Raw genomic sequence first — 55,683 nt, forward strand, 5'->3', positions numbered from 1 at the left:
CCCCCGGCCCCCACGCCGCCGCTGCCCACGCCCCCACTCCCGGTCCCGCCGCCTCCGGCCCCGCCGCCGCCCACACCCGCGCCGCCGAAGCCGAACCCTCCGAGCCAGAGCACCCAGCCGAACGAGGCCAAGACGCCCGCGCCGGACAGCCGCAGCTTGTTGAACACGCTGGAAAAGCTGCGCTCCCTGCGCCAGCAGACCGAAGCGCCGACCGCCCGCTACAACCCGTCCCGCTCGGGCGCCCCGCAGCAGGGCGGCAGCGTGCATGGCACCGACAACACCTCGCTCAACGTGCAGCAGCGTGGTGCCATCGGCGAGAAGGTGCGCGATTGCTGGACGCGTGACGCAGGCGCGCTGAACGCCGACCAGTTCTCGGTGCACCTGATCGTCACCACGGACGCCCAGGGTGTCGCCCGTCTGGCGCAAATCGCACCTGGTGACCCGGCGGCTGCAGCCGGAAGCCCTTTGCATGCGTTTGGTGAGCGTGCCGTACGCGCAGTGCTGGCCGCCCAGTGCTCTGCCCTGCCGCTGCCGGCGGGCATGCTGGGCTCAACCCATCGCTTCGACTTCATCTTCAAGCCCTGATTATTCTTCAAGCCTTGACCGGAGATAACGCCATGAGCCTCATCACCCCGATCATCGGTCGGCGCGGCGCGCTTGCTGGCACTGCCACGCTGCTGACGGCCCCCGCTTGGGCGCAGGCGCCGAACCCCGGCAGCGCACCGACCGCCGCGATCACCGTGGACCGTGCCCGCACCGACCCGATCCCGATCGCCATCCCCACCATGGGCGGCGATCTGGGTGCCCAGATCACCGGCGTCATCAGTGCAGACCTGCAGCGTTCCGGCCTGTTCAAGCCCGTCAGCGGCGGCGCGGCGGCAGGCGATGCGCCGAACTTCAACGCCTGGAAGGCAACCGGCGCACAGGCGCTGGTTACCGGCACCGCTACCTCCGGCCGGGTCGAGTTCCGGCTGTGGGACGTCCCCGTGGGCCAGCAGATCCAGGGCACCGCCTACACCACAGCCGCCGGCAACTGGCGCCGCGTCGCGCACATCATTGCCGACGTGATTTACGAACGGCTGCTGGGCGAGAAGGGGTATTTCGACACCCGCATCGTCTACGTCGCCGGCTCCGGCCCGCGTGACCGCCGGGTGAAGCGCCTGGCCATCATGGACCAGGACAGCGAGAACAATCGCTACCTCACCGACGGCTCGTGGCTGGTGCTCACCCCCCGTTTCCATCCGACGCGGGACGAGATCGTGTTCATGTCCTACGCCAACAACCGCCCCCGCGTGTATTCCTTCAACCTGGGCAGCGGCGCCCAGCGCGTGCTGGGGGAGTTCGACGGCATCACTTTCGCCCCGCGTTTCGCCCCCGATGGCAGCCATGTCATCATGTCCGTCACGCGGGGCGCCGGGTCGGACATCGTCACGGTCGGACTCGGCGGGGGCGGCAGCCAGCGGCTGACCAATTCCGGCGCGATCGATACCAGCCCATGCTACAGCCCGGACGGCTCGCAGATCGTCTTCAACTCCGACCGCGGCGGCGACCAACAACTCTACGTCATGAGCAGCGGCGGCGGCGGCGCCAAACGCATTTCGTTCGGCAGCGGCCGGTATGCCACGCCGGTTTGGTCCCCACGGGGCGATCTGATCGCGTTCACTCGCCTCGGCTCCTCCTTCGCAATCGGCGTGATGCACCCCGATGGTTCCGGCGAGCGCATATTGTCGGAGAGTTTCGACGTGGAAGGCCCAACCTTTTGCCCGAACGGCCGGGTGCTGATGTTCTTCCGCGAAAGCGCAGCCCGGGACAATCGCGGCGGCGGCTACGGGTCCAAGCTCGTCTCGATCGACATCACCGGCTTTAACGAGAGGGCAGTACCGACGGCTGGCGATGCATCCGATCCGGCCTGGTCACCACTGCTCGCCTGACAATACTTTGCGCAGGGCCTTGACGTAGGAATAAACGAACCGTAGTCGAAATTTTGTCGGAACGACTTCCTCGCTTGACCGTTACCGCCGGGACACGTTCGCTTGACCACCGCAACCCAGGAATGAAGATAGATGAACACCAAGACTTTGGCCCTTTTCGCTTCGCTGGCACTGTTGTCGGCTTGCGCCAACAAGGCTGACACGAGCGGCGCGAGCGCAGGGACGGGCGCGGTGGCTGGCGGCACGTCCGGCGCAGTGCCGGGCAGCCAGGAAGACCTGGTGGCCAACGTCGGTGACCGCGTGTTCTACGCCCTGAACGAATCGAGCCTGAGCGGCGACGCGCGCGGCACGCTGGACCGTCAGTCCGCGTGGCTCGGCCAGTATCCGCAGGACTCCGTCCAACTCGCCGGCAATTGCGACGAGCGTGGGACCGAGGAATTCAACATCGCCCTTGGCGCCCGCCGCGCCAATGCCGCCCGTGATTACCTGGTCGCCCACGGCGTCGCCTCGTCCCGCATCAGCACCATCAGCTACGGCAAGGATCGCCCGACGGCACTGGGTTCGGACGAGAGCGCGTATCAGCAGAACCGCAACGCGATCACCTCCGTCCGCTAGACCGGATCTGAGACGATGGGCCGGCGATCCTACTTGGGGTCGCCGGCTTTTTGCTGTTTGCGGGTTGGCCGGGGCGACGTAGAACCCGGCGCAAGATACAGGCGGGAGTGCTGGGGATGAGGGTTGCCGGTTTGGTTCTGGCGGGTGCGTTGCTGATGGGTGGCCCCGCTATGGCCCAAATGGACAGCCGCGAGGCAATCGCGCTGCAAAACCAGATTTTGGAACTGCGGCAGCAGATGCAGTCCATGCCCCGCGGCGGTGGCGGCCCCGCTCCCGTCTACCGCCCCGACCGCGGCGGTGGCACCGACCCCGGTTTGACCGCGCAATTGCTGGATCGCGTGTCCACGCTGGAGGACCAGGTGCGCACGCTGCGCGGCCAGGTGGACCAGTTGACCAACCAGCAACAGCGCCAGAGCGAAGATCTGGCCAAGCAGATCGCCGATCTGACATTCGCGATGCAAAATGGTGGTGGCGGCGGTGGCGGTGGTTCTGCCAGTCCCCCGCCGCCCCGTGCCTCCCAGCAGCAGAGCCCGCCGCCATCCTCGCTGGGCGGTGGCTCGCTGGGCAGTCTGCCGTCCGGCCCGCCCGCTGGCCCGCCGCCGCGCACGCCCGAACTGGCAATGCAGGAGGGCAATGCCGCCCTGGCCCGGCGCGACTACCCGGCCGCCGAGGCCGCGGCGCGTGAGGTCCTGGGCAAGAAGGGTCCACGCGCGGCCGATGCCCAATTCCTGCTCGCCCAGGCGGAGATCGGGCAGCGTAACTACCAGCAGGCCGCCCCCGATTTCTACGATGCCTATAACCGCGCCAAGACCAGTGCCCGCGCCCCCGATGCCTTGCTGGGCGTTGCCAACGCGCTGATCGGGCTCGGCGACCGCCAGTCCGCCTGCGATGCACTGGCCAAGCTGAAGGCCGAGTTCCCGCAGCCCCGCCCGGACGTCCGCGATGGCGTGGCCGCCGCCCGGCAGAGAGCCGCCTGCCGCTAGCGGCGATCTTTGCAGCCGCCCTGGCGCGGTTGGGGCCTTGGGATGGTGCAAGGCGCGTCGCCGTCGCCGTCTCGGGCGGCGCCGACAGCCTGGCGCTGGCCCTACTGGCGAGAGGCTGGGGCGACCCGATCGCCTTCGTGGTCGACCACGGCCTCCGCGGCGAATCGGCCAGTGAGGCAGCGTGGGTGCGGGAGGTGCTGGGCGCACGAGGCATTCCCACCACCATCCTGCGCCTGACGGATTTGGCGCCAGGCCCCGGCATCGCCGCCCGCGCCCGCGCCGCGCGATACGCCGCCCTGTCCGCGGCCTGCCGCCACGCCGGGTTGGTCGACCTGCTGGTCGGCCACCATGCCGGTGACCAGGCGGAAACGGTGCTGATGCGTCGTCGTCGTTCCAGTGGGCCGGACGGATTGGCGGGCATGGCCGCTTGCGTCGAAACTGATGATATCCGCCTGCTGCGCCCGCTGCTCGCCATCGACCCGGCGCCCTTGCGCAACTTCGTCACCGCTGCCGGCCTGGTCCCGGTAGACGATCCGACCAATACCGACCAACGCCAGACCCGCGCTCGCCTGCGCCGCGAGATCGGCACCGACCGTGCCGAATTGCTGGCCGAGGCCGCCCGGTGCGGCGCCAACCGCGCGGAATCCGGCCAGGCGATCGCCCTGGAACTGGCCGCCCGTGCCTCGATCCATCCGGAGCGGTTCGCAATCCTGTCGCCTGGCCCACTCCATTCGCAAACGCTGGCTTCCTTGCTGCGCAGCCTCGCGGGCAGGGGCTTCCCGGTCGCCCATATCGATGCATGGGCGGCAAACCCCCGGCCCGGCACCGTTGCCGGTGTGCAGATCCTGCCTGCTGGCAAACTCGGCCCCGGCTGGCTGCTGGTGCGGGAGGCCGCGGCGATCCAGGCCCCGGCCAATGCCACGCCCGGCACTGTCTGGGACGGACGCTACCGCGTGACGTCAGCGCCGACCGGTGCGGCGATCGGCTCGCTAGGCCGGGACTCCGCCGCATTCCGTAGGCAATCTGCCTTGCCTGCTGCTGTCCTTAACGCCCTTCCCACCTTTCGATACAACAGCGTGCTATCCGCTGTCCCCGATTTAGACTATGGTGGACCTATGCTGTCCCAAAATCGGGGCGTCATACGCCATGCGGGTTTGCCCGCCGCCGGGGCATCTTTCTTGCCTTGCTAGCGCGGCCGGGGGTGTGTTCGCGAAGCGGCGATCCCATGTTGGTGTCAGCACCGGCACCGGATTGGTCGAGGTGTGGATTGCAACGGCCTCGCTCCTGTCGTTGGGGCAGAGGTCATGTTTTGGATGGCCAGGGAACATAGATGAGCAATTTCGGCCGCAACCTCGCACTCTGGGTCATCATAGCCCTTCTGCTGGTGGTGCTGTTCAACCTGTTCCAACCGGGTTCGACGCAGCGCTCCGCGTCCCAGATGGCCTATTCCGACTTCTTGAGCGATGTCGCGAGCGGCCGTGTGCATGACGTGACCATCCAGGGCCGCATCGTCACCGGGCAACTCACCGACAACCGCACGTTCCAGACCTACACGCCGGAAGATCCCTCGCTGGTCCAGAAGCTGACCGATAAGGGCGTCCGCGTCGTCGCCAAGCCCGAGGACGAGGGCAGCAACAACATCTTCCATTACCTGCTCAACTGGTTCCCGATGCTGCTGCTGATCGGCGTCTGGGTGTTCTTCATGCGCCAGATGCAATCCGGCGGCGGTCGCGCCATGGGCTTCGGCAAGTCCCGCGCCCGCATGCTGACGGAGAAGCAGGGTCGCGTCACGTTCGAGGACGTGGCCGGCATCGACGAAGCCAAATCCGAGCTGCAGGAGATCGTGGAGTTCCTGAAGGACCCGCAGAAATTCCAGCGCCTGGGCGGCAAGATCCCCAAGGGCGTGCTGCTGGTCGGCCCTCCCGGCACCGGTAAGACCCTGCTGGCCCGCGCCATCGCCGGTGAGGCGAACGTGCCGTTCTTTACGATCTCCGGCTCCGATTTCGTGGAGATGTTCGTCGGCGTCGGCGCCAGCCGCGTGCGCGACATGTTCGAGCAGGGCAAGAAGAACGCCCCCTGCATCATCTTCATCGACGAGATCGACGCCGTTGGTCGCCATCGTGGCGCCGGCCTGGGCGGCGGCAACGATGAACGTGAGCAGACGCTCAACCAGATGCTGGTCGAGATGGACGGGTTCGAGAGCAATGAGGGCGTGATCCTCATCGCCGCCACCAACCGTCCCGACGTGCTGGACCCGGCCCTGCTGCGCCCCGGCCGGTTCGATCGCCAGGTGGTGGTGCCGAACCCCGATGTTGGCGGTCGCGAGAAGATCCTGCGCGTTCACATGCGCAAGGTCCCATTGGCTAACGACGTCGACCCGAAGACCATTGCCCGCGGCACGCCCGGCTTCTCCGGCGCAGACCTCGCCAACCTGGTGAACGAAGCCGCCCTGTTGGCTGCCCGCATGGGCAAGCGCACCGTGGCGATGTACGAGTTCGAACACGCCAAGGACAAGGTGATGATGGGCAGCGAGCGTCGTTCGCTCGTCATGTCCGACGCCGAGAAGCGGATGACCGCCTACCACGAATCCGGCCACGCCTTGTGCGCCATGCACGAGCCGGATTGCGACCCCGTCCACAAGGCGACGATCATCCCCCGCGGCCGTGCGCTCGGCCTCGTGATGAGCCTGCCGGAAGGTGATCGTCTTTCCGAGAACAAGGCCCGCCTGATCGCTCGCTTGGTGATGGCGATGGGTGGCCGCGTTGCCGAGGAGATTATCTTCGGCGCCGATCGCGTCTCCACTGGCGCCGGCGGCGACATCAAGCAGGCGACCAACATCGCCCGCAACATGGTCACCGAGTGGGGCATGAGTGAGTCGCTGGGCATGATCGCTTATGGCGATAACAGCCAGGAGGTCTTCCTCGGCCACTCCGTCACCCAGAACAAGAACGTGTCCGAAGTGACGGCGCGTGAGATCGATGCCGAGATCAAGGGCATCATCGACCGGGCCTACAAAAAGGCCCACCAGATCCTCACCGACAATATCGAGGAACTGCATCGCCTGGCGCGCGGTTTGCTGGAGCACGAGACGCTGTCCGGCGACGAAATCCGCACCGTGCTGCGCGGGGAGACGGTCATCAAGAAGGTCGTCGACGAGCCCGCGCCGGAAACCCGTCGCGCCTCTGTCCCGACAACGCGTCCGCTGGCCCCGCCGACGGGTGGCCTTGGGGCCGCTCCCCAACCGGGCTGAGCGCTACCATGCTTGCGAACCCTCTCCCGGTGGGGGAGGGGTTTTGGGCGCGGGGGCTTCCCTCGCGCCCAACTATTATGGCGATCCTGAACGTCACGCCGGATAGCTTCAGCGATGGCGGCGACCACCGCGACCCGGCCATTGCGATTGCCGCCGGGCACCGCATGATCGCAGAAGGGGCGGATGTCCTAGACATCGGTGGCGAGACGACGAGCCCCGGTAGCTCTCTTGTTCACCCCTCCGACGAACAAGCCCGCATCCTGCCGGTCATAAAGGGCCTGCGCGACGCCGGGGTCCCGATCTCGATCGACACTCGCAACGCTGCGACGATGGCCGCTGCGCTCGACGCCGGGGCAACCATCATCAACGACGTCACGGCGCTGCACCACGATCCGGATGCCGCTTGCGTTGTTGCGCGCTGGGGTTGCCCCGTCATTCTGATGCACATGCGCGGCACGCCCGCGACCATGAACAGCCTGGCCCAGTATGACGACGTTGCAATCGAGGTCGCAGCAGAACTCGCCGCCAGCCTGTCGCAGGCGGAGCGCGCGGGCATCGCGCCTGGCCAGGTGATGCTGGACCCTGGCATCGGCTTCGCCAAAACCGCACCGCAGAGCGTGGCCTTGCTGCGCAACCTCGGCCCATTGCATGCACTGGGCCGGCCGCTGCTGGTTGGTGTCTCGCGCAAGCGGTTCATCGGCGCGTTAGGTGGACAACCCGTGCCGAAGGAACGCCTAGGCGGGTCTCTCGCCGCCGCAGTCTTCGCATTATCCCGGGGCGCAGCAATGTTGCGTGTGCATGACGTCGCTGCGACTGCCGAGGCCATCCGGGTCTGGTCCGCACTCACCGGCTAGGCTAGGACTGTTGCTTAATACACCAACGGGCTGCGAATACGATGGTAAACGGCAGGCGCCTGTTCGGCACGGATGGAATTCGCGGGACGGCCAATGCCGATCCGATGACGGCGGAAATAGCGCTGCGGCTCGGGCAAGCCGCCGGCATCATGTTCGTCCGCGGCAGCCACCGCCACCGCGTGCTCGTGGGCAAGGACACACGGCTGTCGGGTTACATGATCGAGCCCGCTTTGGTCGCCGGCTTCGTGGGCGTGGGCATGGACGTGCAATTGGTCGGCCCGTTGCCTACCCCGGCCATTGCCATGCTCACCCGCAGCATGCGCGCCGACCTCGGCGTCATGATCTCCGCCAGCCACAACCCGTTCGAGGATAACGGCATCAAGCTGTTCGGCCCCGACGGCTACAAACTCTCCGACGCGACCGAGGCCGAGATCGAGGCGCTGATGGCGTCCGGCCTATCCGATCGCATGGCCGCCCCCTCTGCCCTGGGCCGCGCTTCCCGCCTGGTCGATGCCGCCGGCCGCTATATCGAAAGCGCCAAGGCGACCTTCCCCCGCGGCCAGACGCTGGATGGGCTGAAGATCGTAATCGATTGCGCGCATGGCGCCGCCTATAAGGTCGCCCCCACCGTCCTGTGGGAACTGGGTGCGACCGTCGTTCAGCTCGGCGTCACGCCCGATGGCTTCAACATCAACCGCGACTGCGGCTCCACCGTGCCGGAGCATCTCTGCCGCGCTGTGGTCGAACACGGCGCCGACCTTGGCATCGCGCTGGACGGCGATGCCGATCGGCTGCTGATGTCGGACGAACGCGGCCGCATCGTCGATGGCGACCAGATCCTGGCCCTGGCGGCAATGAACCTTCACCGCACCGGCAAACTGCGCGGCGGCGCCGTGGTGGCAACCGTCATGTCCAACCTCGGGCTGGAGCGGTTTCTGGCCGGGCAGGGGCTGGAGTTGCGCCGCACCGCCGTGGGCGACCGCTACGTCATGGAACGCATGCGCGCCGACGGCCTGAATTTGGGCGGCGAACAATCCGGCCACATGATCCTCGCCGACTACTCCACCACCGGCGACGGCCTCGTCGCGGCCCTGCAGGTGCTGGCCGTGTTGGTGGAACAGCGCCGCCCAGCCAGTGAGGCGCTCCGCCTGTTCGATCCGCTGCCCCAACGCCTGCGCAGTGTCCGTTTCACCGGCCCATCACCGCTCACCGACCCGCAATTGCGCGAGGCCGTGGTTGAGGCGGAGGCCAGCCTAGCCGCCACCGGTCGACTGCTGCTCCGCGCCAGCGGCACCGAACCCGTCATTCGTGTCATGGCGGAGGGGGAGGACGAGGCGCTCGTCACCCGCATCGTCGACGTGCTTTGTGCCACGATTACCAAGATCACCCAGGCACGCGCGGCGTGATCCCGCGCGTCCTGGTCATCGCCGGCTCGGATTCGGGCGGTGGCGCCGGCATCCAGGCCGACATAAAGACCGCAATGGCCCTCGGCGGCTACGCCAGCACCGCGATCACGGCACTCACCGCCCAGGACACGCGCGGGGTCCACGCCATCCACAAGGTGCCCACGGCCTTCATTCGCCAGCAGATCGAAGTCGCCTTGACCGACCCCGGCGCCGACGCCGTCAAAACCGGCATGCTGGGCGATATCGCCACGATCGAGGCTGTGGCAGACGCGCTCGCCAACGCCGGGTTACCCATGGTGATCGACCCGGTCATGGTGGCCAAGGGCGGCGCCCGCCTGCTGGACCATGACGCCCTCGCGGCGCTGAAGCGGCTGTTGCTGCCCCTCGCCACGCTACTGACCCCAAACCTGCCCGAAGCAGAATTGCTCGTCGGCCGCCCCATCCCCGACTTGGCCGCAATGCACGAGGCGGTCGAAATCCTGCTGACCCTCGGCGTCCCCGCCGTGCTGCTAAAAGGCGGTCACGCGGACGGCGACACCGTGGTCGACCTGTTGGCGACGCATGACGAAACGCTGGAATTCGCCCGCCCCCGTCTACCGACCCGGCACACTCACGGCACCGGCTGTACCCTGGCCACTGCCGTCGCCACCGGCTTGGCCGCGGGCATGACGCTCCCCGCCGCCGTCGCCCGCGCCCGCGACTACGTGCAGGCGGCCATTGCTGCGGCCCCCGGCATCGGCGCCGGCCATGGGCCGCTGGGCCACCTCGTCACTCCCTGATGTTCCTCGACCGCATCGTCCGCCGTCCGGGCCATGTGGGTGAGGGGTTTCCCTGGACGGTGCCGCTCATCGCCGGGCTGCAGGATCTGCGGCTCACCACCGCAGTCACCTTCCTGGTGGGCGAGAATGGCTGCGGCAAATCCACCCTGTTGGAGGGCCTGGCCTGGGGCATGGCCGCCACCGCCATCGGCAGCCACGGGCTGGAGCGCGACCCGACGCTCAACAGCGCAAGGCGCTTCGACGACGGCTTTCGCTTCATCCGCACCGCCAAGGCCTATACCCGCCTGTTCCTGCGGGCCGAGGATGTGTTCGGCTTCACCACCCGCGTCACCCGCGACATGGCCGTCTTGCAGGCAGAGGCGAAGGATCTGGGCCGCGTCGTCCCGCCCGGCATCGGCCGCACCCGCGCCGTCGGTCTGGCCCGGGGGCAAGCCAGCCTGTTAGCCCAAACCTACGGCGCCGACCCGGACGCCCGTTCCCACGGTGAGACCTTCCTCCATCTGTTGCAGGCGCGACTGGCGCCAGATGGCCTGTATTTCCTAGACGAACCCGAAACCCCACTCTCCCCCACCCGCATCCTGGCACTGATCATCATGATCGAGGATTTGGTCGCAAGCGGCTGCCAATTTGTCATCGCAACCCACTCGCCCATTCTATTAGCGCTACCCGGCGCCACCATCCTGTGTGCCGATCACGGCCAACTTGCGCCGGCCGAGTGGGACGACTTGGAGCACGTCCGCGTCACGCGCGCTTTCCTGACCGATCCGGCGTCGGTTTTGAAGCGACTGCGGGACTAGCGCGAATTCCGGCTCAGCCTGGTGGCCCGTCGAGAGAATTTACAGCTCACGAAACCGAGAGCTGTAGGAATCCTCTAACCCTTTGACATCTAACGCAGAAAACCGCTCCACCGACATGGCATGCTGATTGCTCATATGCGATTAGAATGCGTTTGGAGGTTTTGATGGCCCGACTATCGACGTGGTTAGTTGCTGCTGCGGTGATCGTGGTAGCGCCGGCGGCTATGGCCGCTCCAGTCTATTCCAACGATTTTTCGTCCACTGCGACCGATTTTACCGGTGCGTGGAGTGTGAAGACTTCCCCCTCGGGGCAAGGATTCCTTGCGAGCAGCGGTCCGACGACGCAAACCACCCTATCCCTTATTGGGCTTGCCGCGCACACCGAGGTCGATGTCGCGTTTACGATCGATGTCGTAGGCAGCATGGACGGAACCGGCAGTGTCATCAACGGTGGTGGTGCAGGAGACTTCTTCACCGTGAGCTATTTGGGCGCGACGGCCGGCACGGCCTTCAACCAGGCGTTTGCCAACTACGGTGGTGGCAACCTTCAAACATACCCGACGCCCGGCAGCGCACCGGCGACCGGCGCAACAACGACGAATGCACTCGGTTATTCCGGTTTTCCGGATTCTGGGAACGGCATTCAGGATTCCGAATACAGCATCACTTTGACGATCCCAGATGCTGCATCAAATTTCGCTCTAGCCTTCACCGATGGGTCGAACGAGGGTACTGGGAACGAATTCTATGGCATCGACAACGTGGACGTTTCCATCGTGAACAATCCGGTTACAACCGTTCCGGAGCGATTTCCCTCGCGGTGTTTGGAAGCGGCATGCTGGCCTTCGGTTTGATCCGCCGCCGTCGCGTCTGAGCCCGGCTGTCCTCTCCTGAGCGTATAAGGGACAGACAGTCGCTTCGCCTCCATAAACCCGCAGCGGCGCACGACGAAGTCCGCAACGTCGTGTCCGCAATTCGAAAGACGTGTGGTCCGCTATATCATGACCCGGGGAGCGTTGGCGGACCCTAAGCCGGCCGTAAATGCTCCCGCAGCGTCCGCCCCGTATACTCCGTCCGAAACACGCCCCGCTTCTGCAAGACGGGCACCACGCCGCGGCAAAACTGTTCCCACATGCCCGGTGATGTCGTCGGCGTCAGCACGAACCCGTCGCATGCGCGATCCTCGAACAGATCCGTCAGCCGATCTGCCACCTGCTCCGCCGTGCCCACCAATTGCGGGCACAACTCGCTGGTCGCAAACCGCCGTGCCGCTTCGCCCAGGGTCAACCCCTCTGCCGCCGTGCCCTGCAGGATCACATCGAACGACCCGCGCGACCCTTCCTCCAGCGTAATGTCCGCCAACGGCAGGTCCGGATCGTACTGCGATAGATCAACCCCGATATGTCCGGAGATCTGCGCCATCCCCAACTGCGTATCGACCAGGCTGTTCAAATACTCCGCCCGTTCCCGCGCCAGCGCCTCCGTCTCCCCCAGCACCACATCGATCGAGGGTAGGATCACGCAGTCCTCCGGCGCCCGCCCATACCGGGCCATGCGGGTTTTGAAATCGGCGTAGAACGCCTGCATGTCGCTTTTTTGGTGCTGCAGGGTGAAAATGATCTCTCCCCACCGCGCCCCAAACTCCCGTCCCCGCTCGGACGACCCCGCCTGCATGATAACCGGATGTCCCTGTGGCGAGCGCGGCGTCGTCAACGGCCCCCGCGTCTTCACCCACTGCCCGGCATAATCGGCGTAATGAATCTTCGCCGGGTTTGCGAACACACCGGCGGCGCGGTCCATCACCAGCGCCCCGTCCTCCCAGCTATTCCACAGCGCGAAACACGCCTCCAACACCTCATCCGCCCGGTCATACCGCTGGGCGCGCCCCGGCATCTCCGTCATGCCGAAATTCCGCGCCTCCAACGTCGACGTGGACGCGACCACGTTCCACGCCGCCCGCCCGGCGCTCACATGATCCAGCGAGGCGAGCATCCGGGCGATCTGATACGGATGGTTGAACGTGGACGAATAGGTCAGCCCCAACCCGATCCGGCTGGTCACCCGCGCCATCCCCGGCAGCAGCACCGCCGGGTCCAGTAGGCACACCTGGCCGCCGCGTCCGGCCATGGTGTCGTAACTGCCGCCGTACAGATCGTACACGCCCAAGATGTCGGCGAAGAACAGGCTGTCGAACTTGCCGGCCTCCAGCACGCGAGCGATATGCTCGTAGCGCGCCGGGTTCAGCACGTCCTCCACGTCGGAGTCCGGGTGGCGCCAGGCGCCGTGGTGGTGGCAGGTCGGCCCCGTCATCAGGAACGCTACCAGGTGCATCTGCCGGCCTGTCGAAATCCGGTCTGCCACCATCCCCATTGCCCGCCCCATTGTCCACCGTCACCGGTGCAACTTTGATGCCGCGTGCAGCGGTGGTGCGCGGCCATGGGCTCTCAGCTATACCGGTTGCGTGATGACAAAGCCCGCGCTGCGACCCACCAATCCATGCTTCTCCTCCGGTCCCTGCGCGAAGCGGCCGGGCTGGCGCGCCGACGCGCTGGACACGTCGATGCTCGGCCGCAGCCACCGCGCCCCCGCCGCCCGCGCCCAATTGGCCGAGGTGATCGACCGCTCCGCCGCCCTGCTGCAGATGCCGTCCGACTGGAAGCTCGGCATCGTTCCAGCCTCCGACACGGGCGCCGTGGAAATGGCCCTGTGGTCCTTGCTTGGCCCGCGCCCGGTGGACGTGCTCGCGTTCGAAAGCTTCTCCGCCCTATGGGCCGCCGACATCACCACTCAACTCAAGCTCCCCGCAATCCGCACCTTGTCCGCCGACTACGGCACCCTGCCGGACCTCTCCGCCATCGATCCGGCGCACGACCTGGTGCTCGCCTGGAACGGCACCACCTCCGGCGCTCGCCTCACGGACGGCCCCTGGCTGCGGCGCGGCGACGGTCTGGTCATCTGCGACGCCACCTCCGCGGCCTTCGCGATGGACCTGCCGTGGGACCGGCTGGATGTCGTCACCTGGTCCTGGCAGAAGGCGCTGGGCGGGGAGGCGGGGCACGGCATGCTTGCCATGTCCCCCCGCGCCCTGGCTCGCCTGGCCGAACACACCCCCACTTGGCCGCTGCCCAAGATCTTCCGCATCACGCCGGGCATGTTCCGCGGCGACACGATCAACACGCCCTCCATGCTCTGCGTCGCCGACGCGCTGGATGGTTTGCGCTGGGCCGAAAGCGTCGGCGGCCTCCCAGCCCTCATCGCCCGGGCCGAGGCCAATCTCGCCGCCATCGCCGCGTGGGAGGCCCATACCCCATGGGCCAGCTTCCTCGCCGCCGACCCGGCGCAACGCTCCCCCACCTCCATCTGCCTCCGCGTCCCGGATCACGCGCCCAGGATCGCCGACCTGCTGGCAACGGAGGGCGTGGCGCACGACATCGCCAGTTACCGCGACGCCCCCCCGGGCCTACGCATCTGGGGCGGCGCCACGGTGGAGACGGCGAATATCGAGGCACTGCTGCCCTGGCTCGATTGGGCGCACGCCACCGCTTCTGCCGCCGCCCCCGCAATGGTATAGCCCGCCGGACATGCCCGACACCTTGCCCGACGCCCTCGCCAACCCGGCCCTGCTCCCCGCCGGGCTGCGCGACCTATTGCCGCCCGAGGCCGAGACCGAGGCCGCCGCGGTGGAGGTCGTGATGGCCGTGTTCGCCGCCCATGGCTACGAGCGGATCAAGCCGCCGTTGCTGGAGTTCGAGGACAGCCTGCTCGCCGGCTCCGGCGGCGCAACGGCGGACCAGATCTTCCGCCTGATGGACCCGGACTCCCACCGCATGATGGGCGTCCGGGCCGACATGACGCCGCAGATCGCGCGCATCGCCACCACCCGCCTGGCCGCCGCCGCCCGCCCCCTCCGGCTCAGCTACGCCGGCCAATGCCTGCGCGTGCGCGGCAACCAGATTGCGCCCGACCGGCAGATCGCCCAGGCCGGCATCGAACTCATCGGCTGCGACAGCCTGGCCGCCGACGCCGAAATGGTGCTGGTTGCCGCCGAAGCCCTGGCCGCTCTCGGCCTCACCCGCGTCAGCTTCGACCTCACCTTGCCGCGCCTTGCCCCAACCCTGCTGGATGAGGCCGGGTTCGCCGGCCCCGCCCGCCAGGCCCTGCTGCGCGCGTTGGACCGCAAGGACGTCGCCTCCGTCGTGCAGCACGGCGGCCGGCTGGCCCAAACCCTCAGCGACCTGCTGCTCACCGCCGGGCTCGCCGGCCCGGCTCTGGCGCGACTGGAGTCGATCGAACTCCCGCCGCTTTCCGCCGTATTGTGCCAGCGCCTGGCGGAAACCGTGCGCGCCATCCAGGCCCGCGCCCCTTCGCTGAAACTGACCATCGACCCGCTGGAATTTCGCGATCTGCCGTACCACACCGGCGTCTGCACCGCCGTCTACGCGACTGGGCGGCACGAAGTGCTGGGCCGCGGCGGCCGCTACGTCTGCGGTGATGACGAGGCCGCCACCGGCCTCACGCTCTACCCCGACGCGGTTCTGCGCGCTTGCGCCCCGCCGCGATTGCCGTTTCGGGTCTTCGTGCCCGTTGGCGCCGACCATCTCGCCGCAGCCCGGTTGCGGACCGGGGGCTTTGCCACCGTATCCGCGCTGGACCCGGTGGACGATCCGATTGCCGAGGCCCACCGCCTCCGCTGCACGCACATCCTGCGTGACGGCCAGGCGCAGGCTCTCTGATAGTGGATGGGCTGTGATAGGACGACGACGGATATAAGCCCTCTCCCGACGGGAACAGGGTAGGTGAGGGTGCCGCTCGCACCCCCAACAGGACACGGATTGATATGGCAAATGTGACGGTGATCGGCGCCCAATGGGGTGACGAGGGCAAGGGAAAGGTTGTGGACTGGCTCGCCAGCCGCGCCGATATCGTGGTCCGCTTCCAGGGCGGCCATAATGCCGGGCACACGCTGGTGGTCGGCAACCAGACCTATAAGCTCAGCCTGCTGCCCTCCGGCCTGGTCCGCGGCAAGATGGGCGTCATCGGCAACGGCGTCGTCGTCGACCCGGTGGCCCTGCTGGCCGAGATGGATCGCGTCCGCGCCCAAGGGCTGAACGTGTCGCCCGACAATCTGCGCATCGCCGATAACGCCCCGCTGATCCTGCCGCTGCATGCCGCACTGGACCGTGCCCGCGAGGCCGCCCGTGGCGAGCGCAAGATCGGCACCACCGGCCGTGGCATCGGGCCGGCCTACGAGGACAAGGTCGCCCGCCGCGCCATCCGCATGTGCGACCTGGCCGAGCCGCAAACCCTATCCGACAAGCTGGACGAACTGCTGCTGCACCACAACACGCTGCTGCGCGGCCTGGGTGCCGACACGTTCGAGAAGCAGCAACTCCTGGACGATTTGCTGGCCCTGGCCCCCCGCATACTCCCGCATGTCGAGCAAGTCTGGGTCCGCCTGGACGAGGCCCGCCGCGCCGGCCAGCGCATCCTGTTCGAGGGCGCGCAGGCGGTCATGCTGGACGTCGATCACGGCACGTATCCGTTCGTCACCAGCAGCAACACCATCGCCGCCACCGCGGCCAGTGGCTCCGGCATGCCGCCATCGGCCGTGGGCTTCGTGCTGGGCATCGCCAAGGCCTACTGCACCCGCGTCGGCAGCGGCCCGTTCCCGACCGAACTGACAGACGAGATCGGCCGCAAGCTGGGCGAACGCGGGCACGAGTTCGGCACCGTCACCGGCCGGCCGCGCCGCTGCGGCTGGTTCGACGCCGCCATGGTGCACCAGGCCGTCAAGGTCGGCGGCATCACCGGCCTGGCGCTGACCAAGCTGGACGTGCTGGACGGCATGCCCGAGCTGAAGATCTGCACCGGCTACGAATTGGGCGGCCAAACCCTGCGCTTCCTGCCCGCCGCACCCGGCGCGCAAGCCGCCGCAAAGCCGATCTTCGAAACCGTCGAAGGCTGGTCCGGCTCCACCCGCGGCGCCCGCTCGTGGGCCGACCTTCCGGCGCAGGCGATCAAATATGTCCGCCGGATCGAGGAATTGGTCGAGGCGCCCGTGACCCTGCTGTCCACCAGCCCGGAGCGGGACGACACCATCCTGATGCGCGACCCGTTCGAGGGCTGAGCCGCCCCGGCGGCGTGTCACGCACGGGAAACCGCTTGTTAACTTCGGCGGCGGCATGATGGGCTTGCAAACTTCGGGCAAGCCAAAATGGCCACATCGCCGAAGGAGGCTGCCGCCGCGCTGATCGGTGGCCTCTACGCCGTCGATTTCGATCAGCCGATGCCGAACGCGGCCCCGCCGCTGACGACCTATGCCGCCAGCAGGGGCGGCGTGCCCGGCTTCATGGCCGTCGCGGTCAGCCGCGGCTGGCCCGCCCGCGGGCGGGCGTTGGGCGCCGTGTCCAACCTCGGAACGCCGCATATGCTGCCACCGGTCGCCCATGGTCCGACCACGATGCCGGGCGGCGAAACCGGCTATTTCGTCATCTGCCCCGCCCCGCCCGGGCCCTCCTTGCTGGCGAACCTGCGCGCCTGGCCCGAGGCAGAACTGACCGACTTCGTGCTGAAGCCGATGGCGCTGGCCCTTGGCGAACTGCAGGCGCGCGACGTGACGCACCGGGCGATCCGCCCGGACAATCTGTTCCAATCCGCCCCGCGCACGCCGGTAACGCTGGGCTGCGCCTGGGCCACCCCACCCGCCTGTCACCAACCAAGCTGGATGGAACCAGCCTATTCCGCCGTCTGTCTGCCCGCCGGTCGCGGCGATGGTCGTATCGCCGATGACGTCTATTCCCTGGGCGCCTTGATGGTGATGCTGGCCTTGGGCGCCAACCCTGTAGAGGGCGTCCCGGACGAGGAGGTGCTGCGCAACAAACTGGAATTCGGCAGCTATTCCGCCATCGTCGGCAATCACCGATTGCCGCCCATCCTAGTGGACCTGGTGCGCGGTATGCTGGCCGACGATCCGGAGCATCGGCCATCACCCGCCCTGCTGGCCAACCCGGCAGCCGCCCGCGCCCGGCGCATCGCCGCCCGGCCCGCCCGTCGCGCCCAACGCCCGATCGAGGTCGGTGGGCAGCATGCCTGGACGTCGCGCATGCTGGCCCATGCGCTGATGCGCGCGCCCAACGCCGCCAGCCCAATGCTGCGCAATGGCACGATCGACCGCTGGCTGCGGCGTGGGGTAGGTGATGTAACCGCCGCCTCCGCCATCGACGAGGCCGCACGCATGCGCGATGCCGAGGTGTTGGCTGCCGACGGCAAGGCCGATGCGATGCTGATTACCCGCTCCATTGCGCTTCTGGACCCGGCCGCCCCGCTGGTCTGGCGTGGACTGGCTATCTGGCCGGACGGCCTAGCCAACGCGCTGGACAACGCGCTGCACTTTGCGCCCGAGCAGGCCGAGGCCCTGGCCGAAATCGCAACCGCCCAGGTCCCCACTGCTTGGGTGGAAAAGCGCGGCGGTGGTCGGGACGCCACGGTCTCCCGCCTGGAAGGCCTGGAGACCCGCCATTGGTTCACCGGCAGCCGCACGGGTGCGGGCGCCTGGCGCCTGTCCTACCACTTGAACCCCATGGTCCCCTGCGAGTCGCCCGCCACGGCCCGCGCCTGGGTGGTTCGCCTGGCGGACATCCTGCCGGCGCTGGAGGCCACCGCCGCGCGATCGCCCCGCGGTGACCAGCCCCTGGTGGACCGGCAGATCGCCACCTTCATTGAGGCGCGCCGGGATGAGCGATTGGACGTCGATTTGAGCCGCCTGGCGGGGGCAATGACCGCACCGGACCTGCTATCGCAGCTGCGCCTGTTGGCCCGGCTGCAGGGCAAGCTTTCCACGACCGACCTGCCAAACCTCAGCCGCTGGGCCGCCGATGCGGTGCAGCCAATGCTGCAGCATTTCAGCAGCCGGTCGCGGCGGCAGCGCTTGGCCGAGCGGCTGAGCGCCCTGGCCCAAGCCGGCCAGCTGGCCCCCATGGCGGCGATGCTGGACGACGAGCCGGAACAGGAGAGCGACAAGCATGGCCTCGCCGGCGCCAAGGCACGGCTGGCGGAGATCGAGGCCGCGTTGGCCGAATGGTCCGAATTGGCGGAGATCAAGGCGGCGCAAGCGCGCCGGGTCGGCCATGAAGTCGCCGATGGCGTGGGCCTGCTGGCCTGTGTCGTGGCACTCGGCTTCGCGGTATTTGGCTGATGGCCAAGGCGTCTGCCTCGGCCACCCCCGCGGTACCGCGCCGGTCATGGTTCTGGTTGCAGGGCGTCATCTGCGGCGTGGCAGTGGCGGTGGTGCCCGGCACCGCCCTGATGATCGGCGTGCTGATGGCGCCGGCCTTTGCCACCTATGCGATGGAGCAGGGCAAGACCCGGCCGCTCGCCCGCGGCATGATGCTGAGGGGCGCCGCCTGCACCTTCATGCCGCTACGCGTGCTGTGGGAGCATGGTGGATCGCTCGACGCGTCGCTGGACCTGCTGAGCGACCCAGGCCGTCCGCTGCTCGCCTGGACCGCCTGCGGCGCCGGCTGGCTCGCGGGCCAACTTGCCGACATCCTCACCCGCCTGGCGCTCGATGCCCGCTCGGCCCGGGCTCTACGGCAACTGACTCAGGAGCGCGACAAGCTCATCGTCGAGTGGACGGACGAACAACCCCCCAAATAGAAAAAGCCTCCTTCCCGTCACCAGGAAGGAGGCTTCGATCGTCCAGACTACCAAACGAGGCCGCCGGACTAGGCGGCCATCGGGATCGACAACCGTTGCTCGACCACTTGCTGCTTCATCGACTTCTGCAGCTTCTCAAACGCACGCACCTCGATCTGGCGCACCCGCTCTCGCGAGATGGAGTATTGCTGCGACAGTTCCTCCAGGGTGGTCGGGTTATCCTTCAGCCGCCGCTCAATCAGGATGTGGCGCTCCCGCTCGTTCAACGTCTTCAGCGCATTTCCCAGCAGCGCCTTGCGGCCGGAGTATTCCTCGCGGTCGGCAAGCTCTGCTTCCTGGCCCTGCGACTCGTCCACCAGCCAATCCTGCCACTCGCCCTCGCTATCGGCGCGAACCGGCGCGTTCAGGCTATGATCCGGGGCGGACAAGCGCCGGTTCATGCTGACGACGTCCTGCTCCGGCACCTGCAGCACGCGGGAGATTTTGGCCACATGCTCGGGCTTCAGGTCACCATCTTCGATCGCCTGCATCTGGCCCTTCAGCCGGCGCAAGTTGAAGAACAGCTTCTTCTGCGCCGCAGTCGTGCCCATCTTCACCAGCGACCAGCTATGTAGGATGTATTCCTGGATGGCGGCACGGATCCACCACATGGCGTAGGTCGCCAGGCGAAACCCACGATCCGGATCGAACCGCTTGACCGCCTGCATCATGCCGACATTGCCCTCGCTGATCAGCTCGCCGACTGGCAAGCCATACCCGCGATAGCCCATGGCGATTTTTGCAACGAGACGCAGATGGGAGGTGACAAGCTTATGCGCCGCATCCATATCTTCCGAATCGCGCCAAGCCTTCGACAACGACAACTCTTCATCCGGCGCAAGCATTGGAAACTTGCGGATTTCCTGCAGGTAACGTGAGAGGTTGCCTTCAGGTGCAACATTAATCACAGCAGCAGCCATGACGAACTCCTTTTGTCCACACCGCCGGACACCGACCCTATACGGCGAAGGCTGACCTTGGTTGCAGTGCAGAACAAGCGTTGATGCGGTTCTGGCTCCTCACGTCCTAGAGATCGCCCCTCATTAGGCAGCGGGCTCCGGGATGGCGCCAGATGCACGCGCATCTGATGACGAAGGTGATACAGGACCGCGCTGGTCCTGTCAAGGGGATTGCAACCGTCGCGGTTGCACCAGGGTGTCAAGCTGCTCGACAAGGCCTGCAAAATCCGCAGGCGGCGGGGTCTCGAACCGCAATTCCTCCCCCGTCCGGGGATGGGTAAACCCCAGCACGGCAGCATGTAGCGCCTGCCGAGGGAACGCGAGCAAAGGCGTGCGAATACCCGGCGGCAAATGCTTCGCCGCGCCCGGTATGCGGCGAAGATACACCGGATCGCCTAGGAGAGGGTTACCGGCGGACGCCATATGGACCCGGATCTGGTGGGTGCGCCCGGTCGCCAGCCGACACTCCACCAGCGCCACCGCCGCACCCCAGGCCCGCTGCACCCGATACCGCGTGAGCGCAGCTTTGCCACCCCTGGGCACCACGGCCATGCGCTTGCGGTCCCGCGGATCCCGCCCGATCGCACCCTCGATCTCCCCTACGGTCGGGCTGGGCACGCCCCAGCACAACGCGAGGTAGGCACGTTCCAGGGTGCGGGTGGCAAACGCCTCGCCCAGCGCCGCCATGGCCGAGTCGGTCTTGGCGACGACCATGACGCCCGATGTGTCCTTGTCGAGGCGATGGACGATGCCCGGCCGCTTCTCCCCGCCAATGCCCGGCAGACTATCGCCACAATGTGCTAGCAGCGCGTTGACCAGCGTGCCCTCCTGGTTACCCGGCGCCGGGTGCACCACCAGCCCAGCCGGCTTGTCCAGCACCAGCAGGTCCCGATCCTCGAACAGGATCGTCAGCGGGATGTCCTGCGCGATCGGCCGGGCAGGGGTCGGCGGCGGCGGAACAAGGGCGTAGCGCCACCCGGCATGCACGGTAGCCGCCGGGTCGGTGGTGACGACATCCTGGACGGTCGCATGCCCATCTTCGATCAGGCTCTTGACGCGAGACCGTGAAAGCGTGCCGATCCCGTCCGTCAGAAACCGGTCGAGCCGAAGCCCTGCATCCGCCGACTCGGCGACCAGGCTCCAGGCGCCGTCTGGCAGATCGCTCATCCCGCCGACATAGCGCGCCGGGCCGAGCGAAGCGAGATAGGGATGTGCATGCGAGCGATGTTGGCGGTGGTGATCGTGATGGGGGTTCTGATCGTAGCCGGGGTGGCAACGCTCGCGATCACGGTGGTACACCGCCTGTCGTCCGCCCCCATGCAAGCCGCGCTAGTGCTGGAGGAGCCCACGGGCACGCACATGCAAGCCATCACCACGGCGGGCGACAAGCTTGCATTACTGCTACAGGGGGGCGGCCCCGACCGAATTCTGCTGCTAGACACTCGCTCTGGCCAAGTTGTGGGCCGGGTCGGCCTGGCACGATGAGGGGAGCGGAGTTGCTGATAACTGTTGAAACAGGGTTGCGAACCGCACCCGTTCGTCCTAATGCAGCGCCCGGCTACGTCCTGTTCGTCTAGAGGCCTAGGACACCGCCCTCTCACGGCGGTAACAGGGGTTCGAATCCCCTACGGGACGCCAATAATCGGATAAGGTTGCCGTTCGAGTATTGGAGATCGACGCTTCTTCCTGGTTTCGGGAGTAGATCGGGGTAAGCGTCGGGCGGTAGATGCTGCGGTTGCTGTCCTGTCTGGCGCATCCCCGAGGGGTATATTGGGAACCCAAGGCGAAGTTCCCTGTGTCAGATTATGTTACACACGCTGCGTTGTCATATTCAAAATTCTCTCGATTTCAAGCATCTAATGTCGTGGCCCAAATCTTGCCACTCTAACTCTGGGCTCCGTAAGGAGTGAAACTGGGGTTTAACAATGAAATCTTGTTTGGTCCGCGAAGCTCCGACGTCAGGCCTAACAGCCAAAGCTGGGAAAGCGGCGAGGTCACCGCAACGAAACCTAATTGGGGGCCAACTCGTCCTCATCGCGCTGGCGCTCGTCATAGGTAGCCCGGCGGCGCGCGCTTCAGTCATGGCCGACGCCTTCTCCTACACGTATATTCCGTATCGCCCATCGCAGGATAACACCGTCACTGGTGCCAACTCCGCAACCAGCGTCGATCCTTACGGCTTCTCGTCAGCCTCCGTGAACCAAACCACTGGAACCATGCACTTGTCCTCACAAGGGCAGTTTGGGGCGGCATCTATCGAGATCGATGAGATGGCCACGCCGGATTACACCGGGACCTTCACGTATACGTTCGAATTGATCGGTTCGATCCAAGTGTCGCCGGTGCCCGCCCCTTACTTGGATGCCAGCGGCTATAGCATGCAATTCGGGGTGGACGCCCAAAGTTGCAACAGCGTCTACACCCAGTACGCCACACCAGCGGCTAGCACCGTCGATCGTTACTTAACCGGAGTGTGTTCTGCCACCAGTGGCGAGAGCTTGAACCTGAAGATCCTGGCGAGCGTCCACACCAGCGGCACGGTCAGTTCGGCCAACTTCGCCGACACGGGAATCTTCCATATCGACGTGCCCGCTGGCGACTCGCTCGGCTACTCGGACGCCACATTTCTGAGCGATCCGCAGCCATTCGAAACCGTCTCAGTCCCCGAACCGGCTGGAGTCATGTGCCTTGCGACGGGGTTCGTGATTCTGGCGTTGGCGCGACGCCGGCGGCGGTGGAGTTTCTTTTCGCATTCAGACGATAGCAGCCCGCAATACTAACCGACCCCTCGCCGGACGACCCTCTTGCTGCCACGACGTGCCGGCCAGACCTCGAGCATGTTCCGCGCCATGAGAATCATCGGGCGAATAAAAATGCTCGCCAAAACAGAGAGCTCTAGGAAACCGCCGAAGACCGGCGGCTTCTGATCCGATCAATCACCAGTAGCGCAAGCCAAGCCGGCCCCACAGCGATGGCCCACGCGGCAAACAAGACCGCGTTGTCGCCGAGCCAAGTATTCGTGTTGATATACTTGACGTCTTGCAACTTCACGACGAACTCCGCCGCACCGTTAGCGCTGTCTGCACCCTTGCGGCAAAAATTCGCATTGGCCATCAGCGCCCCGGAGAACGACACGGTATCGCCAGCCTGCAGCTTCTGCGCCTCAGCCAATGCATCGGGATGCTGCTGTAAGGTGTCGTCCTGGGCGTTATTATAGGCCGCGAAGTTAGAGGCCACGGCATGAGCGCCGAATTGGAGTCTCAAATATACGCTTTTGCCGTTGAACGACGGCATCGCGGTGTCGACAACGCCATTCCATCGCGACCCGTCCGTTGTGATCGAACAGTAGTCGGATTTCAAATGCGGTTCGGTGTCCGAGATGAAGGCTCGTTGCTCCGCGGGCTGCGAGCGATGGTTCAGCGACCATAGCACGTCACCAAATAAATCCGATTGACTGGCCCCGTAGACCGCCGCAGCGACGAAGACCGACCAGTAGATGGCCAGCAAGGTGCGAAACGTCACTCTCGTCGAAAGATCGACGGCCAGAATGATGGCGATGAAGATCGCGCCACCAGCAGCAACAATAAGCCGGCCGTTCATGACGGCATGCTCGACAAAAAGATGCCGGAGTAGATCTGGCTTATGCCAACAGAATAGAGCGAAAATCCACGAAGATGCGGCGCCTGGTGGGTTTCAACTTGCATTACAGAAGTATCGTTCCAGGGTCTATTGATTGTGACATAGTGTGCTGATAGTGGCGTCTTTGCCGCCGATTCATAGATCTGAAAGCCACCCCTGTCGATCCGAAGGGCGCCAATTGCTGGTGATCACAGCATAGCCTGCCCGCCATGCGTATGGAGAACGAGCGGCGGCACATCGCGCAGCAACCCCGACAACTGGCGGATCTCGTCCGGGCTTGCCATCTCCAGCGCCAGATGCGCGCTGGCGTGGTCGCGGTCCGACAGGCACGGATCGCACTCCTCCCGCACCAGCACGCCCAAACCGCGCGTGTCGGCGGTGCCGATGTCTTCGATCGGGAACCACTCGTCCAGCGTCACCAATTGAAGGTCGTGCGTGTCCAAATCGCGCAACTCCCACGGCACCAGGATCGACACATCGCGCCAGACGAGCGACACCAGCGTTACCCGATAGGTCGCCCAAGCCGTCTGGATGAAGCAAATGCCCGCAACTTCGCCCATGGCGCGACGGGTGGACGACAGGGAAAGACTGAGCCAGTGCCCGCGCCGGGTAAGCCGCAGATCGGACCGCCAGCCGGCCCAGCGGGCGCGGCCCATGCCAGGGATGTCCTCCAGCGGGTGGAAGCCGTCTGCATTGGGCTCGGAGTATTGGAAATTGTACACGGTGTCGATGTAGCGACGATACTTGGTGAACGACAATGTGCCCGGTGCAAACCGATAGGACGAGCTGCTGGCCGGCATGTGCGTCAAATACAAATTAAAGTCGTCGACGCCGTACAACTTCGCCAACCCAATCGCCGCGTCGATCTCCGCCAGGCTGTCGTTCCATCGGAACAGCAGGTAGCGCCAAGTGATCCGCGGCCCGGTCGTATTCAGCGCGCGTTTTACCTCGCACAAATTCTGCAAGCCCAGCAAAGCCTGCCCTACTTGCCCATTGACGTGATACTTGGCGTAGCTCGTCTGCGTCACCCCGCTCAGCGTGACGGTGATCTGGTCCAGGCAGGGCACCACGATTTCCGCACGCGCCCTCGGCGCCAGGGGGATGGCATTGGTGCTGGTGACGATCTGGGCATGGGGGCTGTTGGCCCGCAGGTAGGTCAGCATCGCCGGGGCATCGCGATGGACGAAGGGGTCGCCATAATTGAAGAAATAGATGGTTCGCAGGCTCTGGCCCATCTCGTCCACGGCGCGCATCAGGCTGTCCATCGTAAGGTCGTCGCGGTCGCGGGTGCGTAGGCCGGGGTCATTGTTGGGGATGCAGGCTGCGTTCGGGCAGCGCAGGTTGCAGCGGACGGTGGTTTCGATCACCACGGTCGCCGGCAAGGTGCCGCGCACGGACCGCGGGGGCGCCTCCGTCTCGCCAGCCCGGCGATACAGGCTGCATTCCCGGCAGCGATGGCCCTTCCATAATTTCTGCCGCAACCGGCCAAATTCGGGGTTGGCGTAAATCTCCGCCACCGATTGAGTGGTGATGTTGCCAAAGCTGCGTAGCGCGTGCGGGTCATCCAACCCGCAGGAGACGTTGCCGTCCGAATGGATGGTCAGGCTGTCATCCAGCCAAGGGCATACGTAGTGGTTCCCGTCCGGGGGCAACATGCCGCCACTGGGCCGCGTGTTCTTGCGGTTATGCACCGCCATCGGCGGCGTCCGCCCACCGGACAGCGCGGGCGCGTAAACCTCGGCTGCAGTCGTTGCAACGGTCACCATCTGGCACCTGCGTCGTTTCGGTGGCGATTGAAGTTAACGCTAGGATTTGATTGAGGCCAGCGGCTCCCTTTCCGACACCGTAATTTAAGCATTGTCCCACAAACTGCGCCCAACGAGATGCTGTGGGACAAGTCGGATGCATTGGCAGGAAGTAAGAATGGCAGCCGCGTGGATCGTGGTGCTGATCGGGGCGTGGACCGTCCTTCTCTAGCACGCCGCGGGGTCGGATAGCGTCCAGGCGTCGCCTGCGCTATGGCTGGCGGACCATAACGCAGCCTCTCTACCGACAGGACGCCCCCATGATCCGACGCGCCACCCCCCTCCTTGCCGCCGCCGCGATGCTGTTGACGCCGGGTCTGGCGTCCGCCGCCGATGTGAACGTGATGTATGCCGGCTCCCTGGTGAACCTGATGGAGCACGGTGTCGGCCCAGCCTTCGACAAGGCATCCGGCGAAACGTTCAAGGGGTTTGGCGGCGGATCGAACGGGCTGGCGAACCAGATCAAGGGCAAGCTGCGCCGGGCCGACGTGTTCATCAGCGCCAACCCGAAGGTCAACGACATGCTGACGGGGGGCGCCAATGGCGATTGGGTCAACTGGTATGTCACCTTCGCCCAATCCCCCCTGGTGATCGGCTACAGCCCGACCAGCAAGTTCGCCGCCGAACTGAAGACGAAGCCCTGGTATGAGGTGTTGCGCGAACCCGGCATCAAGATCGGCCGCACCGATGCCAAGCTGGACCCGAAGGGCGCGCTGACCGTCCAATTGATGGACAAGGCCGAGCAAGTCTACCACCAGCCCGGCCTTGCCAAGGCCGTTCTGGGCACGCCCGATAATCCGGACCAGGTCCGCCCGGAGGAAAACCTGGTCGGCCGCCTGCAATCCGGCCAGATCGACATCGGCTTCTTCTACTCCACCGAAACCTCGGACCTGAAGATCCCCGCGATCCCGCTGCCGCCCGAAGTCGCGCTCAGCGCCGTCTACACCGTCACCATCCTGCGCGACGCCGCCGACCCGGCGGGTGCGGCGAAGTTCGTCGACTACCTGCTGAGCGCGCCGGGCAAGGCCGTGATGCAGGAACACGGTCTGGACGTGGTGGCCCCGACCGTGACGGGCGATGCGACGAAGATCCCGGCCGCCATCCACCTGAAATAGTCGCCACCCAGCGATGAAGTTGCCGCGCATCCTGGCGCTGCTGGCCGGGGTGCTGGCGGTCTATCTCGTCGCGCCGTTTGTGGCCGGGCTGGGGCAACTCGGCCAGGCCGATTGGGCAGGGGTCGACACGGGCGGCTTGGCCCAGGCCAGCATCGTCTCCGTCACCAGCGCCACATTGGCCACCGCGCTGGTGGCGCTGGGCGGCATTCCCCTCGGCTACGTGCTGGCCCGGCGGCCGGGCCGGGGCATGGCGCTGCTGGGGTTCGTGGTGCAATTGCCCTTGGCGCTGCCGCCACTGGCCAGCGGCGTGCTGCTGCTGTTCCTGCTGGGCTACGCCAGCCCCCTCGGCCGGCTGACCGGCGGGGCGCTGACCGATTCGTTTATCGGCATCGTGCTGGCGGAGGCGTTCGTCGCCGCCCCGTTCCTCATCATCGCCGCCCGCTCCGCCTTCGCCAGCGTCGATCCGGTGCTGGAGGACGTGGCGGCCACGCTAGGGCATCGGCCCTGGGCCGTGTTCCGCCGGGTCAGCCTGGGGCTGGCGGCGCCGGGCATCTGGGCCGGCCTCCTGCTGACGTGGCTACGCGCGTTCGGGGAGTTCGGGGCGACCGTGATGGTGGCCTATCACCCATATTCGCTGCCCGTGTACACCTACGTGGCATTCGGCAGCCAAGGGTTGCCCGCCATGTTGCCCATCCTGCTGCCGACCATCCTCCTCGCGATCGTGGTGATGGCGGCCAGCCTGCGGGGGGAGGCACCGCAGCGACCTCGCCCATTTCAAGCCCACGCGCTCCCCCTCCCACCGCCTGGCCCGATACCCGGGCGTGTGGCCCCGGCGCAGACCCTGGCCTTCACATTCCAGCGGCGGCAGGACGGATTTGTGCTGGACGTCGCCTGGCGCACGCCGGCCCGGCGGCTGTGCATCCTGGGTGCATCCGGCTCCGGCAAATCAGCGACGCTGCGGCTGATCGCCGGGGTGGACCAGGCCGATCGCGCAGCCCTGTCGCTGGGGTCGACCGACCTCACAGCATTGCCCCCATACCAGCGCGCCATCGCCTACGTGCCGCAGAATTACGGGCTGCTGCCGCATCTGTCCGTCGACCGGCAGATCCGCTTCGCGGTCGACTGCGACCCGGCCCGCGCACCCTACTGGATGCAGCGGCTAGGGCTGGACGGGTTGGGCCACCGCATCCCAGCCGAATTATCTCTGGGGCAGCAGCAGCGCGTCGCCCTAGCCCGCGCCCTGTCCCGCCGCAGCCGCCTGTTGCTGCTGGACGAACCCTTCTCCGCCCTGGACGCCCCACTACGCGCCCGGCTGCGGGCGGACATGGTGGCCTTGCAGGCAGAGATCGACGCGACCACCATCCTGGTCACTCACGACCCGGCAGAGGCGATTCTGTTGGCGGATGAGGTGTTGCTGCTGGAGGATGGCCACGTGCTGCAATCCGGTCCTATCGAGGCGGTGTTCCAACGACCCGCGAGCGAGGCAACCGCCCGCCTGCTGGGCGCCGAGGCGGTTGCGGTGGGACAGGCGGTGGCCCCGGATCGCATCGATATCGGCGGCGTCATCCTGGACGTCGCCGGCCCAGATCTCGCCGTCGGGCCCATCGGCTGGGCCGTGCGCCCCGGCAGCATTCGCCTCGGGCAAGGCCATCCCGCGACGGTGTTGCGGGCCGACCCACCCCGCGCCGGGCAGCGCCGCCTGATGGTGCAGATCGGCACAGCCATCCTTCCCGCAATCGCCGACGCCGGGTGTGACGCAGCGCTGGGTCCCTGCCACATCTCCATCGACCCGGCCGCCTTTCAGATATGGCCAGCCACCACCACAGCGAGGAACCCGGCATGACCGGCCCGACGCACCAGCTCAGCATCCGCATCGACCTCGCCAGCGGCGGCCGCATCGGCCCCGGCAAGGTGGCCTTGCTCGAGGAGATCAGCCGCTCCGGCTCCATCTCCGCCGCCGGGCGCGCGATGAAGATGTCCTACCGCCGAGCCTGGCAATTAGTGGAGGACCTGAACCGAAACTTTGGCAATCCCCTGGTGGAAACCGCGGCCGGCGGGGCCGGCGGCGGCGGCGCGCGCCTGACGGAGGCCGGCTGGACCCTCGTGCGCCAATATCGCGCCATGGAGCAGGCCGCCTCCAAAACCGCCCACCCGCATCTCACGGTCCTCGACGGCATCGTCGCGCGGAAAGCGGAGAAAGACCCGGTCTAGTCGCCCACCTGAAAATCGCCCGGCTGCGGCGGGGCGATGGGGGTGAACAGCGTACGGTCCGGCTTCAGATCCAGCAGCGGCGTGCCGTCCAGGCAGTCCAGCCCGCGTACCAGCACCATCCCATTCTCGATCCCTACCAGATGCGCGATCGACGTGCCCAGCGGGTTCGGCCGCACCGGGGAGCGGATGGAGAAGGTGCCCCGCGCCACGCCGTCATTGGCCGGGCACTGCAGCACCAGGTCTCGCCGGGACAGGTGCAGCCAGTAAATCACTTCCACCCGTTCATACTGCGCCAGTCCCTGCAGCCCCTGCGCCCAGGGGGCAAAGAGCTCGATCCGGCAGATCGGCCCATCTGCGCGTCCCTGGCGCGGGGTCTGCATCCGGTTGGTCCAAGGGGTGTGGATGCGGCCAATGAACTCCAGCCCGGCGTCGGTCGCTGCCGGTGACGGCACCGCCACTTCCCCGCGGCGGACCTCGTTCTCGCGCACCATGCTAATGCGCGGCCGGCAACGGCATCACCGCGATTCGGATCACGTCGTGCACGCTGCGGCCGCCTTTTTTGTCACCGGGCACGACCAGGCGCGGATGGTCCAGTTGCTTGCCGTCCATCCGTTCGGCCACGATAACCTGTTTGCCCTCGAAATCCGGCGACACCTCGCCCAGCGCCAGCGTCGCGGTGTAGCCGTCCTGGCCGGTGATGCCGACGACATGCCGCACCGGGCCACCTTTCGCGATCGCATGCGCCTGGTCCAGCACGGTCCATAGCAGGGGGCCCTCGAACACCGCCTGGCGCGGCCCGTGCTCGGTCGCGAAGCCGACGGGCAGTGTGATGGCCGGCAGCTTGGCCAAATCGTCCGTCGTCATCGTCGCAGTGGTCCCGTCCGGGGTGATGATGGCGATCCCCGGTATATCGGCGGCGAAGCCCCTGCCAGCCGGGGCGATCGTCAGCAGCGCCAAAGCCCCCACGGCCAGGCCGAGCTTCGCCCGCATGGCGCTAGACCGCGACCATGACGTCGGACGCCTTGATGACGGCCATCGCCGCGTCGCCGACCTTCAACCCCAACTCGTCGATCGCCTCGTTGGTGATGGAGGAGTGCATGATGATGCCGTTGCCGATGTCGATATGCACATGGCCGGTGGTTTGGCCCTTCACGACGGCGGTGATGGTGCCTTTGATCTGGTTGCGGGCGCTGAGCTTCATGTCGGGCATCCTGTAGAAGGTGAGCGGCGGAAATATCCCAAATCCGTCTGTCCCGACAGGGCAGCGCGCCGGGGCGGATCGTTTTTTGGCGGCGCCACGGTCAGCGCGGCGTGCTGATCGAACCTGACATTGCGTGTTCCATCCCGGTCCATTCGAACGCCGATATGCTCATCCGAATACGACGAAGTGGCAATGGTTCAGCCAAAGGTGAATGTAAACGCCTCGAACCCTGGCTTCGAGACGGCGATGGTCATGATGTGCGTGGTGTAGTTGGCGCTGTCGTACAGCGTGTAGAGCCGGCTTTCCTGCACCGTTACCGGCGGCTGGGTTTGGCCATCCACCGTCACCGTCAACATGACCGGGGTTGGGCTGCTGGCGACCATGAAGCACTTGCCGGATTTGAATGCGAGCACGACGCCACCCGTGGCCGATGACAACTGCGCGCTCTGCTCGCTCATGGTCCATGTGCCCTGCAGCGCGAACTGATTGATCTGCATGGCCGATGTCGGCACAGTATAGGCGACGTTGCCTTCCTCCGGCTTCTGCGGGCTGGCGAGAAACTCCACGCGCTGCAGGCCGAAATACATCTCCGGCGACCCAATGCGGGACAGGTCCACCCCGTTATCCTTCGCGACGGCCGGCCCGGCGGACAGAAGGCCGCGGATGGCATTCTCCATCTCGTCATATTTGCCCTCGCCGAAATGCTTCAGCACGATCTCGCCCTGCTGGTTCACCAGGTATTCGGCGGGCCAATATTGGTTGGCGTAGGCCTGCCAAGTGGACATCGCATTGTCCTGCGGCACCGGATATTTGATCCCGAACCGGCTGATCGCGCGTTGCACGTTCGCGGTCACCTGCTCGAACGCGAATTCCGGCGTGTGGACGCCGACGATCACGAAACCCTTGTCCTTGTAGGTGTCGTACCAGCGGTTGGTATAGGGCAGGGTGCGCAGGCAGTTGATGCAGGAATAGGCCCAGAAATCGATCAGAACCACCTTGCCGCGCAGCCCATCCATCGTGAGCGGCGCAGAGTTGAGCCAGTTGGCGATGCCGGCGAATTCCGGCGCCTGGCCGAAATGGCCCATCCCTTCCTCGGCCGCGCGGGCCAGGCCGGGGCGCACCAGCGCGGCGGCGGCGGCGGCGGACAAGGCGGTCCGGCGAGACATGGCGCGCATGATCAAAGTCCCATGGTTGCGTTGGGGTAGAAGTCCGACAGCCATACCGTGACCACCGTGTCGTATTGGTAGTACACCGCGACGGCCGTGGCGATAACGAACAGGCCGAGCACCTGTTGCAGCCGATGCGCATGCCGGCTGAGGCTGCGCACATGCCCAGCACCAGCCTAGGACGCGCCGCTACCGAGCGCAGCGACGAACGATGCGAGCCCGGAGGATCGCAGCGGCATCCACGGCCGGCCCAACTGGCGGCACAGCCGTTTCACGGTGAGCGCGGCGTCGTGGCTGACGCAGTCCACTGGGAACACCACCCGCTGCGCCTGGCTGATCAGCCCGGCGAGCAGCGAGGGATGGTCGTGTTGCCCGCCATCATGCGCCAGCAACTCGCCCCCGGCAGCTTCCAATGCCTGGCGCATCTGCTCGACACTACCGGGCCGGCCGCCGACGTACAACACACGCTCCGCCGGCAGGTGCGCGGCGGGCGCCGCAATTGCTTGGCACGCCTCCATCGCCCGCAATTCGCCGCTCAATTGGTCGCGCTCCGCCTCTGCCTGGATTGCCCGGCGTTCGTGGCGCTGGCATGCCTCCGTCGCATCGGCCACCCGCGTCTCCAGCCTTTCCCGCCGCCCGATCTCGGCCGCCAGTCGTGCCTCCAGATCGGCGACCAGGTGGCGGAACCCGGCCAGTGCGTCCTCCGCCTCCGCCTCGGTCGGCGCGCGTGATTGGGCGGCTGCGGCCAGCGTGCCGAGTTGCCGGATGGTGGCGTCGCGGGTGGTGATGGCGTCATGCAGGCAGCATTGCTGGCGCTCCACCTTGGCCAGCAGCGCATCCTTCTCCGCCTCCAGCACGGCCAGGCGCTTCACATCCGCCCGGTTGGCCGAGCCGATCAGGTGGGACAGCATGTGCACGTCGCCGAAGGCCTGGCGGATGCCGGTGGGGTGGATGTCCGGATGGGTCAACACGGCCCAGTAGGCGCCGGGGATGTCGCCCGCCTGGCGCGCGGTGCGCCACGCGTCCAACACCGCCGTTTCACCCTGCAGCCGGCTGAACTGCCTCACCACCCCGTCGTGCCGCTGGTCCAGCGTCTTGTGCAGCAGCTTGGCGCACGCATTGTGATGACTACACAGGCCCACGGCTTCCGAATGCAAATCGTGGTCGTTCAGGTGGGAGATATCGGCCTTCGCGAACTTGCCCATCGCCCGACGCAATTCCCCGGTCGTGAGGCAGGTGCCGATGATCGAACAATGCAGCGAGGGGCTCAGCTCCCACAGCCGGGTGCGCTGCCGCCCAGGCATCGGCGCCGGCTGCGTAGGCCCCGCTGGCATCGGCAGGGCGAATTTCGCCACGGTGGCAGCGGTAATCCCGTGCATGCCGGCCCGGAGAGTCGACGCAGGCTGGTAGGCCAATCGGGTCATGACAGGGCCGGGGCGGAGATCGTCATAGCGCGCCTTCGCTGTATTCATTGGGATATAACGACGAGGTCGCCTCGATGTCCACCCCGGCCGCCGGCTTGGCCCAGGGTTGCGGCGACGGCTGTCCTCTGGCAGCGTTCGTTCGGCACGGCTGAATACAGCGCGTGATTGCCGCGCTATGCCGAATGCCAACGATCGAACAACAACAAAGGCCGGTGGTCATGGAAAACGCACGTAAATTCTACATCGACGGCGCCTGGGTCGACCCGATCAAGCCCGCCTTCCTGGACGTGATCAACCCGTCGAACGAGGAGGTGGTCGAGCAGATCGCCGTCGGGTCCGCGGCCGACGTGGATCGCGCCGTCGCCGCCGCGAAGGCCGCATTCCCCGCCTTCTCGCAAACCACGCGGGAGCAGCGTCTGGCGCTGCTGGAACGGCTGCTGGAAGCATACAAGGCTCGACTGGAAGACACCGCAACGGCCCTGTCCCGCGAAATGGGCGCCCCCATCACCCTGGCGCGCAACGCCCAGGCGGCCGTCGGCGTGCGCCACCTCGTGCAGATGATCAAGTCGCTGCGGGAATACAAATTCGAGGACGTGCGCGGCGCCACCCTTATCAGCAAGGAACCGATCGGCGTCTGCGGGCTGATCACGCCGTGGAACTGGCCGATCAACCAGATCATGTGCAAGGTCGCCCCGGCGCTGGCCGCAGGCTGCACCATGGTGCTGAAGCCGAGTGAGATCGCGCCGCTGAACGCCATCATCTTCGCCGAGGCGATGCATGCGGCCGGCGTGCCGAAGGGCGTGTTCAACCTGGTGAACGGCGACGGCCCGACGGTTGGTGCGGCAATGTCGGCGCATCCGGATATCGACATGATGTCCTTCACCGGGTCGACCCGCGCCGGCATTCTGGTCGCCAAGGCGGCTGCCGATACGGTCAAGCGCGTGTCGCAGGAACTGGGCGGCAAATCCGCCAACATCCTGCTGCCGGACGTCGATTTCGAGCGCGCGGTCACCAAAGGCGTGGCCGGCGTGTTCCTGAACAGCGGCCAGTCCTGCAACGCGCCGACCCGCATGTTCGTGCCCGCCGACAGGAAGGCGCAGGTGGACGCGTACGCGAAGGCCGCCGCCACCACCTACGCCGTTGGCGACCCCAGCCTGGATGCGACGCAGCTTGGCCCCGTGGTCAGCCGCGTGCAATTCGACAAGATCCAGGCCCTGATCCAGTCCGGCGTGGACGAGGGCGCGGAAGTGCTGATCGGCGGCCCCGGCCTGCCGGAAAGCATGAACCGCGGCTACTACATCCGCCCCACCGTCTTCACCGGCGTCACGCAAGACATGCGGATCGCGAAGGAGGAGATCTTTGGCCCAGTCCTCTCGATCCTGACCTACAAGGATGAAGAAGACGCCATCCGCATGGCCAATGACACGGTCTACGGGCTTGCCGCCTACGTGCAGTCAGGCGACCTGAACCACGCCCGCCAGGTCGCGTCCCGCATGCGCGCGGGCAACGTCCACATCAACTACCCGGCCGGTGATTCCGCGGCCCCGTTCGGCGGCTACAAGCAATCCGGCAACGGCCGCGAATACGCCGATTGGGGCATGGACGAGTTCCTGGAGACGAAAGCCACGCTCGGATACGCCGCCGCTTAGGCGTACCCGAACTCGCCCGCGGAGCTTGGGCAGGGTTGGACAGCGCCGCCCCGAGGCGCTACCGACTCTGCCCAAGATCAATCGGGGAGACACGAGATGACCGAAGCCAACAGCCGCTGGACCCGCCGGCCGCCGGGCTCGACCTGGGGCGACTGGGGCCCGGATGACGAACTGGGCCGGCTGAACCTGCTGACCAAGGAAAAAGTCCTGCAAGGCGTCGCCGAGGTGAAGGAGGGTCGCACCTTCTGCCTGTCCCTGCCGCTGGACTACCCGGGTGGCGCCATCCTCAGCCCCCGCCGCTTCCCGCCAGAACTCATGCCCACAGTCCGCGAGGGCCGCGCCAACATGGCCCTGCCGCTACGCTGCTACGACCCGACCGCGTTGGACGTGGTGTGCGACGACCGCGTGTTGCTGACGCTGCAATACTCCACCCAATGGGACACGCTGGCCCATGTCGGCCAGATGTTCGACGTCGATGGCGACGGCAAGGCGGAGGACGTGTTCTACAACGGTTTCCGCGCCGGCAGCGACGTCGCCGGGCCAGTGATCTACCGCGACGGCAAGGAAATCCCATATAACGGCCCGCAAGGCGCGCAACGCCTTGGCGTGGAGAACATGGCCGAGACCTGCATCCAGGGCCGCGGCGTCATGATCGACCTCGATGCGCATTATGGCCGCTCCGGCGAAGTCGTGGGCTACGACTCGCTGATGCGCGTGCTGGAGAAGGACAAGGTCGTCGTCGAACCCGGTGACCTCGTCTGCATCCGCACCGGCTTTGCCCAGATGCTGCTGGACATGAACAAGCAGCCGGATGCGACCAAGCTGCACAGCACCAACTGCGCATTGGATGGCCGCGACGCCAAGTTGCAGCAATGGGTGACCGACACCGGGCTGGTCGCGCTGATCGCCGACAATTACGGCGTCGAAGCCGTGCCCGCCAAACCGTGCATGGACGATTTCTGCGCGACGCTCCCATTGCACGCGCATTGCCTTTTCCGGCTCGGCGTCTACCTCGGCGAGATGTGGCAGTTGGGCGAGTTGGCCGACTGGCTGCGCGCCAACGGCCGCAACCGCTTCCTGCTCACCGCACCGCCGCTACGCCTGCCTGGCGCCGTCGGCTCCCCGGCCACGCCGGTCGCGACCGTGTAGCGCGCAGCCGGCGCGCAGGGCTAGGTTGGGCGCCGAAGCTCCGGAGCCCGACCATGCCGACGCGCCAGATGCACCTCGTCGCCTATCTGAAGACCGGGCCGACCGCGCAGCATGTCGGCGGCTGGCGCCATCCGGAGGCGACGCTGGACGACATCCTCGACCCCAGCCGATACCAGCACATCGCCCGATTGCTGGAGGCCGCCAAGTTCGACGCGTGTTTCTTCGCCGACCTGTTCGGGCTGTACGACCTGCACCAGGGCAGCTACGACGCCTATGTCCGCCGCGGCGGCCAGATCAGCTACCTGGATCCAACGGTGGTGCTGCCCGTCATGGCCGCCGTCACCAGCCATCTCGGCCTCGGCGCCACGCTGTCCACCAGCTTTCACACCGCCTATCACCTGGCCCGCTGGCTCGGCTCGCTGGACGCGATGAGTAAGGGTCGCGTGGCCTGGAACGTGGTGACCTCCGCCACCGATCTGGAGGCGCGCAACGCCGGGCTGGACAACCTGCCGCCCCGCGACCTCCGCTACGACCGCGCCGACGAGGTGCTGGAGGCGTGCTTCGCCCTGTGGAATAGCTGGGATGAAGATGCGCTGGTGCGGGACAAGCAGGCCGGCATCATGTCGGACCCCAGCAAGGTGCATTATGCCAATTACGAGGGACGCTGGATCAAGACCCGCGGCCCGCTGTCGATCCCGCGCAGCCCGCAGGGCCGCCCGGTCATCATGCAGGCTGGCAGCTCCGATCGCGGGCGCCAGTTCGCGGCACGGTGGGCGGAGGTGATCTTCACCACCCAGCGCGGCCAGGCCGAGATGGCGGAGTTCTACACCGACATCAAAACCCGCATGCAGGCCGCCGGCCGCGACCCGGCGAGTTGCGCGATCCTGCCCGGCATCTCTGTCGTGCTGGGCGAAACCCGCTCCATCGCGCGCGAACGGGCGGATTACCTCAGCAGCCTCATCGACCCGGAATTGGTGATGGCGTCGTCCTCCAGCGGGCTAGGCGCCGATCTATCCAAGATCGGCGCCGGCAAGACGCTGGCGGAATTGCAGGGCAACCAGGGCATCCAAGGCACGCAAGACCTGTTGGAGCAGCGCATGAAAGCGGAGGGCATCACCCTGCAGCAAGCCGCCGCCAAGCGTGGCTTGGACCGCGAAATCGTCGGCACCGCGGCCGACGTGGCCGACCAGATGGGCGCTATGTTCGCCGCCGGGGCGTGCGACGGCTTCGTCATCTCCCCCACCCATTTCCCCGGCATGTTCGAGGGATTCTGTCGCAGCGTGGTGCCGGAATTGCAGCGCCGCAGCCTGTTCCGCACCGACTACACGGGGCGTACCCTGCGGGAGAACCTGGCCGGCTAGGCTTGATGGCACGGCGGGATGGGCTAGCCTGCGGCCCACAGAACCATTGAATGGATGCCATGCCCTCTCCCATGACGCATGAAGCCCGCTTGGACCTGCTGGGCCAGGTCGCGGTCAATGTCGGCCTCGGCCTGCGACCTGGCCAGGAACTGGTGCTGACGGCCCCGCTGGACGCCGTGCCCCTGGTTCGCCGCATCACCGAACACGCCTACAAAGCCGGCGCAAGCCTGGTGACGACCTTGCTATCCGACGACCAGGCCGCACTCGCCCGCTACCAGCATGCCCCGACCGAGGCGTTCGACTACGCCCCCGCCTGGCTGTTCAAGGGCATGGCCGAGGCCTATAGCGGCGGCGCAGCTCGGCTGGCGATCGGCGGCGATAACCCGGCGCTGCTGGCCGACCAGGACCCGGACAAGGTCTCCCGCGCCAACCGCGCCCGATCTGTCGCCTATCGCCCGGCGCTGGAACTGATCACCAATTTCGACATCAACTGGAGCATCGTCTCCTACGCGACCCCCGCCTGGGCCGCGCTGATGTTCCCGGACCTGTCCGCAGAGGCCGCGGTCGCGAAACTGTGGGACGCGATCTTCGCCGCCTCCCGCATCGACCGTGACGACCCGGTGGCTGCCTGGGCCGAGCACAATGCCGCCCTGCACGCCCGCACCACGCACCTAAACGCCAAGCGCTACGACGCGCTGCACTTCACCGGACCGGGCACCGATCTCCGGGTCGGGCTCTCCGAGGGGCACCTTTGGCTTGGCGGGGCGGAGCGGGCGAAGAACGGCATCGTCTGCAACCCGAACATCCCCAGCGAGGAAGTCTTCACCACGCCGCACTTGGCCCATGTGGACGGATTGGTGCGCAGCACGAAGCCGCTTTCCTACGGCGGCACGCTCATCCAAGACATCGCCGTCCGTTTCCAGGACGGCCGCATCGTGGATGCCACCGCCAGCGCCGGGCAATCGGTCTTGCATAAGGTGCTGGACACCGATGACGGCGCGCGGCGCTTGGGGGAGGTAGCGCTGGTGCCCAATTCCTCGCCGATCTCCGCCAGCGGGCTGCTGTTCTACAACACCCTGTACGACGAGAACGCGGCCAGCCACATCGCCATCGGCCAGGCCTACCGCACCTGCCTGGAGGGCGGCACCACTGCCAGCGACGAAGAACTGGCCCGGCGCGGCGCCAACACCAGCCTGATTCATATCGACTGGATGATCGGGTCCGGCCAGGTGGATGTGGACGGCGTGCGCACCGATGGCTCTCGCGAGCCGGTGATGCGCGCCGGGGAGTGGGTCTAGCTCGGCTCCCGATCCGGTGGCAGGCTATCCTGGCTGGACCAACCCTCCAGCCAGGATGGCAGCGCGCTCGCCGGCAGCGGGCGGCCGATGAGGAACCCCTGGGCGTATTCCACACCCAGATCGCGCATGCGGTTCCACATCGCCTCGTTCTCGATCCCCTCGGCAATGACGCTCAGCGAGCGGCGATGCGCATTGTCGACCGTGCGTTGCAGGTAGCTGCGGGCCAGCGCGTTCGCCTCCGACCGCAGCACGACCTCCTTGTCCAGCTTCACCACGTTGAACGGCAGATCGAACAGATCGAGCTGGTTCATCATCTCCGGCCCCATATCGTCGATGGCGACCTGGTAGCCGGCGTCGCGCCAATGCTCCACGGCGCTCGCCAGGGGCGGGATGTCGCTGACCGGGCGGCTTTCCGTCAGCTCGATCAGAATGCGATGCGCTCCGATCCCGACGGTGCGGCGGTGCATGTCGATGCGGGTCAGCGCTTCCGGAAACAGCAGCACGTCCAGCGGCAGGTTGATGGTCATGAACAGGTCGTGCCGGTCCAGAAAACCGGGGTCGACGGCCGCCATGGCGCCCTGCGCCACCGCCTCCGTCAGCCGCAGCGACAGGCCGGCACGCTCGATCTGCGGAATGAACTGATCGGGCGCGATCGTGCCGTGGTCCGGGTGGCGCAGCCGGGCCAGCGCCTCCATCCCTGCGGCCCGGCGGTTCTGCAGGCGCACGATCGGTTGAAACCGGCATTCCACGTCCGCAGCCTGGAAATTCACCGCGATGTCGGACGTCGACATGGTTGGCGGACCCGATGACGCGGTCGCAGCGGCCGGGTGCAGGCACTTTTCCAGATCGGCCGGGACATACGCCTGCGCCAACGCCTTGCGGCCGGCGAAGCCCGCAGCCTCCCCCAGCAGGATCAGCTTCACCTGCGACCCCATTTCGCCGGAGGTGACGCCCAGCAGGTCGCCGACATAGGGCCCGGCCGCCTTCGGTTCCATCAGCAAGTGGGAGAAATCGTGCGACGGCTTCACCAGCCGGTTCAGCGCGTCTTGCGGCGACTCAGCGACCAGCAGCGATTCGCCCGCGGACCGATCGATTGCGAGCCGAGCGGCGTTCGCCCAGGCCGGGTCCACGCATAACAGCAACACCTGTCGGGCCGCACGGGAGAAGGTGTTGGGGCCTGCCAATGATTGGTCCTAGTCCGCCTGCGGGTCGACGTGATGTACAAGCCTGCCACTGGGGACCGGCACCGTCGATAACCCATGCCGCAAACGCCGTGAATTTCAAAGCGAAACTGTAACCCGCAGAGCTCACCGTGCTGGTTTGGCACCACTCTTGGCAGCTTGGACCGGCCGTGCATCCCGCCGCAGCCGGTTTTCACCCAGCAACAGCAAGATGGGCGCGGCGATGAAGATAGAGGATGACGTGCCGACCACGATGCCAAACAGCATCACCGCCGCGAACCCGGACAGGGAAGAGCCGCCGAACAGCGCCAGCGGCAGGCTGGCCAGGAACACCGTCATCGAGGTGCCGAGCGTCCGGTTCAGGGTCTCGTTGATCGAAAAATCGATCAGTTCGCGCAGCGGCATCGTCTTGTACTTGCGCAGGTTCTCCCGCACGCGATCGTATACCACCACCTTGTCGTTGGTGGAGTAGCCGATCACCGTCAGGATCGCCGCGACCATCACCAGGTCGAACTCGATCCGGGTGACGACCAGGAAACCGATGACCTTCGTCACGTCCAGCAGCAGCGTCACCACCGCGCCGACGGCGAACTGCCATTCGAAACGGAACCAGATGTAGACCAGGATCATCAGCAGGCTGATGCCCAGCGCCAGCAGGCCATTGCGAAACAGCTCGTCCGAGACGGATGCGCCGACCGCGTCGGTGCGCTGGATCACGGCGCCGGGCTGCGCTTCCTCCAATGCCGCGCGAACCCGGCCGACGACCTGCTCGGTGCCGGCCTCGGTGGGCTGGCGGTCCAGGCGGATCAGCACGCCGCGATCGTCGCCGAACCGCTGCAGCCCGGCGGCGGCCACCTGGTGCGTGCCGAAGGCGGCGCGGATCTTGTTGAAGTCGGCAGCAGCCGGGGTGCGCGCCTCCATGACGATGCCGCCCTTGAAGTCGATGCCCAGGTTCAGCCCCGGGTAGAACGCGACCGCCAGGGAGAACACCGACAGCACGGCGGACGTCGCCAGCCCGATGAAGCGGCCGCGCATGAACTTGATGCTCGTGCCATCCGGCACCATGCGGAACATTGGGCGAAGAAACATGCTGGGATCCTAGACCGGCAGCAGCGCGGGGCGCCGGGCGGAATACCACCGCACCATCAGCAGCCGGGCGACCACGGTGGCGGTGAACAGGGTAGTGACGATGCCGACCGTGATGGTGACGGCAAACCCGCGCACCGGGCCGGAGCCGAACACGAACAGCATCACATGCGCCAGAAAGGCGGTGGCATTGCTGTCGATGATGGTGCTGTAGGCCCGGCGGAACCCGGCCTCCAACGCGGCCACCGGCTTACGATCCAGCTTGGTTTCTTCCCGGATGCGCTCGTTGATCAGGATGTTGGCATCGACCGCCATACCCAGCGTCAGCAGGATGCCCGCCATGCCCGGCAAGGTCAGCGTGGCCTCCAGCAACGACAGGATCGCCAGCATTAGCAACAGGTTGATCAGCAGCGCGATGTTCGCGAACCAGCCGAACAGGCCGTAGAACGTCCCCATGAAGCCGACCACCAGCAGGAAGCCAACGCCCAGCGCGATGGCGCCGGCCCGGATGCTGTCGGCGCCCAGCTCGGGCCCGACGGTACGTTCTTCCACCACGGTCAGTGGCGCGGGCAGGGCGCCGGCGCGCAGCAACACGGCCAGATCGGTGGCGGATTGCGCGGTGAAGCTGCCGCTGATCTGGCCACGGCCGCCAGTGATCGGCTCGTTGATGTTCGGCGCGGTCAGGATCTTGTCGTCCAGCACGATGGCGAACGGATGGCCGACCTGCGCGGTCGTCACCTCGCCAAACCGGCGGGAGCCTGTGCTGTCGAACAAGAAGTTCACCACCCACTCGCCGTTCAGGTTGCTGCGGGCGGGGCTCGCGTCGGTCAGGCTCGAACCATCGACCTCCACCCGGCGGCGCACCACCAGCTTGCGGGTCGGGTCGTTCTCCAGCGGCAGGATCATGTCGCCCGGGGGCGCGGGGCGATTCGGGTCCGCACCTTCGTCCAGCAGATGGAACGTCATCTTGGCCGTGGTGCCCAGCAATTGCTTGATTCGATTCGGATCGTCCACGCCGGGCAACTGCACCACGATGCGGCTCTCGCCCTGCCGGGTGATCTGCGGGTCCAGCACGCCGGTGGCGTCGATACGGCGGCGAACGATCTCGATCGACTGCTGCACCGCGCCCGCCGCCCGGGCGCGCAATGCCGCGTCGTTCAGGGTCAACGACAGGGAGCCATCGGGCCGGGTTGCGATGTCGAAATCCTGCGTGCCGTCCGGGTTGGCTGCCACCGTCTTCAGCGAGTCGATGGCCGCCTGGCTCTGCGCCGGGTCGCGCAGAACGGCGCTCACCCGGTTTTCGTCGGCGGGCTCGGTCAGGCTGCGATACTTGCCTGCCAGCGCCTGGCGGGACCGGTCCAGCACCGTGTCCAGTCGTTCCTTCCCCAGGGCGGCCATGTCCACGTCCAGCAGCAGGTAGGACCCGCCGCGCAGGTCCAGGCCCAGATGCACGGCACGCCACGGCACCCACGACGCGGGTTGCGGCAGGACGTTCGGTAGGCAGAGCAAGGCGCCCAAGATGCAGACGCCGACGATCAGCGCGGTCTTGACGCGGCCGAAATACAGCATGTGGCCCGGTCACTCCAATAGGCGGACGTCTATGCCGACCGCCAAGGGGCGATGCAAGCCTTACGGCCCCGTGCTATGCGCGCCCCATGAGTGATCAGTTGCGGATGGGCGTCATTGGCGCCGGGCATTTTGGCCGTTTTCATGCGCTGAAGGTCGCGGCCGCCCCCCGGGCGCGACTGGTCGGCCTGCACGATGCCGACACGGCGCGTGCCACGACGGTCGGGCGGGAAGCCGGCGGTGCCCCGGCGATGGCGTTGGACGCGCTGCTCCAGGCCTGCCAGGCCGTGGTGATCGCCGCCCCGGCGGAGGCGCACCACCCACTCGCCACCCGCGCGCTGGAAGCCGGGTGCCACGTGCTGGTCGAAAAGCCGATCGCCGCCACGCTGGAGCAGGCAGATTCGTTGGCCGCCTTGGCCTCCGCACGCGGCCTGGTGTTGCAGGTTGGCCATCTGCTGCGATTTTCGGCGGAGCACCGGGCGATCAGCAGTCGCATCACGCGGCCGCTGTATATCGAGGCGACGCGCATCGCCCCCTACAAGCCGCGCGGCACCGACGTATCGGTCATCCTGGACCTGATGATCCACGATCTGGACCTGGTGCTGGCGCTGGTGGACAGCGAGATCAGCAGCGTCGACGCGATGGGTGCTGCAGTGTCGTCCCCGTCGGAGGATATCGCCAACGCCCGGGTCCGCTTCGTCAATGGCTGCGTGGCGACCATCACTGCCAGCCGCATCTCCATCAAGACGGAGCGGCGGATGCGGCTGTTCTCGCAGGAGGGGTATCTGTCCGCCGATTTCGGCGCGCGCGAACTGGTGATGATCGGGCGGGAGCGGGGTCTGCCGCTGCCGGGCACCGGCGGTTTCAAGCGCGAAGCGATCAGTTGGAAGGATCACGACGCGATGGAAGCAGAGCACGCCAGCTTTGTCGCCGCCTGTCTGGATGGGGCGCCCGTGCTGGTGGACGCCGCCGCCGGCCGTCGCGCGCTGGCGGCGGCCATCGCGGTGGCCGACTCGATGGCGTCCTCGGCCGATCTGGTCCGTGCCAGCGGGCTGGTGATCTAGCCGGGCAGCAGCGCCAGCACCGCCGCGGCCGCCATATCCGCCGGATTGCCGCCCGCGGGGCGCAGGCTGGCGATGACTTCGCCAAACGCCTTCCGCTGGGCCGCCACTTTTGCTGGATCGCGCAGCAGGGACAGCACGGTGGCTGCCAGCGTTTCGGGGTTGCAGTCCGCCTGCAGCAGTTCCGGCACCGCTAGGCGACCAGCCAGCAAGTTTACCATGGCAACGTGCGGCACGCGGATCATGCGCCGGGCCATGAAGGCAGACACGGGGTTAACCCGATAGGTCACCGCCATCGGCACCCCGGCCAACGCCAGTTCCAGCGTCGACGTGCCCGATTTCGTCAGCGCCGCGGCCGCCGCGGCGTAGGCATCGTGCTTGTCATCCAGGTCGGTAACGATGATCGGCCGCACCGGCCACGACGCGGCGGCCTGCTGCACGGTGTCCGCAACCGCGTGGGAAACCGGGATGACGGGCGTGATGCCCGGCACCTTCGCCGCCAGCAGCGCCATGGTTTCGGCAAACACGGGCAGCAGCCGCGGTACCTCGCTCCGCCGGCTGCCGGGCATCAGCACCAGCACCGGTGCGTCCGCCGCCAGGCCGTGGCGCTCGCGGAACCGGGCGGCGTTGCCGCGGTCGGCGCCGGACTGCACCACCGGATGGCCGACGAAGCGAGCGGCCAGGTTATGGCGGGCGAAATACGCTTCCTCGAACGGCAGCAGGCACAGCAACTCGTCCCAGCGTCCCGGGAAAGTCTTGATCCGGTGCTCGCGCCACGCCCAGACCTGCGGGGCCACGTACTGCACCCGCTTGATCCCCAACGGAGCGATGCGCTTCAGCACGTGCAGGCCGAAACCCGGGGAGTCGACCGTCACCACCACATCCGGCCGGCGTGCCGCGATGTCGTCCACCACGGAGAGCATCCGGCGGCGCAGGGTGCGGATGCGCGGCAGGATCTCCACTAGCCCCATCACCGCCAGGTCCGACATTGGGAAAAGGCTATCCATCCCCCCCGCCATCATCCGCGGCCCGGCAACGCCGGCGAACGTGATATCGGGTCGCACGGCGCGCAGGGCCGTCATCAGCCGGCTGCCCAACACGTCGCCACTGGCCTCGCCAGCGACCAGATAGACCAGGGTCATCCGCCGACCACCGGGCAGGCAGGCGGTGCGGCGGCATAGTCGCGGTGGTTGAGCACGGCGCCATCCTGCCGCACGGCGGCGATGGCAGCCGGGTCCAGATCGGCATACAGCCAACCCGGCGCGTCCATCTCGCCCCTGATGATGACGCCGTCATCGGGAAAGCCGCGATCCACCGGCCCGAACACCGCGGCATAGCCCCGGTTGGTATCCAGCGCAGACAGCCAGGGGGCGTCCCCCACCGTGGTGGCGACCGCGACGTAGCACTGGTTGGCCATGGCGCAGGCGCGCGCCGCCAGCCGCACGCGATTGAACCCGGCCAGCGTGTCGGTATCCGTCGGCACCAGGATCAGCCAGGCCCCCGCCTCCACCTGTGCGCGCGGCAGGGCCGGGTGTTCCATGTCGTAGCAAATGCTGACGCCGATCCGCCCCCACGGCGTTTCGAACACGGATGGCGCCGCGCCGGTAGACACACCCCACAACTCCGCTTCGAACCGTGTCGTGCAATGTTTGTCCTGGAAGGCGATGCGACCGTCCGGTGCCACCAGCGGCGCATGATTGACCACGCTGCCATCCACGCGGCGCCACGGCAGGCTGCCGCCGAGCAGCCACACGCCGTGCCGGGCAGCAGCGCGCTGCATCGCAGCCAGGATCGCATCGTGCAGGGCGCAGGCAGCGTTCAGTTCTGCCGCCAGGTCCGGTAGCGGCGCGGCAACCGCATCGATGCACGCGTATTCCGGCAGCACCAGCAACTCGGCCCCAGCCGCCGCAGCCTCGGCAATGCGGGCGGCGAAGCCTGCCCCCCACTCGGCGACCCCGGCGTAGCGTCCGACGCGATATTGCAGCAGCCCTAGCCGCATGGCAGTGGGGCGCCGGTCAGCGACTTGATCCAAAAATCCAGCGTATGCTTCGACTCAGCCGCATCCCCCACATCCTTCCACGTCATGGTGCAAGCGACGCCGGGCAGCGGCACGTAGCCGCGGTTGCGCCAAAACGCGTCGTTCGTATGGGCGTTTGATGGCCGCAGCGGATGGTCCGCGGGGCGGCGAACCGAACAGAACAGCGTATAGTCTGCGGACGAGGTTGCCCTTGCATGCGACTCCCGCAGTTCGAAGAACCGCACCCCCAAGCCCTTGCCGCGCCACTCGGACCTCACCACACCCTCGCCGAAATAGAAGAAGCGACGCAGGTCCCAACCCCGCGCCTCGAACGGAGCGCGGACGTTGGCGCTTTCATCTTCCAGCGGCAGGCAGGTCGCGGCACCGACCGGCTGCCCGGCATGGCTGGCCAGGAACAGCGCGGCCCGCGGGTGATTGATGTAACCGGCGATATAGGGCCGCTCGGTGGGGTCCCCGCGATACAAATAGGGCCAGTCCTCGAAGACGTTTACGTGGAGCAGCTGGAACGCGGCCTGCGCCTCCGCAATAGCGTGGCCGGTGAACGTTTGGATTTGGATGGCGTTGTCAGGGCTCATGGCCCGCTGCATAGGAGGCCCAATAACGGGACGCAACGCATGGATGACACACGCCACACGCTCTGCCACGTCACCACGCCCCAGGCGGTGGCCGCCGCGGGGGATCGCCTGACCGGCTACCCCTTCCTGCATTGCTGCACCGATGCGCAGCTCGCCTTCGTGCTGGAGCGTCATTTCCCCGGCCGCACCGGCCTTCTGGTCCTGCGCTTCGACCCGGCAACGGTCGACGGCCGCATCGAATGGGAACGCAGCGAGCCCGACCAGCCGCCCTTTCCGCATCTCTACGGCGCTCTCCCGCTCGCCACCGTCGCGACCGAGCAATTGTAGTCAGTTAGGTGCAGCGGCTGGGCTGGTCCTTGGTGCAGGGAAATTCCGAGAGGCCGCGTGCCGTTCGGGCCAGCTGATCCCACATCGATTCCTCGAAGCTCGACTTCACCGCCGTCACCGCCTGGTCGATCAGCGCGTGGTCGATCGAGGCATCGGGTGTCGCTGCCATCCGGAGGATCTCGTTCAACTGCGGATCCGTGGCGCGGGCGGCAACTTTGCCGATCGTCTCGTTCAGCACGGCGTCACGCTGCTTCAGCATCAGGTCGCGCGTCATCATGCGATTATGTGCCCGTGCCGCCGGTGTGCCCCCCGCATACAGCCCACGGCTGTCGGCGAGGGCCATGATCCGGTCCAGTTCCGTTCCGTATAAGCCCAGATCGTAGACCATCGTCACCACTTGGCGCGACCGATCCACGTTGGCCGCGTGCAGTGGCCCGGCGATCAATACTACCAGCAGGGCGAGGACCAGGCGCATGGCGGCTAGGCCGGTTGGCCGTACAGGGTCGCCGGATCGGCCAATGGCTCACTCAGCGTTTCCAGGTGGTCGTGCCGAACCGCGCGATGGAAGCAGGTGCGCTGCCCGGTGTGGCAGGCAGCGCCCAATTGGTCGACCATCAGCAGCAGCGTGTCGCCGTCGCAATCGATGCGCAGATCCACCAGGGTCTGCACCTGGCCGGACGTCTCACCCTTGCGCCAGAACCCGTTGCGGCTGCGACTCCAGTAACACACGCGCCCGGTCGCCAATGTCTCCGCGACCGAGGCAGCGTTCATCCACGCCATCATCAACACCTCGCCGGTGTCATGCTGCTGGGCGATGGCGGGAACGAGGCCGTTGGCATCGTATTTGATCGGCAGGTCAGTTGGCGGCACGCAACACCTCCAGGCCACGGTCCAGATCGGCGATCAGCTCCGCCGGGTCTTCCAGCCCGATATGGAAACGCGCGCTCGGTCCTGCAAATTTTCCGCTGCCGGCGGTGCGGCGCATGTCGCCCGTGGTGGGCACGGCCAGGCTCTCGAACCCACCCCAGGACGAGCCGATGCCGAACAGGCTGAGGCTGTCGATCATCGCATCGACGGCGGCGGCGGAAATCTTCGGCGCGAACTCCACCGCGAACAGGCTGGCGCCGCCGGTGTAATCCCGCTTCCAGATCGCATGGCCGGGCGCACCGGGCAGGGCCGGATGCAGCACCCGCGCGACTTCCGGACGATGCGACAGCCACTCCGCCACCTTCAGGCCAGATTGCAGTTGCCGGTCCAGCCGGACGCCCATGGTGCGGGCACCGCGCAGGGCCAGCCAGCAATCATCCGGACTGGCAAAATAGCCGAGCAGCATCGCGGTGCTACGCAGCTTTTCCCAGTGTTCGTCGGTCGCCACGGTGACGGCGCCCAGCATGATGTCCGAATGCCCGCCGACATATTTCGTCAACGCCTGCACCGACAGATCCACCCCGTGCGCGAACGGTTGGAAGGCGCCGATGCCCCAGGTGTTGTCCAGGATCACCGTCAGCCCGCGTGCGTGGGCGACGCGGGACAGGGCAGGGATGTCCTGCATCTCGAACGTCTGGCTGCCCGGGCTTTCGGTATACAGCACGCGCGTTTCGGGCCGGATCAGCGCCGCCAGGCCGTCGGCGTCGGCCTCCGGATCGTAATAAGTGGTGGTGACGCCCATGCGCCCCAGGAAATTGTCGGCGAACGAGCGAGTGGGGCCGTACGAACTATCCGGCAGCAGGCAGTGGTCGCCGTTCTTCAGGACCGCCAGCAGCGCCAGCGACGCCGCTGCCAGGCCGTTGGGCACGATCTGGCAGCGCGTGCCGCCCTCGATCGAGGCGACCATGTCCTCCAGCGCGTGATGCGTCGCGCCCCCGGTGATGCCGTACATCGGGCGGCGGTCGAACGCCTCGGTGCTACTGTTCCGCCGATCCTCGCTGGACGGATACAACATGGTCGACCCGCGATGCACCGGCGGATTGACGAAGCCGTGCTGGCGCCCACCCGTTCGCCCGACATGCGCCAGGCGTGTGGCGAGGCTGAGCTTGGCAGCGTCGGTCACGCGCCTGTCGCCTCCGGCGTCCGTCAAGCGCCTGTCGCCTTCGGCGTCGTCGGATCCAGGCCCCACTCCGTCCACGACCCATCATACACCGCGCCCTGCGATAGCCCGGCGCGCTTCATCGCCATCGTCACCATGGTGGCGGACACGCCGCTGCCGCAGGTGGTGACCACCGGGCGCGATCCGTCGACGCCAGCCTTCGCCAACGCCTCGCGTAATTGCTCCTGCGGCAGGAAGCGGCCATCGACGTCCAGCATCGTGGTGAACGGTATGTTGATCGAGCCGGGGATGTGCCCGGCGACCAGCCCCGGCCGCGGCTCCGGCGCAGTGCCGGCGTAGCGGGCTGCGGCGCGAGCGTCGACGATCAACGCCTCCGTCTCCAGCATGTCTGTCAAGCCGCGCAACCGCTCGGCTCGCAGCCGCGCCGTGAACGGAACGGCGCTGGCGGCGGCCGGCTCACCCATTTCGATCGCGCGGCCAGCCTTCGTCCAAGCAGCCAGCCCGCCGTCCAGAACGGTGACCGAATCGTGCCCGAACAGCCCCATCATCCACCAGCCGCGGGTCGCCCACATGGTGGCGTTCTGGTCGTAGAACACCACGCGGGACGTGTCGGCGACTCCCAGCGCCCCCACCAGCTTCGAAAACCGTCCCGCCGCCGGCACCATGTGCGGCAGCGCGCTATCGGTGTCGGCGATCAGGTCCAGGTCGAAATACCGCGCGCCAGGGATGTGCGCGGCGAGGAAGGCGGCCTTGCCGTCCTTCTTCTCGTTCGGCAGGTATTTCGTCGATTCGAGCACCACAAGATCGGGCGCGCCCAGATTGGCCGCCAGCCAGTCGACAGAAACCAGATCGTCCATGTTCATTCCCCGAAGACCAGCGTGATGCGCCGGTTTTGCTTGCCCTTGTTCTCGATCTTCAGCACGCGAACCTGCCCGATTTCGCCGGTTCGCGCGACATGGGTACCGCCGCAGGGCTGCAGATCCACCGGCGCCTCCTCCGGCCCGATCCGCACCAACCGCAGCCGCCCGGTGCCGCGCGGCGGTTTCACGGACAGGGTGCGCACCAGCCCAGGATTGGTGTCCAGCACGCTTTCATCCACCCATTCGGTATGGATCGGATGGTCGGCTGCGATCAGCCTGGCCAACCCGGCCTCGATGCTCGTGGCATCCGGTGCAGCGGGAATGTCGAAATCCAGCCGGGATTTCTCCGCCCCGATCTGCCCGCCCGTCACCGCGGCGCCGGGTAGCAGGCTGCACAGCAGATGCAGCGCGGTGTGCATGCGCATATGAGCGTAGCGGCGCGGCCAATCGATCGTGGCGATGATCGCCGTGCCCGGCGTCGGCAACTCCCCCTCGATCGGCAATACGACGGTGTCGCCGTCGCCCTTGATCGCCTCGGCCACCACCGCCCGCGCGCCAGCCCAGGCCAGCTTGCCGGAATCGCCGGGCTGGCCGCCGCTGCGGGCGTAGAACGGCGACTGGCTGAGCACCACGCCGCCCGGCACGACCGAGGCCACCACCGCCTGGCTCAATTCGAGATAGGAATCGTCCAGAAACAATTTGCCGCTCATACCGCCCACTCCTTTCGCAACCAGTCCCGCCGGGATGCGAACCACAGGAGGGCCATCGCAGTGATCGAGTTTTGGTAACGCCCGGCCAGTGCACTCTCGATCGTGGCGGCGGCGGGAAGCACGCGGGTACGGATGTCCTCGTTCTCGCTCGCCAGCCCGCCATGGCCGGCAATGCCCGCCGCATCCGCGGGCGGCGCCACGATCCGGCCGGCGAAGATGGTCACCGTCTCATCCGATCCGCCGGCGCTGAGGATGAACTGGCCGACCCGGTGCAGCCGGTCGACGCTCAAACCCATCTCCTCCTGCATCTCGCGCGCGGCGGTTTGCTGCTCCGTCTCCCCGGCATCCATGAAGCCGCCGGGGATTTCGAGCATCATGGGATCCAGGCCGGCCAGCGTCGCCGGATAGCGGAACTGCTCGATCATGACGAGTTGGTCGGTGACGGGGTCGTAGGGCAGAACGCCGACGGCGTGCCCACGAAGCCAGACTTCCCAGGTGCGGGTGTCGGACATGGCGCCATCGAAGCGGCGCTGCCGAAACTTGACGACATCCAGTTGGGTGCGTCGCTTCCAGACGGTCTCGGTCGACAGAACGGTCACGTCAGGGGATTCGGCCATCCCCGATATCTAGACCGTGGAGGGCAGGCGGGCCAGTCTCAGGCGGCGCGCTGCATCTGCATCAGGGCGCGCACCTGGGCGGCGCCGGCGGCACCCTTCAGCGATTCGCGCCACATCTGCTCGGCCACGCGCTGGTGGGTAGCCACAGCCTCGTCGGCGCCGGTGATCATCGCCACACCGGTCTGGATGCTGGGCAGGCCATCGGCACGGAACGGGTTGATCGCCAGCGTCGCGCGGTCCCGTGCCCGCAGGATCTTGAACGAACTCGTGGGCTCGGCCGACGGCAGTACGCCGAACTGCAGACCCATCGGCTCTGCTTCCATCATGGCGGCGATGTGCTCGATCTCGGATTCGGCCACCTGCCGGCAGCGGCGACGCATCGAATCGGACAGGGTCAGGCTGCCGGCGATGCCAGCATCCAGCAGGCGCTGAATGCGCGGCAGCGACAGGATTGCAATGATGCCGGGGCGACGCATCGCATACATGCGCTTGCGAGCAGCCAGGATGCCCTGCACCTGCTCGATCGAGGCGCGCAGGCTGGCCTTGTCGCCAGCCGACTGCGACATCGACTCCTCATACGCATCTGCCAGCGCGGCGTCATACGCCTCGGACGTGGTGAGGTAGCATAGCGGACCAAACACCTGAAGGATCTGGTCGGCCGATTCCTCGGTCTGGCGAATACGCTCGAAATACCCGACCGGTCGATTATAATACTCGACCCCGATCCCCAGGAGCGAGAGCGGGGAGATCTTCAACAGCTCGGCCAACCGCTTCACGGTGTCCAGCTTGATGACCTCGCCCTTCTCGTATCGATACAGAGCAGCGCGTGAGACGCCGAGTCGTGCAGCGATCTCTTCCGCACGCAGGCCGGATTCGAGTCGATACGCCCGCAATTGCTGGCCGATCTCCGTGAATCTCATACCACTAAGCTCCCCACCAGCTACGACCGATCTCACGAACGAGACTCCCCGCACGTTGACATAACGCTACCGTGAGAGAGCACGTCAAGGCCTCGTTCCAAGTAGAACTCTTTTTTATCCAAAGATCAATCATAGGTTGCGAATTCGTGGCGCATGCTTGCGAATAGAGACGGTGTCTCTGTTAATCGTTAACGTTCTTGATCCAAGTTAAGCCAGCGATTGTGTCTCCGGCAGGCCGGTATTCACAGCCAACCCAGCCGTCATATCCGATCGCATCCATTCTTTGGAACACGAACTTCCAATTGATTTCACCCGTTCCCGGCTCATTTCTTGCCGGAACATCCGCAATTTGGATGTGGCCGATCAACGGCAGAAGCTTCGCCATGCGGCTGGTCACGTCGCCCTCTGTGATCTGGCAGTGATAGATGTCGAACAGCAACGCGAGTCGATCACGCCCAATGGCCTCGACCACGGCGGCACCCTGGCCCGTGGTGTTGAGGAAGAAGCCCGGCATGTCGCGATGGTTGATCGGCTCAATCACCACCAGCACACCAGCCTGCCTCGCCAATTCGCAGGCCCAGGCGAGGTTGGCGGCATACAGGCTTGCGGCGGTGTCATACGCCACGCCAGCCGGTAGCATCCCGGCCATGCAGTGCAGCCGTTTGGTGCCGAACACGGCGGCATACTCCAGCGCCTTCTTCACCCCGTCGCGGAATTCCACCGTGCGGCCCACCAGGCTGGCGGTCCCGCGCTCGCCTGCGGCCCAGTCCCCCGGCGGCATGTTGAACAGGATCTGCTCCAGCCCGTTATCGTCCAGCCGGGCACGGATCTCGGCCGGGGTGTGGTCGTACGGGAACAGGAACTCCACCGCCGTGAACCCCGCCTTGGAAGCGGCGGCGAAGCGGTCGAGGAACGGGTGCTCGTTGAACATCATCGACAGGTTGGCGCAGAAGCGGGGCATTGCCGGGTCCTTTTGGGTTGGCAGCGTGTGGGGCCTAGGTTAACCCATCGCCTATGATAGCAGAACGGCTGCTAATGGGATTGCTGCTTGCCGGCATCGCCATCGGCTGCGGCTTTGTGCTGCACCCCTTTACCTCTGCCCTGCTCTGGGGCGGCATCCTGGTATTCACCACCTGGCCGGTATTCGAGTGGGTGCGTGACCGCTGCCATATCGGCCGAACCGGCGCCGCCTCGGTCATGGTCCTGCTCACCTCGCTGCTGCTGGTGCTGCCGCTGGCCGTCGCCGCGCCCGCCGGGTCGGACGACGTGGTGCGGCTGCGGGCGTCTATCGACTCGCTGCTGGATAGCGGCCTGCCAAACGCGCCCGAATGGCTGATCCGGGTTCCCCTGCTGGGCGCGACGCTGTCCGAATACTGGAATAGCTGGGCTGCCGACCTCAGCGTCATGGCGGATTTCTTTCGGCCCTATTTCGGCATGATCGCGGAGAACGGGCTGGCGCTGCTGCTGGGCATCGCAACCGGCGTGCTGCAATTCCTGATGGCATTGTTCATTGCCTTCTTCTTCTGGGTCTACGGCGACCGGCTGGGCCTGCACCTGCGCGCCATCATCCGCCGCATCGCCGGCTCGTATGCCGAGCGGCTGATCGTGGTCACCGGCCAGGTGATCCGCGGCACCGTGTATGGCCTCCTGGGCACGGCGCTGGTGCAGGGCATGTTGACCGCGTTCGGCCTGTGGCTGACGGGCGTGCCGCGCCCGGTGTTGCTGGGCGCCATCGCCGGCTTCGTGTCGGTGCTGCCGATCGGGGCACCGATGATCTGGATCCCGGCGGCTTTGTGGCTCCTCAGTATAGGCAAGATGGGCTGGGCGATCTTCCTGGTCGTCTACGGCGTGGTCGCCGTGTCCGGCGCGGATAGCGTGATCCGCCCCTACTTCATCGCCCGCGGCGCGCAACTGCCGTTCCTGCTGACAATCCTGGGCGTTCTCGGCGGCGCGCTCGCCTTCGGCCTGCTCGGAATCTTCCTCGGTCCTGTGCTGCTGGGCGTGGGCTTCACCCTGGTAGCGGAGTTCTCCACCGCCAACGACGAGCTCGCCGCCCAGGGCAAAGATCCAACCGTCTGAAATCGCCCCGGGTTCGTCGGAATCTGCCTTGCTTGGGGCTGCAACGGCGTCCTACCGTGGGCGAATCTGCGTCAGGGGCATATCAGCCATTCCCGCCTTCATCATCTCTCGCATTCTTCAGGCGATCCCCGTCCTCCTGATCGTCGGTTTCATCGCGTTCGCTCTGTTCGCCTTCGTCGGCGACCCGGTGAACATCATGCTCGGCACGTCCTACACCGAGGCCGACCGGGTGCGGATGACGCACGAACTCGGCCTCGATCAGCCGTTCCTGGTGCAATACATCAAGTTCATCTGGGCGGTGCTGCATGGGGAGTTTGGGGTCAGCTATCGCCTGGCCCGCCCCGTCTCCAGCCTGATTGCGGAGCGTCTGCCGGCAACCGCGGAATTGTCGCTGGCGGCCGCATTGTTCGCGATGCTGGTGGGCATTCCGGCCGGGGTCTACACGGGCATTTACCGCAATGCGTTCACCTCCCGCGTGTTCATGGTGCTCAGCCTGGTGGGCGTGTCGCTACCGACTTTCCTCATCGGCATCCTGCTGATCCTGGTGTTCAGCGTGCTGCTCGGCTGGCTTCCCTCCTACGGCCGCGGCACCACCGTGGCGATCGGCGGCTGGACCACCGGACTGCTGACCGTGTCTGGCCTGAAGGCGCTGGTGCTGCCGGCGATCACCCTCGGCCTGTTCCAGATGACGCTGATCATGCGCCTGGTGCGGGCCGAGATGCTGGAGGTCTTGCGCTCCGACTACATCAAATTCGCCCGCGCGCGGGGTTTGACCAATCGCGCGATCTATTTCGGCCATGCGCTGAAAAACACGCTCGTGCCGGTGATCACCGTCGCCGGGCTGCAACTCGGTGGCATCGTCGCTTTCTCCATCGTGACGGAGACGGTGTTTCAATGGCCCGGCATGGGCCTGCTGCTGGTACAGTCGATCCAGGTTGGCGACATCCCGGTCATGTCGACCTATCTGCTGCTGGTGGCGGTGCTGTTCGTGATCATCAACCTCATCGTCGACATGCTGTATTTCGCGGTCGACCCGCGGCTGCGCGTGGGGCGCGCCCGATGAGCGGCGCGGTGATGCGGGCGCTGGATAGCGACCTCGTCTACAATTTCCGCCGCTCCCCGATCGCGATCATCTCGACCCTGATCGTCGTCATCTGCGTCGGCGCCGCGGCCCTGGCGCCGTTGATCGCGCCGTACAACCCGTTCGACCTGGCCAGCCTGAACCTGATGGACAGCATGATTCCGCCCGCCTTCCTGCCGGATGGCACCGCGGCGCACCTGCTGGGCACCGACAACCAGGGGCGTGATCTGGTGTCGGCCATGATGTACGGCGGCCGCATCAGCCTCATCATCGGCCTGTCCGCCGTGGTGTTCGCCACCATCGTCGGCATCCTGGTCGGGCTGACGGCCGGATACGCGGGGGGCGCCGTGGATGCGGTGCTGATGCGCATCGCCGACGTGCAATTGACCTTCCCCGCCATCCTCATTGCGCTACTCGTCAGCGGCGTAGTCGGTGTCGCGCTGCCCCCCAGCCTGCACGAAAAGCTGGAGGTCTACGTGCTGATTTTCGCCATCGGCATCAGCCGCTGGCCGCAATTCGCCCGCACCGTGCGCAGTTCCACCATGGTCGAACGCGGACGCGACTACGTGCTGGCCGCGCGGGTGATCGGCCTGTCCGGCCCCCGCATCGTGCTGACCCACATCCTGCCGAATGCCTGGGGCCCGGTGGTGGTGATCGCGACCATCAACATCGGCGGCTCCATCCTCGATGAGGCGACCTTGTCCTTCCTGGGCGTCGGATTGCCGGCCACCCAGCCATCGCTCGGCACGCTGATCCGTATCGGGAACGACTATCTCTATAGCGGCGAGTGGTGGATCACCATTTTTCCCGGCGTGGCGCTGGCGGCACTGGTGCTGTCGATCAACCTGCTCGGCGACTGGTTGCGCGACGCCGTGAACCCGAGGCTGCGATGAGCGCCCTGCTGGACGTCCAGGACCTGTCGGTCGACTTCCCGACCCGGCGGGGCCGCCTGCACGCGCTGGACCGTGTGTCGCTCTCCATCCAACCCGGGGAGATCCTGGGCGTCGTCGGCGAAAGCGGCGCCGGCAAATCGCTGACCGGTGCCGCCATCATCGGCCTGCTGGAGCCGCCCGGCGTCATCGTCGGCGGCCAGGTGAGTCTGGAGGGCCGCCGTATCGACAAGCTGCCGCCCGAACAGATGCGCCGCATTCGCGGCCGCCAGATCGGCGCGGTGTTCCAGGACCCGCTGACCACGCTGAACCCGTTATACACCGTGGGCCGCCAGTTGGTGGAGACGATGCAAACCCAT

At 66.6% G+C, this 55,683-nt stretch carries 55 protein-coding genes, 1 tRNA gene and 1 pseudogene (1 of these 57 only partly in view); 32 read left to right on the top strand and 25 right to left on the bottom strand.

Annotated elements, in window-relative coordinates:
• From GSQ76_RS19880 to GSQ76_RS19930, 11 genes and pseudogenes are all read left to right on the top strand, one after another.
• Positions 1-585, top strand: a pseudogene (locus GSQ76_RS19880) (hypothetical protein); the annotation flags it as partial.
• Between the two features lie 32 nt (positions 586-617).
• Positions 618-1,931 carry a Tol-Pal system beta propeller repeat protein TolB gene (tolB, locus tag GSQ76_RS19885; protein WP_158745855.1) on the top strand — a complete coding sequence of 438 codons (1,314 nt, stop codon included), beginning with the start codon at positions 618-620 and terminating at the stop codon, positions 1,929-1,931.
• A 132-nt stretch (positions 1,932-2,063) separates the two neighbouring features.
• On the top strand, positions 2,064-2,546 hold the full coding sequence (locus GSQ76_RS19890; protein WP_158745856.1) for an OmpA family protein: 483 nt from the start codon (positions 2,064-2,066) through the stop codon (positions 2,544-2,546).
• Between the two features lie 116 nt (positions 2,547-2,662).
• Entirely contained in the window at positions 2,663-3,529 is an 867-nt protein-coding gene (locus tag GSQ76_RS19895; RefSeq protein WP_158745857.1) for a tol-pal system YbgF family protein, read from the top strand.
• A 29-nt stretch (positions 3,530-3,558) separates the two neighbouring features.
• Positions 3,559-4,719: a tRNA lysidine(34) synthetase TilS gene (gene tilS / locus GSQ76_RS19900; RefSeq protein ID WP_158745858.1), complete on the top strand. Its 1,161-nt coding sequence runs from the start codon at positions 3,559-3,561 to the stop codon at positions 4,717-4,719.
• Between the two features lie 140 nt (positions 4,720-4,859).
• Positions 4,860-6,779: an ATP-dependent zinc metalloprotease FtsH gene (ftsH, locus tag GSQ76_RS19905; protein ID WP_158745859.1), complete on the top strand. Its 1,920-nt coding sequence runs from the start codon at positions 4,860-4,862 to the stop codon at positions 6,777-6,779.
• Between the two features lie 8 nt (positions 6,780-6,787).
• Positions 6,788-7,633: a dihydropteroate synthase gene (gene folP, locus GSQ76_RS19910; protein ID WP_158745860.1), complete on the top strand. Its 846-nt coding sequence runs from the start codon at positions 6,788-6,790 to the stop codon at positions 7,631-7,633.
• A gap of 41 nt (positions 7,634-7,674) precedes the next feature.
• Entirely contained in the window at positions 7,675-9,039 is a 1,365-nt protein-coding gene (gene glmM / locus GSQ76_RS19915; RefSeq protein ID WP_158745861.1) for a phosphoglucosamine mutase, read from the top strand.
• Complete coding sequence (gene thiD, locus GSQ76_RS19920; RefSeq protein WP_158745862.1) at positions 9,036-9,818, top strand: bifunctional hydroxymethylpyrimidine kinase/phosphomethylpyrimidine kinase; 783 nt, start codon at positions 9,036-9,038, stop codon at positions 9,816-9,818. Before glmM ends, thiD begins: the two co-directional genes overlap by 4 nt.
• A complete protein-coding gene (locus tag GSQ76_RS19925) occupies positions 9,818-10,615 on the top strand; it encodes an AAA family ATPase (RefSeq protein ID WP_158745863.1) in 798 nt (265 codons plus the stop codon). Before thiD ends, GSQ76_RS19925 begins: the two co-directional genes overlap by 1 nt.
• A 164-nt stretch (positions 10,616-10,779) precedes the next feature.
• On the top strand, positions 10,780-11,469 hold the full coding sequence (locus GSQ76_RS19930; RefSeq protein ID WP_158745864.1) for a hypothetical protein: 690 nt from the start codon (positions 10,780-10,782) through the stop codon (positions 11,467-11,469).
• Positions 11,470-11,641: 172 nt separating this feature from the next.
• Here the strand turns inward: GSQ76_RS19930 and GSQ76_RS19935 are convergent, their stop codons facing one another.
• A complete protein-coding gene (locus GSQ76_RS19935) occupies positions 11,642-12,985 on the bottom strand; it encodes an LLM class flavin-dependent oxidoreductase (protein ID WP_254070518.1) in 1,344 nt (447 codons plus the stop codon).
• A gap of 94 nt (positions 12,986-13,079) precedes the next feature.
• Here GSQ76_RS19935 and GSQ76_RS19940 point away from each other — a divergent pair, with 94 nt between their 5' ends.
• The 5 genes from GSQ76_RS19940 (at position 13,080) to GSQ76_RS19960 (ending at position 19,270) form a co-directional block, all read left to right on the top strand.
• The gene (locus GSQ76_RS19940) at positions 13,080-14,186 is read left to right on the top strand and encodes a phosphoserine transaminase (RefSeq protein WP_158745865.1); all 1,107 of its coding nucleotides are present in this window, start codon (positions 13,080-13,082) and stop codon (positions 14,184-14,186) included.
• 10 nt (positions 14,187-14,196) lie between these two features.
• Positions 14,197-15,348 (top strand): ATP phosphoribosyltransferase regulatory subunit, encoded by a 1,152-nt coding sequence (locus GSQ76_RS19945; protein WP_158745866.1) that lies wholly within the window; start codon positions 14,197-14,199, stop codon positions 15,346-15,348.
• Between the two features lie 104 nt (positions 15,349-15,452).
• Entirely contained in the window at positions 15,453-16,742 is a 1,290-nt protein-coding gene (locus tag GSQ76_RS19950; RefSeq protein WP_158745867.1) for an adenylosuccinate synthase, read from the top strand.
• Between the two features lie 87 nt (positions 16,743-16,829).
• The gene (locus GSQ76_RS19955; RefSeq protein ID WP_158745868.1) at positions 16,830-18,809 is read left to right on the top strand and encodes a hypothetical protein; all 1,980 of its coding nucleotides are present in this window, start codon (positions 16,830-16,832) and stop codon (positions 18,807-18,809) included.
• Positions 18,809-19,270 (top strand): hypothetical protein, encoded by a 462-nt coding sequence (locus GSQ76_RS19960; protein WP_158745869.1) that lies wholly within the window; start codon positions 18,809-18,811, stop codon positions 19,268-19,270. The genes GSQ76_RS19955 and GSQ76_RS19960 overlap by 1 nt, the downstream gene beginning before the upstream one ends.
• Before the next feature lie 68 nt (positions 19,271-19,338).
• Here the strand turns inward: GSQ76_RS19960 and rpoH are convergent, their stop codons facing one another.
• Together rpoH and GSQ76_RS19970 are read right to left on the bottom strand one after the other, a co-directional pair.
• Complete coding sequence (gene rpoH, locus GSQ76_RS19965) at positions 19,339-20,229, bottom strand: RNA polymerase sigma factor RpoH (RefSeq protein WP_158745870.1); 891 nt, start codon at positions 20,227-20,229, stop codon at positions 19,339-19,341.
• 201 nt (positions 20,230-20,430) lie between these two features.
• Positions 20,431-21,435 (bottom strand): RluA family pseudouridine synthase, encoded by a 1,005-nt coding sequence (locus GSQ76_RS19970; RefSeq protein WP_158745871.1) that lies wholly within the window; start codon positions 21,433-21,435, stop codon positions 20,431-20,433.
• 48 nt (positions 21,436-21,483) lie between these two features.
• On the opposite strand from GSQ76_RS19970, the gene GSQ76_RS19975 reads away from it, so the two are divergent.
• From GSQ76_RS19975 to GSQ76_RS19985, 3 genes are all read left to right on the top strand, one after another.
• On the top strand, positions 21,484-21,753 hold the full coding sequence (locus tag GSQ76_RS19975) for a DUF6476 family protein (protein WP_254070519.1): 270 nt from the start codon (positions 21,484-21,486) through the stop codon (positions 21,751-21,753).
• 77 nt (positions 21,754-21,830) lie between these two features.
• Positions 21,831-21,906: transfer RNA gene (locus GSQ76_RS19980), tRNA-Glu, on the top strand.
• A 443-nt stretch (positions 21,907-22,349) separates the two neighbouring features.
• A complete protein-coding gene (locus GSQ76_RS19985; protein ID WP_158745873.1) occupies positions 22,350-23,048 on the top strand; it encodes a hypothetical protein in 699 nt (232 codons plus the stop codon).
• Positions 23,049-23,163: 115 nt separating this feature from the next.
• Here the strand turns inward: GSQ76_RS19985 and GSQ76_RS19990 are convergent, their stop codons facing one another.
• Positions 23,164-23,868, bottom strand: coding sequence for a hypothetical protein (locus GSQ76_RS19990; protein ID WP_158745874.1), 705 nt, complete (start codon positions 23,866-23,868; stop codon positions 23,164-23,166).
• A gap of 227 nt (positions 23,869-24,095) precedes the next feature.
• Entirely contained in the window at positions 24,096-25,673 is a 1,578-nt protein-coding gene (locus GSQ76_RS19995) for an SPASM domain-containing protein (RefSeq protein WP_158745875.1), read from the bottom strand.
• 299 nt (positions 25,674-25,972) lie between these two features.
• Here GSQ76_RS19995 and GSQ76_RS20000 point away from each other — a divergent pair, with 299 nt between their 5' ends.
• Genes GSQ76_RS20000 through GSQ76_RS20010 form a run of 3 tightly spaced genes read left to right on the top strand, consistent with a single transcriptional unit; the run spans position 25,973 to position 29,038 of the window.
• Positions 25,973-26,827, top strand: coding sequence for an extracellular solute-binding protein (locus tag GSQ76_RS20000; RefSeq protein ID WP_158745876.1), 855 nt, complete (start codon positions 25,973-25,975; stop codon positions 26,825-26,827).
• 13 nt (positions 26,828-26,840) lie between these two features.
• Positions 26,841-28,670 carry an ATP-binding cassette domain-containing protein gene (locus tag GSQ76_RS20005; RefSeq protein WP_158745877.1) on the top strand — a complete coding sequence of 610 codons (1,830 nt, stop codon included), beginning with the start codon at positions 26,841-26,843 and terminating at the stop codon, positions 28,668-28,670.
• Positions 28,667-29,038, top strand: a complete 372-nt coding sequence (locus GSQ76_RS20010; protein ID WP_158745878.1) for a winged helix-turn-helix domain-containing protein — start codon at positions 28,667-28,669, stop codon at positions 29,036-29,038. The genes GSQ76_RS20005 and GSQ76_RS20010 overlap by 4 nt, the downstream gene beginning before the upstream one ends.
• On the opposite strand, the gene tsaA is transcribed toward GSQ76_RS20010, so the two are convergent.
• The 6 genes from tsaA to GSQ76_RS20040 form a co-directional block, all read right to left on the bottom strand.
• Positions 29,035-29,529, bottom strand: coding sequence for a tRNA (N6-threonylcarbamoyladenosine(37)-N6)-methyltransferase TrmO (tsaA, locus tag GSQ76_RS20015; protein WP_158745879.1), 495 nt, complete (start codon positions 29,527-29,529; stop codon positions 29,035-29,037). The two genes, GSQ76_RS20010 and tsaA, sit on opposite strands and share 4 nt — an antisense overlap.
• A 1-nt stretch (position 29,530) precedes the next feature.
• Positions 29,531-30,028, bottom strand: coding sequence for a hypothetical protein (locus GSQ76_RS20020; protein ID WP_158745880.1), 498 nt, complete (start codon positions 30,026-30,028; stop codon positions 29,531-29,533).
• A 4-nt stretch (positions 30,029-30,032) separates the two neighbouring features.
• Positions 30,033-30,239, bottom strand: a complete 207-nt coding sequence (locus GSQ76_RS20025) for a molybdopterin-binding protein (protein WP_158745881.1) — start codon at positions 30,237-30,239, stop codon at positions 30,033-30,035.
• A 197-nt stretch (positions 30,240-30,436) separates the two neighbouring features.
• The gene (locus tag GSQ76_RS20030; RefSeq protein WP_158745882.1) at positions 30,437-31,414 is read right to left on the bottom strand and encodes a thioredoxin family protein; all 978 of its coding nucleotides are present in this window, start codon (positions 31,412-31,414) and stop codon (positions 30,437-30,439) included.
• A 2-nt stretch (positions 31,415-31,416) separates the two neighbouring features.
• On the bottom strand, positions 31,417-31,566 hold the full coding sequence (locus GSQ76_RS20035; protein WP_158745883.1) for a hypothetical protein: 150 nt from the start codon (positions 31,564-31,566) through the stop codon (positions 31,417-31,419).
• A 15-nt stretch (positions 31,567-31,581) separates the two neighbouring features.
• Positions 31,582-32,829, bottom strand: a complete 1,248-nt coding sequence (locus GSQ76_RS20040; protein ID WP_158745884.1) for a DUF2325 domain-containing protein — start codon at positions 32,827-32,829, stop codon at positions 31,582-31,584.
• Positions 32,830-33,047: 218 nt separating this feature from the next.
• Here GSQ76_RS20040 and GSQ76_RS20045 point away from each other — a divergent pair, with 218 nt between their 5' ends.
• The 4 genes from GSQ76_RS20045 to GSQ76_RS20060 all read left to right on the top strand — a co-directional run bounded on the left by GSQ76_RS20045 (position 33,048) and on the right by GSQ76_RS20060 (position 38,286).
• A complete protein-coding gene (locus tag GSQ76_RS20045; RefSeq protein WP_158745885.1) occupies positions 33,048-34,478 on the top strand; it encodes an aldehyde dehydrogenase family protein in 1,431 nt (476 codons plus the stop codon).
• A gap of 96 nt (positions 34,479-34,574) precedes the next feature.
• Positions 34,575-35,627 (top strand): cyclase family protein, encoded by a 1,053-nt coding sequence (locus tag GSQ76_RS20050; RefSeq protein WP_158745886.1) that lies wholly within the window; start codon positions 34,575-34,577, stop codon positions 35,625-35,627.
• A gap of 53 nt (positions 35,628-35,680) precedes the next feature.
• Positions 35,681-36,988 carry an LLM class flavin-dependent oxidoreductase gene (locus GSQ76_RS20055; protein ID WP_158745887.1) on the top strand — a complete coding sequence of 436 codons (1,308 nt, stop codon included), beginning with the start codon at positions 35,681-35,683 and terminating at the stop codon, positions 36,986-36,988.
• Positions 36,989-37,038: 50 nt separating this feature from the next.
• Positions 37,039-38,286 (top strand): aminopeptidase, encoded by a 1,248-nt coding sequence (locus GSQ76_RS20060; protein WP_158745888.1) that lies wholly within the window; start codon positions 37,039-37,041, stop codon positions 38,284-38,286.
• Here the strand turns inward: GSQ76_RS20060 and GSQ76_RS20065 are convergent.
• The 3 genes from GSQ76_RS20065 to secD all read right to left on the bottom strand — a co-directional run bounded on the left by GSQ76_RS20065 (position 38,283) and on the right by secD (position 42,122).
• On the bottom strand, positions 38,283-39,470 hold the full coding sequence (locus GSQ76_RS20065; protein ID WP_158745889.1) for an EAL domain-containing protein: 1,188 nt from the start codon (positions 39,468-39,470) through the stop codon (positions 38,283-38,285). The genes GSQ76_RS20060 and GSQ76_RS20065 overlap by 4 nt on opposite strands.
• A gap of 123 nt (positions 39,471-39,593) precedes the next feature.
• The gene (gene secF / locus GSQ76_RS20070) at positions 39,594-40,556 is read right to left on the bottom strand and encodes a protein translocase subunit SecF (protein WP_158745890.1); all 963 of its coding nucleotides are present in this window, start codon (positions 40,554-40,556) and stop codon (positions 39,594-39,596) included.
• 9 nt (positions 40,557-40,565) lie between these two features.
• Positions 40,566-42,122, bottom strand: a complete 1,557-nt coding sequence (gene secD / locus GSQ76_RS20075) for a protein translocase subunit SecD (protein WP_158745891.1) — start codon at positions 42,120-42,122, stop codon at positions 40,566-40,568.
• A gap of 86 nt (positions 42,123-42,208) precedes the next feature.
• On the opposite strand from secD, the gene GSQ76_RS20080 reads away from it, so the two are divergent.
• Positions 42,209-43,183 (top strand): Gfo/Idh/MocA family protein, encoded by a 975-nt coding sequence (locus GSQ76_RS20080; RefSeq protein ID WP_158745892.1) that lies wholly within the window; start codon positions 42,209-42,211, stop codon positions 43,181-43,183.
• Here the strand turns inward: GSQ76_RS20080 and lpxB are convergent.
• From lpxB to GSQ76_RS20095, 3 genes are read right to left on the bottom strand one after another with little or no spacing between them, the layout of a single operon-like run.
• Positions 43,180-44,322: a lipid-A-disaccharide synthase gene (gene lpxB, locus GSQ76_RS20085; protein ID WP_158745893.1), complete on the bottom strand. Its 1,143-nt coding sequence runs from the start codon at positions 44,320-44,322 to the stop codon at positions 43,180-43,182. The genes GSQ76_RS20080 and lpxB overlap by 4 nt on opposite strands.
• Positions 44,319-45,179, bottom strand: a complete 861-nt coding sequence (locus tag GSQ76_RS20090) for a carbon-nitrogen hydrolase family protein (protein WP_158745894.1) — start codon at positions 45,177-45,179, stop codon at positions 44,319-44,321. The genes lpxB and GSQ76_RS20090 overlap by 4 nt, the downstream gene beginning before the upstream one ends.
• Positions 45,170-45,793: a GNAT family N-acetyltransferase gene (locus tag GSQ76_RS20095; protein ID WP_158745895.1), complete on the bottom strand. Its 624-nt coding sequence runs from the start codon at positions 45,791-45,793 to the stop codon at positions 45,170-45,172. Before GSQ76_RS20095 ends, GSQ76_RS20090 begins: the two co-directional genes overlap by 10 nt.
• Before the next feature lie 39 nt (positions 45,794-45,832).
• Here GSQ76_RS20095 and GSQ76_RS20100 point away from each other — a divergent pair, with 39 nt between their 5' ends.
• On the top strand, positions 45,833-46,120 hold the full coding sequence (locus GSQ76_RS20100) for a DUF952 domain-containing protein (RefSeq protein ID WP_158745896.1): 288 nt from the start codon (positions 45,833-45,835) through the stop codon (positions 46,118-46,120).
• 4 nt (positions 46,121-46,124) lie between these two features.
• Here the strand turns inward: GSQ76_RS20100 and GSQ76_RS20105 are convergent, their stop codons facing one another.
• From GSQ76_RS20105 to otnI, 8 genes are all read right to left on the bottom strand, one after another.
• Positions 46,125-46,595, bottom strand: a complete 471-nt coding sequence (locus GSQ76_RS20105; protein ID WP_158745897.1) for a hypothetical protein — start codon at positions 46,593-46,595, stop codon at positions 46,125-46,127.
• A gap of 5 nt (positions 46,596-46,600) precedes the next feature.
• A complete protein-coding gene (gene hisI / locus GSQ76_RS20110; RefSeq protein ID WP_254070520.1) occupies positions 46,601-46,990 on the bottom strand; it encodes a phosphoribosyl-AMP cyclohydrolase in 390 nt (129 codons plus the stop codon).
• Positions 46,977-48,170, bottom strand: a complete 1,194-nt coding sequence (metC, locus tag GSQ76_RS20115; protein ID WP_174247374.1) for a cystathionine beta-lyase — start codon at positions 48,168-48,170, stop codon at positions 46,977-46,979. The genes hisI and metC overlap by 14 nt, the downstream gene beginning before the upstream one ends.
• A gap of 23 nt (positions 48,171-48,193) precedes the next feature.
• On the bottom strand, positions 48,194-49,024 hold the full coding sequence (locus GSQ76_RS20120) for a sulfurtransferase (RefSeq protein ID WP_158745898.1): 831 nt from the start codon (positions 49,022-49,024) through the stop codon (positions 48,194-48,196).
• A gap of 2 nt (positions 49,025-49,026) precedes the next feature.
• Positions 49,027-49,737: an alanyl-tRNA editing protein gene (locus tag GSQ76_RS20125; protein WP_158745899.1), complete on the bottom strand. Its 711-nt coding sequence runs from the start codon at positions 49,735-49,737 to the stop codon at positions 49,027-49,029.
• Positions 49,734-50,354 (bottom strand): NUDIX domain-containing protein, encoded by a 621-nt coding sequence (locus GSQ76_RS20130; protein WP_158745900.1) that lies wholly within the window; start codon positions 50,352-50,354, stop codon positions 49,734-49,736. The genes GSQ76_RS20125 and GSQ76_RS20130 overlap by 4 nt, the downstream gene beginning before the upstream one ends.
• A gap of 38 nt (positions 50,355-50,392) precedes the next feature.
• On the bottom strand, positions 50,393-51,274 hold the full coding sequence (locus tag GSQ76_RS20135; protein WP_158745901.1) for a helix-turn-helix domain-containing protein: 882 nt from the start codon (positions 51,272-51,274) through the stop codon (positions 50,393-50,395).
• A gap of 181 nt (positions 51,275-51,455) precedes the next feature.
• Positions 51,456-52,235 carry a 2-oxo-tetronate isomerase gene (gene otnI / locus GSQ76_RS20140; protein WP_158745902.1) on the bottom strand — a complete coding sequence of 260 codons (780 nt, stop codon included), beginning with the start codon at positions 52,233-52,235 and terminating at the stop codon, positions 51,456-51,458.
• 53 nt (positions 52,236-52,288) lie between these two features.
• On the opposite strand from otnI, the gene GSQ76_RS20145 reads away from it, so the two are divergent.
• From GSQ76_RS20145 to GSQ76_RS20160, 4 genes are all read left to right on the top strand, one after another.
• Positions 52,289-53,353: an AI-2E family transporter gene (locus GSQ76_RS20145; RefSeq protein WP_158745903.1), complete on the top strand. Its 1,065-nt coding sequence runs from the start codon at positions 52,289-52,291 to the stop codon at positions 53,351-53,353.
• An 88-nt stretch (positions 53,354-53,441) separates the two neighbouring features.
• Positions 53,442-54,416, top strand: a complete 975-nt coding sequence (locus GSQ76_RS20150; protein WP_158745937.1) for an ABC transporter permease — start codon at positions 53,442-53,444, stop codon at positions 54,414-54,416.
• A complete protein-coding gene (locus tag GSQ76_RS20155) occupies positions 54,413-55,327 on the top strand; it encodes an ABC transporter permease (protein ID WP_158745904.1) in 915 nt (304 codons plus the stop codon). The genes GSQ76_RS20150 and GSQ76_RS20155 overlap by 4 nt, the downstream gene beginning before the upstream one ends.
• Positions 55,324-55,683 carry the start of an ABC transporter ATP-binding protein gene (locus GSQ76_RS20160; protein WP_158745905.1) on the top strand. 618 nt of this gene lie beyond the right edge of the window, so only the first 360 of its 978 coding nucleotides appear in the window; its start codon is at positions 55,324-55,326; its stop codon lies beyond the right edge, outside the window. Before GSQ76_RS20155 ends, GSQ76_RS20160 begins: the two co-directional genes overlap by 4 nt.

Origin of the sequence: Acidisphaera sp. L21 (genome assembly GCF_009765685.1) — a bacterium.
In the GTDB taxonomy this organism is placed as follows: Bacteria; Pseudomonadota; Alphaproteobacteria; order Acetobacterales; family Acetobacteraceae; genus LMUY01.

Excerpts from the sequence above, each read along its gene's own strand:
- tolB (WP_158745855.1), top strand. The coding sequence starts at position 618 with ATGAGCCTCATCACCCCGATCATCGGTCGGCGCGGCGCGCTTGCTGGC.
- GSQ76_RS19890 (WP_158745856.1), top strand. The coding sequence starts at position 2,064 with ATGAACACCAAGACTTTGGCCCTTTTCGCTTCGCTGGCACTGTTGTCG.
- GSQ76_RS19895 (WP_158745857.1), top strand. The coding sequence starts at position 2,663 with ATGAGGGTTGCCGGTTTGGTTCTGGCGGGTGCGTTGCTGATGGGTGGC.
- ftsH (WP_158745859.1), top strand. The coding sequence starts at position 4,860 with ATGAGCAATTTCGGCCGCAACCTCGCACTCTGGGTCATCATAGCCCTT.
- folP (WP_158745860.1), top strand. The coding sequence starts at position 6,788 with ATGCTTGCGAACCCTCTCCCGGTGGGGGAGGGGTTTTGGGCGCGGGGG.
- glmM (WP_158745861.1), top strand. The coding sequence starts at position 7,675 with ATGGTAAACGGCAGGCGCCTGTTCGGCACGGATGGAATTCGCGGGACG.
- GSQ76_RS19925 (WP_158745863.1), top strand. The coding sequence starts at position 9,818 with ATGTTCCTCGACCGCATCGTCCGCCGTCCGGGCCATGTGGGTGAGGGG.
- GSQ76_RS19930 (WP_158745864.1), top strand. The coding sequence starts at position 10,780 with ATGGCCCGACTATCGACGTGGTTAGTTGCTGCTGCGGTGATCGTGGTA.
- GSQ76_RS19935 (WP_254070518.1), bottom strand. The coding sequence starts at position 12,985 with ATGGGGATGGTGGCAGACCGGATTTCGACAGGCCGGCAGATGCACCTG.
- GSQ76_RS19940 (WP_158745865.1), top strand. The coding sequence starts at position 13,080 with ATGACAAAGCCCGCGCTGCGACCCACCAATCCATGCTTCTCCTCCGGT.
- GSQ76_RS19945 (WP_158745866.1), top strand. The coding sequence starts at position 14,197 with ATGCCCGACACCTTGCCCGACGCCCTCGCCAACCCGGCCCTGCTCCCC.
- GSQ76_RS19950 (WP_158745867.1), top strand. The coding sequence starts at position 15,453 with ATGGCAAATGTGACGGTGATCGGCGCCCAATGGGGTGACGAGGGCAAG.
- GSQ76_RS19955 (WP_158745868.1), top strand. The coding sequence starts at position 16,830 with ATGGCCACATCGCCGAAGGAGGCTGCCGCCGCGCTGATCGGTGGCCTC.
- GSQ76_RS19960 (WP_158745869.1), top strand. The coding sequence starts at position 18,809 with ATGGCCAAGGCGTCTGCCTCGGCCACCCCCGCGGTACCGCGCCGGTCA.
- rpoH (WP_158745870.1), bottom strand. The coding sequence starts at position 20,229 with ATGGCTGCTGCTGTGATTAATGTTGCACCTGAAGGCAACCTCTCACGT.
- GSQ76_RS19970 (WP_158745871.1), bottom strand. The coding sequence starts at position 21,435 with ATGAGCGATCTGCCAGACGGCGCCTGGAGCCTGGTCGCCGAGTCGGCG.
- GSQ76_RS19975 (WP_254070519.1), top strand. The coding sequence starts at position 21,484 with ATGCGAGCGATGTTGGCGGTGGTGATCGTGATGGGGGTTCTGATCGTA.
- GSQ76_RS19985 (WP_158745873.1), top strand. The coding sequence starts at position 22,350 with ATGGCCGACGCCTTCTCCTACACGTATATTCCGTATCGCCCATCGCAG.
- GSQ76_RS19990 (WP_158745874.1), bottom strand. The coding sequence starts at position 23,868 with ATGAACGGCCGGCTTATTGTTGCTGCTGGTGGCGCGATCTTCATCGCC.
- GSQ76_RS19995 (WP_158745875.1), bottom strand. The coding sequence starts at position 25,673 with ATGGTGACCGTTGCAACGACTGCAGCCGAGGTTTACGCGCCCGCGCTG.
- GSQ76_RS20000 (WP_158745876.1), top strand. The coding sequence starts at position 25,973 with ATGATCCGACGCGCCACCCCCCTCCTTGCCGCCGCCGCGATGCTGTTG.
- GSQ76_RS20005 (WP_158745877.1), top strand. The coding sequence starts at position 26,841 with ATGAAGTTGCCGCGCATCCTGGCGCTGCTGGCCGGGGTGCTGGCGGTC.
- GSQ76_RS20010 (WP_158745878.1), top strand. The coding sequence starts at position 28,667 with ATGACCGGCCCGACGCACCAGCTCAGCATCCGCATCGACCTCGCCAGC.
- tsaA (WP_158745879.1), bottom strand. The coding sequence starts at position 29,529 with ATGGTGCGCGAGAACGAGGTCCGCCGCGGGGAAGTGGCGGTGCCGTCA.
- GSQ76_RS20020 (WP_158745880.1), bottom strand. The coding sequence starts at position 30,028 with ATGCGGGCGAAGCTCGGCCTGGCCGTGGGGGCTTTGGCGCTGCTGACG.
- GSQ76_RS20025 (WP_158745881.1), bottom strand. The coding sequence starts at position 30,239 with ATGAAGCTCAGCGCCCGCAACCAGATCAAAGGCACCATCACCGCCGTC.
- GSQ76_RS20030 (WP_158745882.1), bottom strand. The coding sequence starts at position 31,414 with ATGCGCGCCATGTCTCGCCGGACCGCCTTGTCCGCCGCCGCCGCCGCC.
- GSQ76_RS20040 (WP_158745884.1), bottom strand. The coding sequence starts at position 32,829 with ATGACCCGATTGGCCTACCAGCCTGCGTCGACTCTCCGGGCCGGCATG.
- GSQ76_RS20045 (WP_158745885.1), top strand. The coding sequence starts at position 33,048 with ATGGAAAACGCACGTAAATTCTACATCGACGGCGCCTGGGTCGACCCG.
- GSQ76_RS20050 (WP_158745886.1), top strand. The coding sequence starts at position 34,575 with ATGACCGAAGCCAACAGCCGCTGGACCCGCCGGCCGCCGGGCTCGACC.
- GSQ76_RS20055 (WP_158745887.1), top strand. The coding sequence starts at position 35,681 with ATGCCGACGCGCCAGATGCACCTCGTCGCCTATCTGAAGACCGGGCCG.
- GSQ76_RS20060 (WP_158745888.1), top strand. The coding sequence starts at position 37,039 with ATGGATGCCATGCCCTCTCCCATGACGCATGAAGCCCGCTTGGACCTG.
- secF (WP_158745890.1), bottom strand. The coding sequence starts at position 40,556 with ATGTTTCTTCGCCCAATGTTCCGCATGGTGCCGGATGGCACGAGCATC.
- secD (WP_158745891.1), bottom strand. The coding sequence starts at position 42,122 with ATGCTGTATTTCGGCCGCGTCAAGACCGCGCTGATCGTCGGCGTCTGC.
- GSQ76_RS20080 (WP_158745892.1), top strand. The coding sequence starts at position 42,209 with ATGAGTGATCAGTTGCGGATGGGCGTCATTGGCGCCGGGCATTTTGGC.
- lpxB (WP_158745893.1), bottom strand. The coding sequence starts at position 44,322 with ATGACCCTGGTCTATCTGGTCGCTGGCGAGGCCAGTGGCGACGTGTTG.
- GSQ76_RS20090 (WP_158745894.1), bottom strand. The coding sequence starts at position 45,179 with ATGCGGCTAGGGCTGCTGCAATATCGCGTCGGACGCTACGCCGGGGTC.
- GSQ76_RS20095 (WP_158745895.1), bottom strand. The coding sequence starts at position 45,793 with ATGAGCCCTGACAACGCCATCCAAATCCAAACGTTCACCGGCCACGCT.
- GSQ76_RS20100 (WP_158745896.1), top strand. The coding sequence starts at position 45,833 with ATGGATGACACACGCCACACGCTCTGCCACGTCACCACGCCCCAGGCG.
- GSQ76_RS20105 (WP_158745897.1), bottom strand. The coding sequence starts at position 46,595 with ATGCGCCTGGTCCTCGCCCTGCTGGTAGTATTGATCGCCGGGCCACTG.
- GSQ76_RS20120 (WP_158745898.1), bottom strand. The coding sequence starts at position 49,024 with ATGGACGATCTGGTTTCTGTCGACTGGCTGGCGGCCAATCTGGGCGCG.
- GSQ76_RS20125 (WP_158745899.1), bottom strand. The coding sequence starts at position 49,737 with ATGAGCGGCAAATTGTTTCTGGACGATTCCTATCTCGAATTGAGCCAG.
- GSQ76_RS20130 (WP_158745900.1), bottom strand. The coding sequence starts at position 50,354 with ATGGCCGAATCCCCTGACGTGACCGTTCTGTCGACCGAGACCGTCTGG.
- GSQ76_RS20135 (WP_158745901.1), bottom strand. The coding sequence starts at position 51,274 with ATGAGATTCACGGAGATCGGCCAGCAATTGCGGGCGTATCGACTCGAA.
- otnI (WP_158745902.1), bottom strand. The coding sequence starts at position 52,235 with ATGCCCCGCTTCTGCGCCAACCTGTCGATGATGTTCAACGAGCACCCG.
- GSQ76_RS20145 (WP_158745903.1), top strand. The coding sequence starts at position 52,289 with ATGATAGCAGAACGGCTGCTAATGGGATTGCTGCTTGCCGGCATCGCC.
- GSQ76_RS20155 (WP_158745904.1), top strand. The coding sequence starts at position 54,413 with ATGAGCGGCGCGGTGATGCGGGCGCTGGATAGCGACCTCGTCTACAAT.